Annotated in this window: 48 protein-coding genes (2 of these 48 running past the window's edge); 9 read left to right on the top strand and 39 right to left on the bottom strand. The window is 48.4% G+C overall.

The genetic code is table 11. The features are described 5' to 3' along the window. The 3 genes from mgrA to QQK89_RS08705 all read right to left on the bottom strand — a co-directional run. Positions 1-497: the 5' portion of an L-glyceraldehyde 3-phosphate reductase gene (mgrA, locus tag QQK89_RS08715; RefSeq protein ID WP_284238146.1), read on the bottom strand. It extends 496 nt beyond the left edge of the window; the window shows 497 of its 993 coding nt (coding positions 1-497); the start codon lies at positions 495-497; its stop codon lies off the left edge, out of view. Positions 498-614: 117 nt separating this feature from the next. Next, positions 615-2,024 carry an HD-GYP domain-containing protein gene (locus QQK89_RS08710; protein WP_284238145.1) on the bottom strand — a complete coding sequence of 470 codons (1,410 nt, stop codon included), beginning with the start codon at positions 2,022-2,024 and terminating at the stop codon, positions 615-617. Between the two features lie 26 nt (positions 2,025-2,050). Beyond that, positions 2,051-4,102 (bottom strand): bifunctional diguanylate cyclase/phosphodiesterase, encoded by a 2,052-nt coding sequence (locus tag QQK89_RS08705; protein WP_284238144.1) that lies wholly within the window; start codon positions 4,100-4,102, stop codon positions 2,051-2,053. Between the two features lie 203 nt (positions 4,103-4,305). Between QQK89_RS08705 and QQK89_RS08700 the strand changes: the two genes are divergently transcribed. The 3 genes from QQK89_RS08700 to QQK89_RS08690 all read left to right on the top strand — a co-directional run bounded on the left by QQK89_RS08700 (position 4,306) and on the right by QQK89_RS08690 (position 7,230). Continuing rightward, the gene (locus QQK89_RS08700) at positions 4,306-5,466 is read left to right on the top strand and encodes a peptidylprolyl isomerase (protein WP_284238143.1); all 1,161 of its coding nucleotides are present in this window, start codon (positions 4,306-4,308) and stop codon (positions 5,464-5,466) included. 82 nt (positions 5,467-5,548) lie between these two features. Then, positions 5,549-6,418, top strand: coding sequence for an aldose epimerase (locus tag QQK89_RS08695; RefSeq protein ID WP_284238141.1), 870 nt, complete (start codon positions 5,549-5,551; stop codon positions 6,416-6,418). Positions 6,419-6,519: 101 nt separating this feature from the next. After that, positions 6,520-7,230, top strand: a complete 711-nt coding sequence (locus tag QQK89_RS08690; protein ID WP_284238140.1) for a DUF7002 family protein — start codon at positions 6,520-6,522, stop codon at positions 7,228-7,230. A gap of 149 nt (positions 7,231-7,379) precedes the next feature. Here the strand turns inward: QQK89_RS08690 and QQK89_RS08685 are convergent, their stop codons facing one another. The 3 genes from QQK89_RS08685 to QQK89_RS08675 all read right to left on the bottom strand — a co-directional run bounded on the left by QQK89_RS08685 (position 7,380) and on the right by QQK89_RS08675 (position 10,715). Beyond that, entirely contained in the window at positions 7,380-8,786 is a 1,407-nt protein-coding gene (locus tag QQK89_RS08685; protein ID WP_284238139.1) for a SulP family inorganic anion transporter, read from the bottom strand. A 199-nt stretch (positions 8,787-8,985) separates the two neighbouring features. After that, complete coding sequence (deoC, locus tag QQK89_RS08680; RefSeq protein ID WP_284238138.1) at positions 8,986-9,669, bottom strand: deoxyribose-phosphate aldolase; 684 nt, start codon at positions 9,667-9,669, stop codon at positions 8,986-8,988. Positions 9,670-9,764: 95 nt separating this feature from the next. Further along, complete coding sequence (locus QQK89_RS08675) at positions 9,765-10,715, bottom strand: sugar-binding transcriptional regulator (protein ID WP_284238137.1); 951 nt, start codon at positions 10,713-10,715, stop codon at positions 9,765-9,767. Between the two features lie 338 nt (positions 10,716-11,053). Here QQK89_RS08675 and QQK89_RS08670 point away from each other — a divergent pair, with 338 nt between their 5' ends. Then, on the top strand, positions 11,054-12,865 hold the full coding sequence (locus tag QQK89_RS08670) for a 5'-nucleotidase C-terminal domain-containing protein (RefSeq protein WP_284238136.1): 1,812 nt from the start codon (positions 11,054-11,056) through the stop codon (positions 12,863-12,865). A gap of 322 nt (positions 12,866-13,187) precedes the next feature. On the opposite strand, the gene QQK89_RS08665 is transcribed toward QQK89_RS08670, so the two are convergent. The 6 genes from QQK89_RS08665 to QQK89_RS08640 all read right to left on the bottom strand — a co-directional run bounded on the left by QQK89_RS08665 (position 13,188) and on the right by QQK89_RS08640 (position 19,599). Further along, positions 13,188-14,402 (bottom strand): MFS transporter, encoded by a 1,215-nt coding sequence (locus QQK89_RS08665; protein ID WP_284238135.1) that lies wholly within the window; start codon positions 14,400-14,402, stop codon positions 13,188-13,190. Then, a complete protein-coding gene (locus QQK89_RS08660) occupies positions 14,402-14,872 on the bottom strand; it encodes a cupin domain-containing protein (protein ID WP_284238134.1) in 471 nt (156 codons plus the stop codon). Before QQK89_RS08660 ends, QQK89_RS08665 begins: the two co-directional genes overlap by 1 nt. A 180-nt stretch (positions 14,873-15,052) precedes the next feature. Next, positions 15,053-15,649, bottom strand: coding sequence for a M12 family metallo-peptidase (locus QQK89_RS08655; RefSeq protein WP_284238132.1), 597 nt, complete (start codon positions 15,647-15,649; stop codon positions 15,053-15,055). 149 nt (positions 15,650-15,798) lie between these two features. Then, positions 15,799-17,517 carry an ABC transporter ATP-binding protein gene (locus QQK89_RS08650; RefSeq protein WP_284238131.1) on the bottom strand — a complete coding sequence of 573 codons (1,719 nt, stop codon included), beginning with the start codon at positions 17,515-17,517 and terminating at the stop codon, positions 15,799-15,801. A gap of 155 nt (positions 17,518-17,672) precedes the next feature. After that, positions 17,673-18,164 carry a translation initiation factor IF-3 gene (gene infC / locus QQK89_RS08645; protein ID WP_284238130.1) on the bottom strand — a complete coding sequence of 164 codons (492 nt, stop codon included), beginning with the start codon at positions 18,162-18,164 and terminating at the stop codon, positions 17,673-17,675. 28 nt (positions 18,165-18,192) lie between these two features. Then, the gene (locus tag QQK89_RS08640) at positions 18,193-19,599 is read right to left on the bottom strand and encodes an MATE family efflux transporter (RefSeq protein ID WP_284238129.1); all 1,407 of its coding nucleotides are present in this window, start codon (positions 19,597-19,599) and stop codon (positions 18,193-18,195) included. A gap of 185 nt (positions 19,600-19,784) precedes the next feature. On the opposite strand from QQK89_RS08640, the gene QQK89_RS08635 reads away from it, so the two are divergent. Beyond that, the gene (locus QQK89_RS08635; protein ID WP_284238127.1) at positions 19,785-20,666 is read left to right on the top strand and encodes an AraC family transcriptional regulator; all 882 of its coding nucleotides are present in this window, start codon (positions 19,785-19,787) and stop codon (positions 20,664-20,666) included. A 39-nt stretch (positions 20,667-20,705) separates the two neighbouring features. On the opposite strand, the gene QQK89_RS08630 is transcribed toward QQK89_RS08635, so the two are convergent. Next, complete coding sequence (locus QQK89_RS08630) at positions 20,706-22,142, bottom strand: nicotinate phosphoribosyltransferase (protein ID WP_284238126.1); 1,437 nt, start codon at positions 22,140-22,142, stop codon at positions 20,706-20,708. Between the two features lie 110 nt (positions 22,143-22,252). After that, a complete protein-coding gene (locus QQK89_RS08625) occupies positions 22,253-22,792 on the bottom strand; it encodes a VanZ family protein (RefSeq protein WP_284238125.1) in 540 nt (179 codons plus the stop codon). A 225-nt stretch (positions 22,793-23,017) separates the two neighbouring features. Here QQK89_RS08625 and QQK89_RS08620 point away from each other — a divergent pair, with 225 nt between their 5' ends. Next, on the top strand, positions 23,018-23,149 hold the full coding sequence (locus QQK89_RS08620) for a hypothetical protein (protein WP_284238124.1): 132 nt from the start codon (positions 23,018-23,020) through the stop codon (positions 23,147-23,149). 97 nt (positions 23,150-23,246) lie between these two features. Here the strand turns inward: QQK89_RS08620 and QQK89_RS08615 are convergent, their stop codons facing one another. From QQK89_RS08615 to QQK89_RS08515, 21 genes are all read right to left on the bottom strand, one after another. Continuing rightward, complete coding sequence (locus tag QQK89_RS08615) at positions 23,247-24,182, bottom strand: stalk domain-containing protein (RefSeq protein ID WP_284238123.1); 936 nt, start codon at positions 24,180-24,182, stop codon at positions 23,247-23,249. A 24-nt stretch (positions 24,183-24,206) separates the two neighbouring features. Continuing rightward, entirely contained in the window at positions 24,207-25,238 is a 1,032-nt protein-coding gene (locus QQK89_RS08610) for a hypothetical protein (RefSeq protein ID WP_284238122.1), read from the bottom strand. Between the two features lie 31 nt (positions 25,239-25,269). After that, complete coding sequence (locus tag QQK89_RS08605) at positions 25,270-26,607, bottom strand: UDP-glucose dehydrogenase family protein (RefSeq protein ID WP_284238121.1); 1,338 nt, start codon at positions 26,605-26,607, stop codon at positions 25,270-25,272. A gap of 2 nt (positions 26,608-26,609) precedes the next feature. Then, on the bottom strand, positions 26,610-27,695 hold the full coding sequence (locus QQK89_RS08600) for a hypothetical protein (protein ID WP_284238120.1): 1,086 nt from the start codon (positions 27,693-27,695) through the stop codon (positions 26,610-26,612). Continuing rightward, positions 27,695-29,071 (bottom strand): sugar phosphate nucleotidyltransferase, encoded by a 1,377-nt coding sequence (locus QQK89_RS08595; protein ID WP_284238119.1) that lies wholly within the window; start codon positions 29,069-29,071, stop codon positions 27,695-27,697. The genes QQK89_RS08600 and QQK89_RS08595 overlap by 1 nt, the downstream gene beginning before the upstream one ends. A 24-nt stretch (positions 29,072-29,095) precedes the next feature. Continuing rightward, a complete protein-coding gene (locus QQK89_RS08590; RefSeq protein WP_284238117.1) occupies positions 29,096-30,148 on the bottom strand; it encodes an NAD-dependent epimerase/dehydratase family protein in 1,053 nt (350 codons plus the stop codon). Positions 30,149-30,199: 51 nt separating this feature from the next. Then, complete coding sequence (locus QQK89_RS08585; RefSeq protein WP_284238116.1) at positions 30,200-31,618, bottom strand: polysaccharide biosynthesis C-terminal domain-containing protein; 1,419 nt, start codon at positions 31,616-31,618, stop codon at positions 30,200-30,202. Between the two features lie 70 nt (positions 31,619-31,688). Beyond that, positions 31,689-33,077, bottom strand: coding sequence for a hypothetical protein (locus QQK89_RS08580; protein WP_284238115.1), 1,389 nt, complete (start codon positions 33,075-33,077; stop codon positions 31,689-31,691). Between the two features lie 71 nt (positions 33,078-33,148). Beyond that, positions 33,149-34,387 carry a glycosyltransferase family 4 protein gene (locus tag QQK89_RS08575; RefSeq protein ID WP_284238114.1) on the bottom strand — a complete coding sequence of 413 codons (1,239 nt, stop codon included), beginning with the start codon at positions 34,385-34,387 and terminating at the stop codon, positions 33,149-33,151. A 62-nt stretch (positions 34,388-34,449) separates the two neighbouring features. Next, complete coding sequence (locus QQK89_RS08570; protein WP_284238113.1) at positions 34,450-35,709, bottom strand: glycosyltransferase family 4 protein; 1,260 nt, start codon at positions 35,707-35,709, stop codon at positions 34,450-34,452. 2 nt (positions 35,710-35,711) lie between these two features. Next, a complete protein-coding gene (gene gmd / locus QQK89_RS08565) occupies positions 35,712-36,806 on the bottom strand; it encodes a GDP-mannose 4,6-dehydratase (protein ID WP_284238112.1) in 1,095 nt (364 codons plus the stop codon). A 34-nt stretch (positions 36,807-36,840) separates the two neighbouring features. Next, positions 36,841-37,779 carry a GDP-L-fucose synthase gene (fcl, locus tag QQK89_RS08560; RefSeq protein ID WP_284238111.1) on the bottom strand — a complete coding sequence of 313 codons (939 nt, stop codon included), beginning with the start codon at positions 37,777-37,779 and terminating at the stop codon, positions 36,841-36,843. Between the two features lie 20 nt (positions 37,780-37,799). After that, positions 37,800-38,492 (bottom strand): sugar transferase, encoded by a 693-nt coding sequence (locus QQK89_RS08555; RefSeq protein WP_434481635.1) that lies wholly within the window; start codon positions 38,490-38,492, stop codon positions 37,800-37,802. 21 nt (positions 38,493-38,513) lie between these two features. Beyond that, positions 38,514-39,398, bottom strand: coding sequence for a UTP--glucose-1-phosphate uridylyltransferase GalU (galU, locus tag QQK89_RS08550; protein ID WP_284238110.1), 885 nt, complete (start codon positions 39,396-39,398; stop codon positions 38,514-38,516). A 275-nt stretch (positions 39,399-39,673) separates the two neighbouring features. Then, positions 39,674-40,366, bottom strand: a complete 693-nt coding sequence (locus QQK89_RS08545; RefSeq protein WP_284238109.1) for a CpsD/CapB family tyrosine-protein kinase — start codon at positions 40,364-40,366, stop codon at positions 39,674-39,676. Beyond that, positions 40,347-41,117: a YveK family protein gene (locus QQK89_RS08540; RefSeq protein WP_284238108.1), complete on the bottom strand. Its 771-nt coding sequence runs from the start codon at positions 41,115-41,117 to the stop codon at positions 40,347-40,349. Before QQK89_RS08540 ends, QQK89_RS08545 begins: the two co-directional genes overlap by 20 nt. A 186-nt stretch (positions 41,118-41,303) precedes the next feature. Then, complete coding sequence (locus tag QQK89_RS08535; RefSeq protein WP_284238107.1) at positions 41,304-43,457, bottom strand: S-layer homology domain-containing protein; 2,154 nt, start codon at positions 43,455-43,457, stop codon at positions 41,304-41,306. 573 nt (positions 43,458-44,030) lie between these two features. Beyond that, a complete protein-coding gene (locus QQK89_RS08530) occupies positions 44,031-45,101 on the bottom strand; it encodes an ABC transporter substrate-binding protein (RefSeq protein ID WP_284238106.1) in 1,071 nt (356 codons plus the stop codon). Continuing rightward, complete coding sequence (locus QQK89_RS08525; RefSeq protein ID WP_284238105.1) at positions 45,098-45,907, bottom strand: ABC transporter permease; 810 nt, start codon at positions 45,905-45,907, stop codon at positions 45,098-45,100. Before QQK89_RS08525 ends, QQK89_RS08530 begins: the two co-directional genes overlap by 4 nt. Further along, positions 45,885-46,712, bottom strand: a complete 828-nt coding sequence (locus tag QQK89_RS08520; protein ID WP_284238104.1) for an ABC transporter permease — start codon at positions 46,710-46,712, stop codon at positions 45,885-45,887. The genes QQK89_RS08525 and QQK89_RS08520 overlap by 23 nt, the downstream gene beginning before the upstream one ends. Continuing rightward, the gene (locus QQK89_RS08515) at positions 46,702-47,808 is read right to left on the bottom strand and encodes an ABC transporter ATP-binding protein (protein ID WP_284238103.1); all 1,107 of its coding nucleotides are present in this window, start codon (positions 47,806-47,808) and stop codon (positions 46,702-46,704) included. Before QQK89_RS08515 ends, QQK89_RS08520 begins: the two co-directional genes overlap by 11 nt. Positions 47,809-48,053: 245 nt before the next feature. Here QQK89_RS08515 and ytxJ point away from each other — a divergent pair, with 245 nt between their 5' ends. Then, on the top strand, positions 48,054-48,395 hold the full coding sequence (ytxJ, locus tag QQK89_RS08510) for a bacillithiol system redox-active protein YtxJ (protein WP_284238102.1): 342 nt from the start codon (positions 48,054-48,056) through the stop codon (positions 48,393-48,395). A 516-nt stretch (positions 48,396-48,911) separates the two neighbouring features. Here the strand turns inward: ytxJ and QQK89_RS08505 are convergent. The 4 genes from QQK89_RS08505 to QQK89_RS08490 form a co-directional block, all read right to left on the bottom strand. Next, positions 48,912-51,026, bottom strand: coding sequence for a glycoside hydrolase family 36 protein (locus tag QQK89_RS08505; protein ID WP_284238101.1), 2,115 nt, complete (start codon positions 51,024-51,026; stop codon positions 48,912-48,914). A gap of 449 nt (positions 51,027-51,475) precedes the next feature. After that, the gene (locus tag QQK89_RS08500; RefSeq protein ID WP_284238100.1) at positions 51,476-52,789 is read right to left on the bottom strand and encodes an ABC transporter substrate-binding protein; all 1,314 of its coding nucleotides are present in this window, start codon (positions 52,787-52,789) and stop codon (positions 51,476-51,478) included. A 175-nt stretch (positions 52,790-52,964) separates the two neighbouring features. Next, complete coding sequence (locus QQK89_RS08495) at positions 52,965-54,605, bottom strand: response regulator (RefSeq protein WP_284238099.1); 1,641 nt, start codon at positions 54,603-54,605, stop codon at positions 52,965-52,967. Further along, positions 54,598-56,457, bottom strand: a complete 1,860-nt coding sequence (locus QQK89_RS08490) for a histidine kinase (RefSeq protein WP_434481638.1) — start codon at positions 56,455-56,457, stop codon at positions 54,598-54,600. Before QQK89_RS08490 ends, QQK89_RS08495 begins: the two co-directional genes overlap by 8 nt. Positions 56,458-56,645: 188 nt before the next feature. Between QQK89_RS08490 and QQK89_RS08485 the strand changes: the two genes are divergently transcribed. Both QQK89_RS08485 and QQK89_RS08480 read left to right on the top strand, forming a co-directional pair. Further along, a complete protein-coding gene (locus QQK89_RS08485) occupies positions 56,646-57,536 on the top strand; it encodes a carbohydrate ABC transporter permease (RefSeq protein ID WP_284238097.1) in 891 nt (296 codons plus the stop codon). Next, positions 57,536-57,671, top strand: partial view of a carbohydrate ABC transporter permease gene (locus QQK89_RS08480; protein WP_284238095.1) — the 5' portion only. It continues 698 nt past the right edge of the window; 136 of the gene's 834 nt are visible here — the first part of the coding sequence; its start codon is at positions 57,536-57,538; its stop codon lies off the right edge, out of view. The genes QQK89_RS08485 and QQK89_RS08480 overlap by 1 nt, the downstream gene beginning before the upstream one ends.

Below are 57,671 nucleotides of genomic sequence, written 5' to 3'. Positions count from 1 at the left end.
CCAACGTACAACGCTTTGCCCGAACGCACGATGTGATCAAGCGCAGCCATTGTTTCTTCAAGCGGCGTTTCCGGATCCGGACGGTGATGGTAGAAAATATCTACATATTCAAGGTCCATCCGTTTCAAGCTTTGATCAAGGCTCGAAATCAAATATTTGCGGGAGCCCCAGTCGCCGTAAGGACCTTCCCACATGTAATAACCGGCTTTGGTCGAGATGACCATTTGGTCGCGGTAAGCGGCCATGTCCTGTTTCAATACTTGACCAAATGTCTCTTCCGCGGAACCCGCAGGCGGACCGTAGTTGTTCGCCAGGTCGAAATGGGTGATGCCCAGATCAAAAGCGCGGTGGATCATGGCGCGTCCGTTCTCCAGACGGTCAGTTCCCCCAAAGTTATGCCATAAGCCAAGGGATACAGCCGGCAGCTTAAGGCCGCTTTTACCCAGACGGTTGTATTTCATGCCCTCGTAACGAGATTTGTCTGCTACGTATGTCATTGTTATTCATTCCTTCCTTTCAAATAACCTTACTATGTAATGCAACTCCTCTATCATACACCCGCCGCCATTGGAAATAAACCCGGGCTATACGCCTAATCCTGACCTGCGGACCGTTCAGCTTGCCGACGCCTTAAACGACCAGCCCTTCTCTCCCGCAATCCGGACTAAGGCATCCACGCATAACGGGTCAAAATGTTTCCCGCGCTCTTTGCAAATAATCGCCATCGCTTCCTCATGGGACAACGCGGCCCGGTAAGAACGGGATGAGGTGAGCGCATCGTACACGTCCGCAACCGCCGTTACGCGGGCCAAAAGCGGAATATGCTCCCCGCTTAACGCATCCGGGTAGCCGGTTCCGTCCCAGCGCTCATGATGGGAGCGGATGACCGCAAGCTCCTCCTGCATGAAACCAAGCCGGCGGCACAGGTTAAACCCGGTAACCGGATGTTTTTCGATAATCGCCCTCTCCTCCGGCGTTAGCTTGCCCGGCTTGTTCAGAATCTGATCGGGAATGACCAACTTGCCGATATCATGCACGATGCCGCCTTGCGCTATAGCCCGGAGCTGATCCCGGCTCAGTCTCAGCTCTTCCCCAAGCTGAATGGCATATAGCGCCACGCGGTAATTATGGCCGGCCGTATACGCATCGCGGGTTTCCGTCGTCTTGATCAGCTCCCGCACCGCCGGCGACATATAACCTTCAATCCAATCCTTCGGATTGTTCTGGAACAACTGCTTAAACGACATCGTATAAGAGCCGGAGCTTCTATATTGATAATAAATGCCAACAACCATTGCAATAACCGAAGCCAGGAGCAGCAGATGATAGATCCACCAGCTGACCATCCACATCATTCCCATTACGTTAATCAATTGAGCTCCAATCATCCAGCCGGAGCAAAATACGATCGCAAGCTGCAGCGGGAATCTCGTGGACCGGTAAGTCTCCAAATACCGATACATCGTCCAGCCGTTAAGCCCTATGATAAGTACGGTTGCCGGCCATTTGACAGACCCATGCTTCAGTTGCAGCCAGGACATCTGGTCGGCGAACAGCCACAACACCCCGCAAATGGCAATCATGGACATAATCCAAATCGGCAACAGCCAGCGCTGATGCGCCGATAACCAGCTGATGATCCGCCGGTCCGAGGACATCGACGACAGCCACAGCCATACGACAGCCAGCAAAATGCTCATCTGAGCGGCGTTGCTCGGCAGAGAGGAAGCGTGCATCGCATGTCTTGGCGTCGACAAACCGTGCAGAAGGAACAACGCCGCAAGCGAAATAAACGATAAGGACAAAAAGGTGATTTTCAGATTGCGAAGCTTTAAAGCTGCAACCCCGATCCCTACGGCAAGCGCAAACGCCGCTCCGGACACTGTGCTTACAACGTAGAAATGGCCATTTGGCGAATACAGCTGATAATCCCAGGCGGAATGCGTATGGAGCACGGTAAAAAAGAGAAGCGGCACTGCCATTGATAACAGGAGATAAAGATAGATTTTGGCCAGATTGCTCACAATTGGGCGCCCTCCTTGGCTAACGATTATCCGATCAAGCTCTGCGACGTATGTCTACCGCTTACCAACATCGACTGCTGTAACCAAAGATCCAGATCTGCCCGCGCCATCGGTTTGCTGAAATAAAAGCCTTGCATCCAGCTGCAGCCGGCGGATTGAAGAAACGCGATTTGCTGCTCCGTCTCTACCCCTTCGGCAATCACATCCAGATTCAGCTGTTTGGCCAGCATAATAATCGTATGGATAATCGCGCGTTTGGACGGCATATCGCTCTGCTGCATGTATAACTTATCGATCTTAAGCGTTTGGAACGGAATCAGGTCAATCGAACCAAGCGAGGAGTACCCCGCGCCAAAATCATCCATCGAAATGATAACGCCCATCTCCCGGATCGGCTTCAGCTGGGCGACCACATCCTCAACGTTATGCATCACAATCGTCTCCGTAATCTCGAGTTCCAGTAGCGCCGCCTCAAGTCCGGAATGGAGCAGCGCCGAAGTGACCATATCTTCGAGATTCTTGCTGTCAAATACGCTCACGGACATGTTGACCGATACGCTGAGCGGTTCCTCAAGGTTCTCGTTCCATTCGAAGCAATCGCGGCAGGCCTGTCCGAGCACCCAACGGGTAATCGGCACGATCAAGCCGGTCTCCTCCGCAATCGGGATAAATTCATCCGGCGCGATCCGACCCAGAATCGGATGGTTCCAACGCAGCAGCGCTTCTACGCCGATCGCACGGTTCTCGCTGGCATCCCATTTGGGCTGATAATGAATAATAAATTGATCTCGCATGAGCGCGATTCTTAAATCCTTCTCCAGCTCCATCCGGCGGATCAGCTGACGCTCCATTTGCTCGTCGTAGAGACAATATTGATTCTTGCCCCTGCGCTTCGCCTGGTACATCGCCGTATCGGCTGCGATCAAGAGCGAAGACCTTTTTGTTCCGTGATCCGGAGACAAGCTGATGCCGATGCTGCCCGTTATGTAAAGCTCATTGCCTTCAAGCAGATAAGGCTTGCGAATATCCTCGAGAATGCGGTTCGCAAGCTGTTCCACTTCATCCCGCAGCATCCCTTTGGACACCAGCAGAAATTCGTCGCCCCCTAGGCGGTACGTTTGAGCCCCTTTATTCTCATGAGACTGAAGCCGCTTCGCCACAGCTTGTACAAGCAGATCGCCAATGTCGTGGCCAAGCGTATCATTAATAATCTTGAATTGATCCAGGTCAAGAAACAGCAAGCCGTAATGGTGTCCGGGATCCAGCTTGTCGTCGAAGGAACGGTTCATGGCGTGACGGTTAGCTAGTCCGGTGAGCGGATCACTGAAAGCCATACGCTCCAATACGGTACGGTCCACATAAATCGCAATCCAAGTGACCAGCATGATCAAGAGCGTAACTAACGTTACACTTATTAGAAGGAACAGATTAATCGGGATGTCTTCCGTTAACAAAGTGACTGCCGTCTCCCCGCACCAGAACGATGCCGCTCCCATTCCCGTGTAATGCATGCCGCAGACAGCTAGTCCCATTAGGGCGGCTGCCGCCCATTTGGACAAGGATGCTTTGTTGCTATCCCGGAATTTAATGAATAGATATAAAGCCGCACACGAAGTCAAAACGGCAATCACGGCCGATAAAATAACAATTAATGGGTTATATTGTATAGACATTGTAGGAGAATGCATCGAGGCCATTCCCGTATAGTGCATGGCGACGATTCCCGCGCCCATAACGAGGCCGCCCACGAACAGTTTAAGGCGGTTAATTTCTTTTGCCCTCGTGAGGTAAAACGCGACAAAAGAAGCACAAATGCTAGCGACGACGGACAGCAGGGTAATCGGTATATCATAGGTAATCGGAATACCGACGTGAAACGCCATCATCCCGACAAAGTGCATCGTCCATACTCCGCTGCCCATCACAAAGGCACCTGCAAGGAGCCAGCCAAGCTGCACTCTTCCTTTGGAATGCGAGATTTTGTACACCAGGTTCAAAGCTGAGTACGACACAAATAATGCGATGATGAAAGAGAGAAGTATAACCCAGCCGTTATATTCTCCATGCAATGTGACCAATACGTTCCCCACCTTCCGTCACTAGTTCTCAGGTCACACCATATGTGACTAAAGCCTAATATTTGTATACTTATACCATTATACGAAAAGCGACTAAATGCAACATATTTTTATTTAGAATTAAGGTTTTTCCGTGATTGTTTTGTTATAGTAGGTGAAGATTGTAAAAATAGTGCCTTTTTGTTGAAGGGAGTTTATTGACAATGGAAAACAAAGACTCGCAGCACAAAAGAGAAGAAGAGGAATTGGACTCTGCTGCAGAGCAAAAGGAAACACAATTCGTCTATGAAGATGACAACAAAGACGATCAAGCGGTAGAAGCGGTTAATGAGGAGGAAGCTGAGCAAGAAGAAGAGCGTAAAGAGGCTCCTACTTCCCAGACTCCCGCAGGTTCATCCGGCGGCCGCAACGGCGGCAAAGCTTGGATCGCGGTATCGGCTATCCTGGCTGTCGTGCTTATTATCGTATTGATCAAACCTCCGTTTGGAGCAGGCTCCAAAGCTGTTGCAACGGTTAACGGCGTTAAAATTACGAAGGACAAGCTGTATGATTCCCTCGTGGAGCAAGGCGGCAAATCCACATTGGATAACATGATCACGAACGAACTGATCGACCAAGCTGCAGACGATGCGAAAGTTACTGTAACGGAAGCGGATGTCGACAAAGAAATCGAGAACCTGAAGAAATCGTTCGGTTCCGAAGACGAGTTCAACCAAGCGCTTGCTCAATACGGCATGACCGTTGACAGCCTGCGCGAAGACGCGGAAGTGCAAGTGAAAATCCGCAAAATCCTTGAGCCGCAAGCAAAAGTAACTGACGACGATATCAAGAAATACTACGACGAGAACAAAGCATCCATGTCGACGCCGGAGCAAATCCGCGCTTCGCATATCCTCGTTGCAACAAAAGCAGAAGCAGAAGACATTCTGAAGCAGCTGAAAGCTGGTGCAGACTTCGCTACACTGGCGAAAGAGAAATCGACGGATACCGGTACGAAAGACAACGGCGGCGACCTCGACTTCTTCGCAAAAGGCACGATGGAAGCTGCTTTTGAAGATGCGGCATTCGCACTCAAAAAAGGCGAGCTCAGCGGCGTTGTTCAAACAAGCTACGGCTACCACATCATCAAGAAAACCGATGAGAAGCCAGCTTCAACGCCAACGCTTGAAGAGAAAAAAGAAGACATCAAGTACCAACTGGTTACGCAAAAAGTAAGCGAGCTGTCCTCCGACTGGATGGCAGACCTGAAAGCAAAAGCAAAAATCTCCAACACGCTTGATCCTGCCGCAGCGGAAGAATCCCCTGCAGCAAGCTCCGCAGCTAGCCCTGCAGCAAGCGCTGAAGCTAGCAACGCAGCTCAATAATACGGAAGGCTGTCCCTTGGCGGACAGCCTTTTGCTTGTTTATGGTATGATAGGAGTACATATTAGACTATAGGAGGGCCATATGAGCCAGTTTCAAGTAACCAGCTACACCGATACTTTTAAGATTTATGAACTAATCGAAGAAAGCACTTCTTCCCGCATTCTTGTCTGTCCGGAGCGCGGCGGCATCGTTATTGGCTGCCAGCTGAACGGACTCGAGGTGTTCTACCTGGATAAAGCAACGTTCGAACATCCGACGGCCAATATCCGCGGAGGCAATCCGATTCTGTTCCCGATCTGCGGACAACTCGAGAACAAGACTTACATCTGGGACGGCAAGTCGTACGAGATGGCTAACCACGGCGTTGCGCGTACTTCCGCATGGGAAGTAGTTAGCACCAATACCGACGGCGAAGCGTCGATTACGATTGTCCTGCGCAGCAATGAGCAGACGAAGGAAAGTTATCCGTTTGATTTCGAAGTAACTTTTACATATGCCTTGGTGAACGGAGAGCTTCATATCCGCCAGCAATACCGCAACTTGACCGATACGGCGTCGATGCCGTTCTATGCGGGCTTCCATCCTTACTTCAACGCCGATTCGAAAAACCTTGCGTACGAGACGGACGCAACGACTTACCTCGACTACAACGACATGGTCGAAAAGCCTTATACGGGTGAGCTGGATCTGGACGGCATGGTGGAGTCGGTTACCCTGCTTGGCGCCAAGAAACGCGAGATCGCGTTCCCGGTTAGCGGCGGTGCCCGCGTGCGCATGACGTATGACGATATTTTCAAATACGTGCAAGTCTGGTCCGTACAGGACAAGCCATTCGTCTGCGTCGAGCCATGGATGGCGATGACCGGCGAGCTGAACCGCCAGGAAGAGCTCGTGATGGTCGAAGCCGGCAGCACGCTCAGCGCCAACCTGACGATCAGCTGCGAGCGATAGTTGAGTGAGCCCTCCTTCGTGGAGGGCTTTATTTGTATAGGCCGCAGTCATCCCGTTACATACTACTGCGATAGATAAGATCCCAAAGGTGGCCCGCTCTTATGACGGATATTGAACAAACCATTGCTAACATTACGAAATCAAGCGGCCGGAAATCCGCCTTTCATTTCACAAGAGCAGCGAACTTGCAAGGTATCGCTCGCTTTGACGCCATATGGTCCAGCCAACATTTGCTGCCGGAATCCACAGGTGAGCGCCGTCTGTCGAAGACAGAGGTCGACTACAAGGGAATCACGATGACAGTCAATTCGCATCTTCGCATTCCTGAAGCCATGATGGAAGAGAATTGTACGGTCGAACAGTTCCGCTCCTTCATTGACCGGCATATCTTCTTCTGGCCAACCAAACGGGATTGCCTCGCAATGCTGACGACTTACATGCGGAGAGAACCTGCGGAATCGTTCGCTGTACTGGAGTTCGACGCAAGCGAGTTACTACTGGAGCATCAGGATACAGTCCGATTATCCAAATACGACTCCGGCAGCTCCCCCCGCTTCCCGAGTAGCTGCAACTACAGGAAAAGCCCCGCCATGTTTGTTTCCCTTGCCGAATTTGGCTATCGAACGGATTATGCCGTCCCTGCCAAACCGTCGGAGATCAAGGAGATCTTGATTGAGGAGCAAGCCCATTCCATATCTCGGCTGCTCAAATCCGTATACGCGCTAAGCCTGGAGCATCTGCCGACAAAGTGGCTGCCGAACTATCAACCGCTCGATGTCTTGCTTGCCACAAGCAAGACACGGACCGATTAGTAGGGGATGACTGGAGAGAATCCAACGTAGGACAAAAAAGATAACAAAAAAAGGCTGCCCCCAAAAGGGAGCAGCCTCTATTCAAACTATCTATGCGCCTTCGCACTACACCGCACAACACGCGGTGTACGCTCCAACGCGCTACGTTTTTACACGCCAACAACCGTCACTTGCTTGCCGTTCTTCTGCAGACGGTCGACCGTCTTGCGGACGGCGAGGTTCGCCGTGTGGTCCCAGACCTTCGTGCCGGTGAGGTCGATGTGGACCTCCTCCGCTTCGCAGTCATGCGCAATCCGCTCTTCGAGCTCGGATGCCGAAGCGAAGAACAGCTGGCCCTGCACGCGGTACGTCCGCGTCGAACCGTTCCATTCGTCGTCAATCTGCACTTTGGATGCTTTTACAGCAAAGCCGATAAAGCTAACGAACACGCCGGCTACAACGCCAATCGCCAAGTCATGCGTGAGCAATACGGCGCCAACCGTCACCAGCATCACAACCGTCTCGCCAAGCGGCAGACGCTTCATGCGGAACACGGAGCTCCAGTCGAAGATAGCGATACAGACCATGAGCATAATGCCAACCAGCGCCGCCATCGGAACTAACGACAGCAAATCGCCGAGCAACACGACGAGCAGCAGAAGGAATAGCGCAGCTACTAAAGTGGACAAGCGGTTTTTCCCGCCCATTTTCACATTAAGAACGGATTCCGCTACAAGCGCGCAGCCTGCCATCCCGCCAAAAAATCCAGCGACGATATTCGCAATCCCCTGCCCTTTCATCTCTCGGTTCTTATCCGTCTTCTCCCCGGTCATCTCATCCAGCAAGTTGTGCGTGAGCATCGTCTCCGTATATCCAACCACCGCAAGCGACAGCGAATACGGGAGAATGATCCAGAGCGTATCCAGGCTAAACGGAATATCCGGCAGCAGGAACGACGGCAACGAGGCGTCAATCGAAGCGATATCGCCGATTCTCGTCACGTCGCCCATGCCAAACGCCCATACCGCCAAAGTCAGCACAACCACTGCAATAAGCGGCGAAGGAATCGCCTTGAAGAAGCGCGGAACGAGATAGATGATGCCTAGCGTGACGGCAACGAGTACGTACATCATCCAGGACTCGCCTTTGAAATACCGCAGCTGCGACAGGAAAATCATAATCGCCAGCGCGTTGATGAAGCCAGTCAGCACGCCCGAGGGAACAAACCTCATCAGCTTCCCAAGCTTAAACACGCCCATCAGGAATTGAATAATACCCGTCAATACCGTTGCCGCGAACAAATACTCGATACCGTGCTCCTTGACCAGCGTCAGCATCAGAACGGCCATCGAGCCCGCAGCCGCCGAGATCATGCCCGGTCTGCCGCCCAGAAACGTAATGACTAACAAAATACAAATCGAAGCATAAATGCCTACGACCGGCGGGACCCCAGCCATAAACGAGAACGCAAGCGAATCCGGTACAAGCGCCAACGTCGCTGTAATACCGGCCAAAATGTTCACTCTTGCGTTACTCGTCCACTGCTCCCGCCATGAATGGTTCAAACTCAAACTCATGGTTCACCTCAATTAATCTATGATAACGTCCGATCGGCTTTTTCGATCCGGCACCTCATCTTCCAACCTTAAGCAAACAAAAAAACCGACTCCACCGAGCCGGCCGTTCGACTATCTTCATGATACCTTGCTCTTCCGCAAAGGGTCAATCCCAAATGAAGGGACAGCCGCAATCCGGCTGCCCCTTCAACACTAACTATTAGTAACCTTCGCCTTGGCCGCCGGTTACAATGGCAACGCTCGAACTAGCGCCGATACGCGTTGCGCCAGCTTCGATCATTTTCATTGCAGTTTCCAGATCGCGCACGCCTCCGGAAGCTTTTACGCCCAAATCCGGTCCAACCGTCTTGCGCATCAAGGCGATATCTTCCGCCGTTGCTCCGCCTTTGCCGAAGCCAGTCGACGTCTTCACGAAGTCGGCTCCCGCTTCCTTGCAGATCTCGCAAGCGCGAACTTTCTCTTCATCCGTAAGCAAGCCCGTCTCCAGAATAACCTTCACGACCGCTTTGCCTGTGGAAGCTTCAACAACGCCAACGACATCTTGCTTCACCGCTTCGAAGTCGCCAGACTTGATCAAGCCAACGTTAATGACCATGTCTACTTCCGTAGCGCCAATCGCAATGGCGTCTTTCGCTTCGAAAGCTTTCGAATTGGTTGTGCTCGCCCCAAGCGGGAATCCTACAACCGTTGTAATGCCAACGCCGGAACCCGCAAGCTCTTTGGCCGCAAGCGCAACGTAACCCGGGTTCACGCACACCGTTGCGAACTGATATTGCTTCGCTTCCGCGCAAAGCTTAATAATCTCTTCTTTCGTGGCTTCCGCCTTCAGTACAGTATGGTCAATGTATGCCGCGATATCGCGCGCCGACAAATGGTTGCTCATATCCAATCCTCCAGTAATCTTTCATCTGTTCTCTACTCTGGCTTGCTCTAATTTTCTCTAACTTGCTCTAACTTACTCTAACTTACTCTAACTTACTACGACTTAAACTCCAGCAAATGCTGCGCCGTAATCTGGTCGGTAATTAGCGTGTTCGTATACTGGCCGCTTAATGCGCCATAGATCGCTTCCACCTTGCTAGGACCCCCGGCTACAAGAACCGACCATTCTTTCTTCTTGAGCTCGTTCAAGTCGATGCCGATTGTCCTTAAGTCGAGCTCCTGGCTGCATAGCTGCCCGTTGATATCGATAATACGGGAGCAAATATCGCCTACGCCACGGGATAAAATAATGCCAAGATCCTCGTCCGAGAAATAATTCGCCCGGATCAGTACCGAATCTTCCGTCGGCGCTCCTACCGTCACGACCGCGATATTGGCTTGCTTGCCCATATCGAGGATTTTGCGGATATGCCTGTCCGCTTCGATCGCATGCTTCACAACCGCATGGTCAACGATCGCCGGCAGCGGAATCAGATATGGCGACGTCTGATAGGCTTTGGCGAATAGCTGCGCAATCTCATACGCGTACGTATTCGTCTCGGAGTGGCTGACTCCGCCGTTCAGCTGGACGACCTTCACCTTTTTCGCGTGCTTGTTCGGCAATCTTGTTGCTACTTCATATAAGGTGGTTCCCCAAGTGACGGCAATCGTATCGCCATCCTGCACCGTATCATGCAAAAAATTAGCCGCGGCTTCGCCAATAACTTTCTTGCACATGGCGTCCTCGTATTTCGGCACGGAAGCGACAATCGCTTCCTTAAGCCCGAAACGTTCCTTGAGCTGCCGGGCACGTTCCTGGTTATCGGAAGCCGGGTCCATAATGCGAATCACCACGATGCCGTCTTCCTTCGCCTGCTGCAAGAAACGCGATACCGTCGGGCGCGATACGCCAAGCTTTTTCGCAATTTCCTGCTGATTATAGTCAAGCTCGTAATACATACGGGCTGCTTCAATCATTTTCGAACGTTTATCGCTTAGCTCCTCCATCCGTCTTCCCCTCTCGCAGAGTTGCCTTAGTATGGTGAGAATATGTTCATTATAATGTGAAATTATTTCAGGACTATTATACGTGTCCCCTTTCCCCAAGGCAACCGCCCGGCAGGCAGGACGCCAGGTTTGGACATATGTGCAGCGACGATCCCTAACGTTTGTGCGAAAAACACAATTAATGGATGTCGAAACCTGATGGATGCAGGCGAACGGAAAGGACTTCAGGACTAATTTGCTAAATTTTCAGATAATTTACATGTTTTTAAGAGGAGATCTGCGGAAAAACACCGAATATGTACTCCCGAAAAAAGAAAAATAAATAGTGGAGGGATTAGATGCTTACCAAGCTTAAACGATTGAAGTGGGCCGCAGGAGCATTGCTGTCCGCGTCTCTTCTTGCCGCTTCCGTCGGTACCGCCTTTGCAGCTGAAGATACGTCAGTGCCTGCTTCCGCCAAGCACATCACGCTACTGCACACCAACGATACTCATGCGCGCGCCGTGGAAGGATCCTCGGGAGAAATGGGATATGCGAAGCTCGCCGGGATCATCGACAGCTACCGCGCTGCTAACCCGAATACGCTCCTGCTGGATGCCGGCGATGCGACTCACGGCACAACGTTCGCAACGCTTGTGAACGGCGAAAGCGTCGTTCAGGTCATGAACAAGATGGGTTATGATGCGTTCACACCTGGCAATCATGATTTCAACTATGGTTATGAACGTCTCCTCGAGCTGGAATCGATGATGAAGTTCCCCGTTGTCAGCGCCAACGTGAGAGTAACTAAAGACAAGTCGTCCTTGTTCAAGCCTTATATTATAAAAGAAGTGGATGGCGTGAAGGTTGGGATTTTTGGCCTGACTACGCCGGAGACCGCCTATAAGACCCATCCGAAAAACGTCGAAGGCCTCACCTTCACCGACCCGGCCAAAGAAGCGCAAGCGGTAGTGGACGAGCTCAAAGACCAGACCGACGTCATCGTAGCGCTGGGCCATATCGGCCAAGATGCCTCAAGCGTCGATACGAGCCTCAAGATCGCCAAAGCCGTTGACGGCATTGACGTGTTTATCGACGGTCATAGCCACACCGTGCTGGAGCATGGCCTGAATGCCGACCATAACACGCTGATCGCAAGCGCAGGCGAATATACGAAATACCTGGGCGTTGTGGATCTATGGGTGGACGGCGGCAAAGTCGTGAAGAAGGAAGCGAAGCTCGAAAATAAAGATACCGCCGCGGCTATTGCGCCTAATGCGGAAATCGCGGATTTTGTCGCTTCGATTCAGAAAAGCCAAGAGTCGATTCTCGCCGAAGAAGTCGGCACGGCCAGCGTGAAGCTGGACGGCGAACGCGACCAGGTCCGCACAAGCGAGACGAATCTCGGCAACTTGGTCGCCGACTCGATCCGCAGCGCAGCCGGCGCCGATATCGGGATTACGAACGGCGGCGGCATCCGCGCCTCCATCGATCAAGGCACGATTACGAAAGGCGAAGTCATCACGGTACTACCGTTCGGCAACCAGATCGTATCGCTGAAGGTAAAAGGCGCCGATGTGAAAGCCGCTCTGGAGACCGGCGTATCCGATTACCCGAATTCGAAAGGCGGATTCCCGCAAGTATCCGGCATCACGTTTAAGATCGATACCGCCAAGCCTAAAGGCGAGCGCGTCCACTCCGTCACCGTCGGCGGCAAGCCGCTTAATCTGAAAGCCGACTATCTGCTTGCGACCAACGATTTCATGGCAGCCGGCGGCGATGAGTACACCATGTTCAGCAAATACCCGCAAGCGGGTATGTACGGCTCGCTCGACGAAGCGCTTATCGCATATATTGCGAAGCTTGGGACGGCAAATCCAAAGGTTGAGGGACGGATTACGGCAGCAGCAACACCAGTTATTGCGCAGCCGGAGCCGAAACCTGACCCTAAGCCAGAACCTTCAAAACCGGAACCAACGAAGCCGCAGCCTTCCAAGCCTGAGCCAAAACCGGAACCGGCTAAGCCAGCTGTTTACGTTGTGAAGTCAGGCGACACTTTGTGGGCAATCGCCAAGAAGTACAATACAACTTGGCAGAAGCTCCGCGACCTGAACCATATCAAGAACGCCAACCTGATCTACCCTGGGCAACAGATCAAACTGCCTGCTTAGCGCAGGCACGCGAGCATGTAAAAAAGCTGTTCCCGGCGGGTCCCGCGGGGAACAGCTTTTTTAATATTAGTTAGTTGTAGTTCCGCCTTCCGCCTACGTTGCACCGAATACATCATATTGGCGCATTAGAGCCCAGTAACAGTGTTATATCCTGCACGAAATGCAGGATAATCATGCGAAACAGCCGAAATCGGCCCTATTTGGTCAATAATTACCTATATTTTACCACAAGCAAATAGATTTGACCACGGCTTACTAGAACTAACTAAGTGCACCTCAACTCCAACAGAAAAAGCGGTGCCCACAGGCACCGCTTCCCCATTTAACCTCTAGCCCGAGCGCGTTGACGGCTCAAGTACACGAAATATACCACCAAAAACAAAACGTACAAAATGCCCGACAGCAGGAACATCGTCGTGTAGCTCGTCGCGGATACTACAACGCCGAGCAGAATCGAGCCTGCGCCGATTCCGATATCGAAGAAGTTGTAATAGGTTGCCGTTGCAACGCCGCGGCGCTCCGGATGAACAATGTTGATGATCCAAGCCTGCAAGGCCGGGAACATCGCGCCAAAACCTGCGCCGTAGAACACGCCGGCAAGCATCAACATCCCCATCGAATCCGTGTAATACAAGATCACGCAAGCGATCATACAGAATACTGCGGTGGGGAACAATACCCAGAAAGGTCCTCTCCGATCAAACAACGGACCGCTAATGAAGCGAATCAGCACTTCGCTGATCGCAACAACGAGGAAAAAGTAACCCGTCTGCTCAATGCCAATGTCCTTGGCGAACAACGTTACGAAGCTGAGCATGCCGCCAAACGCAAAACCAACGAGCATGCCGAGTGTCGATGGGATGACCGCTTTTGGCTCAATAATCTCCGCCCAAGGCGAAGGCTTAGCGCCACCGGCAGACATGACTTCGGCAGAAGCCGCTGCTTCCGAGATGCCGGCCATCTCCCCCGTCTGCACGCGCGGCTGACGAACGAGAAGCGTAAGCAATAACGCGATCACTAGGAAGATTACGCCTACGCCAAACAAACCGGCATAATCAAATTGATCTAGCAGCCATAAGCCTAAGAAAGGCCCGATGGAGAAGGATACCGCATTACCCATGACAAAGTAGCCCATGCCTTCTCCCCGCCGAGCGGCAGGAATGGCGTCCGATACAAGCGTGCCGTATAAGGCAGTGGCGATACCAAAGCCAAAGCCGTGAACAACGCGTAGAGCAAGCAAAGCCGAGATCGAAGCGGCTGTGAAATAACCGGCCATGCCGATGATGCAAATCGCTACGCCGATGAGGAGCAGCTTTCTTTTACCGAACCGCTTGAGCCCAAACCCGATCAGAAGCCGAGACACGACCGCCGAGAAAGTGAAGATGCCGAGCATCATGCCGATCTGCGAACCGCTTCCCCCATGCTCTTCCGCGAAGATCGGAAGCGTTGGGAGCAGCATTTCGAGAGCAAAGAACAAGAATAAGTTAGCGAGCGCCAGCAGCAGGAAGTTTCGCGTCCAAAGTTTCTCTGCGGGCATTAAAATTTACGTTCAATCAGCTTAAAGTCATCGTAATGGAAGCCCGGCGCTACGATGCAGGATACAAGCACCGGCTCATCGCCAAGCGGGCGCGCCTTCTGCCATTCGGTTGCAGGCACAAGCGCTTGCGGATGCTGGCCATTCGCAACGTCGCCTCCCACAATAATCTCTTCGCGCGTCTCCGGATCTTCTTCCGTACCGCCAAGCGTCAACAATAGCGGGCTGCCGGAATGCCACAGCCACAACTCATCCGAGTGTACCGTATGCCAATCCGATTCCTCGCCCGGATGCAGCAAGAAATAAATCGAGCTCGCGGCAAACCGCGGCCCGGAATACGGCTCTCCCAATACCGCCTGCGGAATTTCAAAGTTCGCCTTCCAAATCTCCTTATACCAACCGCCCTCTACATGAGGCTTCAGTTCAAGCGCCGCTACAAGCGGGGACAATTCTTTTACAGCTGTCGTCGACAATATAGTCCTCTCCCTCTATCTCTTTACTATCCTTTTGTTAGCTGTGACCAATGTACTATGCAACGCGCGGATCGTCAATGCACGACTTGTGGGTGCAAGGCCTCTTTCTCCCAACCAGCAATTGTTACAACAAAAAAACCACCTTTATTTAAGGCGGTTTTCTATATAACCTCGATCCGACTAATTCCCTCTGATAACCTTACTTTTTCTGGCTGTCGTACATTGACTGGTAGTGACCAGAGGACTGCTCGAAGTAACAGGAGCATTCATAATATTATTCGATAACCCACTATGTCCCAAGCCAAAGACATGACCTGCTTCATGAGCAAAAGTGAACTTATTAATATTGTCAGCAGCCAAATTCGTTAGTGCAACTTTGCCCCAATAATCTGAACCAATAAATTGATAACCCCCAAGACCAATATCCCCAGATTTGAATTTATTTCCACTTACATATACAACAAAGATTGCACGTTTTTTAATACCAGATCTTGCTCTAAACTGGTTTATCAAACTATTAACGTCTCCAGGAAACGGTGGATACGGGATAGTCTCTGAATTGATTGTCTTAGTGTCGGAATAATTATAAATCCCCGCATTAACAAACTGAATATTACATTGGACGCTGCCATTATTAATAAATCCTGTTTTCCACACCCGATTGGCATTATCAAGATCAGCCTGAAATCGTTTTTGTCTTTCAGCTACTGAGCTTCCTAATTTCGCATTTTTCGTAAAGAGAGCATACACATCCACGGTCAACAAAGGTAAAGCCATAATCCATTCCCCCTTAAGTTCAGGGAGAAATTTTATTACCTCCCTTGTACAACCTTATAGTATTCATCTCCTTCTATTTAGTGACAGCCTGTACCATTAGGAAGCAATAAAAAAAGAACGTGCCTCAAGGCACGTTCTTTCCATCAATATTACAAAGCTCCAAACTGCGCTTGGTGCAAGCGGCTGTAGATGCCGCCCGTTGCCACAAGCTCCTCGTGCCGGCCCTGTTCGGTAATGCCGTTCTCGGTCACGACCACGATGCGGTCGGCGTTCTTGATCGTCGCCAGACGATGCGCGATTACAAGCGTCGTGCGTCCTTCGGACAATTCCGCGAGCGACTGCTGGATCGCTTGTTCCGTCTCGGTATCGAGCGCGGATGTCGCTTCGTCCAGGATCAGGATCGGCGGGTTCTTCAGGAACATGCGGGCAATCGCCATCCGCTGCTTCTGGCCGCCGGACAACTTCACGCCACGCTCCCCGACTACCGTATCCAGACCATCCGGTTGGGAAGCAATGAATTCTTCCAGACGCGCGCGGCGCGCCGCTTCCATAATATCGGCGTCGGAAGCGCCAAGTTTGCCGTACGTGATGTTGTCGCGGATTGTACCAGCGAACAGGAACACATCCTGCTGCACAATGCCGATCTGCTTGCGGAGCGACTCCAGCTCCAGGTCTCGAATATCGTGACCATCCACCGAGATGCTGCCTCCCTCTACTTCATAGAAGCGCGGCAGTAGACTGCAAAGCGTTGTTTTGCCGGCGCCGGACGGGCCAACGAAAGCAACCGTCTCGCCTGCCCGAATCGAGAGGCTTACGCCTTTGAGCACCTTCGACTCGCCCTCGTAACCAAACGTCACGTTGCGGTATTCGATATCGCCGTGCAACTGGTCAACCGCCAACGCATTTGGCGCATCCGCCACATCCGGCTCGGTCTCGAGCAGTTCCACATAACGGCGGAAGCCCGCGATGCCGCGCGGATAACTTTCAATAACGGCATTAATCTTCTCGATCGGCTTGAAGAAAATATTCGTCATCAACACAAACGCGACAAATTCCCCGTATTGCAAATTTTCATTAATAACGAACCAAGTACCGGCGAGCAAGACAAACAGCGTAACCAATCTCATCAGCATGTACGTGATGGACGAGTTGAGGCCGATGATTTTGTAAGAGATAAGCTTCGCCTGACGGAACCGGCTGTTGTTGCCCGCGAACAGCTTGCTCTCATGCTTCTCGTTCGAGAAAGCTTGAACGACGCGAATGCCGCCAACCGTATCTTCAACGCGAGCGTTAAAGTCCGCCATGTCGCCGAACAACCGATGCGTTGCTTTGGTCATTTTCCCGTTGAAGAATAGAACCAGCAAAATAATAATCGGAACCACGATAAACGTCATGACCGTCAGCGGCAGATTAATGTACGCCATAATGCCAAACGCGCCAACAAGCGTCATAGCGGCGATAAACATATCCTCCGGACCATGATGGGCAACTTCCCCAATCTCGAACAGATCGTTCGTCATACGCGAGATCAGGTGACCGGTCTTCGTATTATCGAAGAAACGGAAGCTCAGCTTCTGTATATGGTCGAACAGCTTTTTGCGCATATCCGTCTCGATATTGATGCCAAGCATATGGCCCCAATACGTCACGACAAACGACAGGAACGTATTCAGCACGTAGATCGCGAGCAGAATCGCGCAAGCGCCGATGATATACTTCAGATTCCCATCCGGCAGAAGATCGTCAATCACATGACTGACGGCCAGCGGGAAGAACAATTCCAGAACAGCCAATATAACGGCACAACAGAAGTCGAGCAGGAACAATTTGCGATAAGGCCGGTAATAAGCAAAAAACTTCTTAAGCATTAGGTTCTCCTTTTTCTAAAAATATAAGGTCGTATAAATTTTCACTTATACTAGGCTTATATTTCATTCGCGAAACGTATGCTGCTCCTCTCCAAAAGGTGCAGCCGTTTCCGCTAGTTGATAACCATTATCATATACACCATTGGTACTAGCTGTCAATTAATAGGATTAATTTGAACCGCAGCTTGTTTGCCGCTCAGTTGGATACCTGACTGCTTCTCACCATAAGGCTTCAAGTCCTTCAGCAGTTGCTCGAGCAGCTCTTTCGCCCGTGCTCCCTCTTTGCCTTGGATGCGGATAACCAGCTGCACCGCGTTGCCCGCTTCGAGCAACTTCACCGCCTGCCGCAGCTTCGTGTCGTAATCATGCTGCTCGATGTCGACGCTAAGACGCAGCTCCTTCACCTTCGCCGGCCCGCTTTGTACCTTATCCGCGCGCTTCTGCTGGCTCGCCTGCTGCTTCGCGCCCCCGCGCACGATCAGCTTGCAAGGCGGCGGACTGCTCATGAGCGATTCGCAGACGAGATCCACCTTCAGTTGCTTCGCCATCTGCAGCGCCTCTTCCCGGGAGACGATGCCAAGCTCTTCACCGTCAAGACCGGTGAGGCGCACCTCGGCTGCTTTTATCTTCTCATTCATAATTAACATAAATCCGCTAACTCCCTCTATGGTCTGTTTACACCTCTAACGTAACGCTTGTGCCGCCGCCGCTGCTGCCGGTGTTAGGCGAGCTGGCAGCCATCTTCTCCTGAGCCGGCTTCAGAAACTTCTTCTTCCTCCACCGCTGAAGCACCCATATGCCGCGAATATATTCGTCGAGAATCATGCAAGCATAAATACCAACGAGTCCCCACCCCAGAGTTATACCAAATATATAAGAAAGAATAGAGGCAATCAAGGTCATGGAAGTAATCGATGTCCACATCACGTAACGCGTGTCGCCGACAGCATTCAGCGCATTGCCGATACCCATGTTGAGCATTTTGCCCGGTTGCAGGAGCAGGTTCATTCCGAGCAGGGATATGCCCATGGCGATAATCTCAGGATCCTTGGTGAATAGCTTCAGAATATGGCCGCCGATCAAATACAGCACAAGCGCATTCACTGTCACGATTCCAAGTCCGATCCACAGCGCCCGATACGAATTCCGATAGGCCTCCTCCGCTTTGCCGGCCCCATACAGATGAGCGATCTGAATCTGCAGCGCAAGCGCCAAAGAATACCCAAGCAGGAAGCAGAACGACTCCAATGTATTCATATAAGTTCGCGTCGAGAGCTCCACAGCGCCAAGCCGCGCGATATACGTAAATATAAGAAGCTGCGAGAACACCCAGCAGGACATGTTAACGCCCATCGGCCAGCCGATCTTCAGAATCTCCTTGAACAACGTGCGGTCGAACAACTTGAAGAAGTCGCGGAACGTAATCTGACGTGCGAACGCGCCAAAGAACATCATGAAGAGCACAATAACCGCAAGCAAGCGGCTGATGTCCGTGGAGATCGCAACGCCCTTAAGCCCCCACTCCGGAAATCCGAACTTGCCGAAAATAAACGCATAGTTCATGCCGACATGAATAACGTTCATGCCGATAGCGGTATACATCGGGCCTTTCGTATTGCCCGTATTGCGAATCGCATTGCTGAGCGCCGACATGACGGCCACAAGCACCATCCCGCCGCCAACAATGGAGATATAGGTTTTGGCCAACGGCATTAATTCATCCGGCAGCTGCAGGAGCGAAGCAATCTGCCCCGGCATGGCGTACAGCAGCACGCTGATTCCGAGGCCAATAACGGCGCTGACTTTTACCGACATAATGGCAATCGTCCGGGCGTCCTCGTTGTTCCTCGAACCAATCCGCTGCGCGATCAGAATACCAGCCCCGCCCGCCACGGTCATAAATAACGTCATCAGAGCGCTGAACAGCTGCGTCGAGAATCCAACAACGGCAACCGCATCGTCGGAGATCCGGCTGACCTGCAGCGTATCGGCTGCTCCTAATAGAAATTGCAGAAATAATTCAATAAAAATCGGCCATGCAAGCATCCATAGCGAAAACTTGTTGTGTTCGCGCTTTTGCATTATATAATCCTCCCGAGCGTACACATGCTGCAGCCGATTGTCAGTTACCCGGCATCCGAAAATACGCCTCTGTAATAGTGATGTCAATTTCATATTATAGATGCTATACTTCGGGTAATGTATCAGTTTTACAACCGAAACTTTCAAATTTCAAACCTCTGCATGGGGTAAAAAAAGGGTGCTCTATGACGCTGTTTCACTTCACAGTTCCGCCGCTTCCGCACTATATTGCATCCGGCTATACCGAATCGCTTGCGGGATTCAAGCATCCAAGCCGGCACCGGATCGGAGTGTTCGATCTGCTCGTTGTAACCGAGGGTTGTCTCTATATGGGAGAAGGCGAGGCGACATTCGAGGTACGCGAAGGGGAAGCCCTTATCTTAAGGCCGGACGATCATCATTACGCGACCAAAGCATGCGAAGAGCCCTCCGCCTATTACTGGCTTCACTTCCAGACAACAGGACGGTGGGCGGCTTCCGAGGAGTATGCCCCGCGTATTATACAGGGGAGAGAGCCGCATGGGCTCAATCCCCAAATTTTCTCTACGCAAACCTTCATCAAGCAAGTACCGCAATATACCCGGTTGCTGCAGCCGACCAAGGTCATCGAACCCATCCAGCAGCTGATGGAGCTTGGCCACGGCAACCATTTAAGCAGCGTCAGCTGGAAGCAGCAGGTGTTGTTTCAGGAGATTATCGAGCAGCTATCCGCGTCCATCGAGACCCAGGGCTCTACGCCTACGGCCCAATGCGCGGAGCTTGCCGCTTCTTACCTCCGGAAGCATTACCGCGAGGACATTACCGCGCAGCAGCTTGGCGAGAGCATCAACTTCCATCCCGTCTACATCGCCAGATGCATGCAGAAGGAATTCGGCTGCTCACCGTTCGACTTCCTGCTCCGCTTCCGCATTCAGCAGTCGAAGCTGCTGCTCTTGCAGACGAACTATACCATCGCGCGAATCGCCGAAGAGGTCGGCTTCAATGCCGCCGCTTACTTTACTTCGTGCTTCGCCAAATACGAAGGCATCTCCCCGCGCAAATACCGCCAGCGTTTCTCGCATGGCTAAGCTTTGCGCATTAGCCTCAACACGAAGCTAATGCGCCGGTTACTCCTGATGGGCCTTGATCAGATCCATCTTCACTTGCCAAGCCCGCTCGCTCAAGTGAACCGGATATAGATCCGGGTTCAACTTCCGCAGGATCTCCGGGCGGAAAATCGCAAGCTGCCGCTCATGGTAATTGCGGATCTCTTCGAGCGGCGGGAGTTCGTATACAATCTCGCCTTCCACCACAATCGGCTTCAATAGAGGTACCGCTTCGTAATTGCTCATATAACGGTGAATATACGGGTGAACCGGATCAAAAAGCTTGATCCGTTCCCCATCCCGGACATCCGTCTCGTCATGCAGCGTCATATAATCCGCTTCGGCCAGCCCCGTTGTTTTGTTCATGATGCGGTATACGTCTTTCTTGCCGGGAGCCGATACCTTCTCCGGATTCGCCGAAATCTTGATGACCGGAATGTACTCGCCATTCTTCTCGCGGGCCGTCAGCTTGTACACGCCGCCAAGCGAAGGCTGGTCAGCCGCCGTAATGAGCTGCGTGCCAACGCCCCATGTATCAATCTTGGCGCCTTGGGCCTTCAAGTTGAAGATAAGCGTCTCATCCAGATCATTCGAAGCCACGATCTTCGCATCCTGCAGCCCTGCCGAGTCCAGCAGCTTACGCGCTTCCTTGGACAAGTAAGCGAGGTCGCCGCTATCGAGGCGGATGCCGCCAAGCCGTTTGCCGATGCTCTCCAGATAACGCGCCGTCTTAATCGCGTTGGGCACGCCGCTGCGAAGCGTATCGTACGTATCGACGAGCAGCGTTACCCCGTCGGGCAAAGCCTTCGCATACGCGAGGAAAGCTTCCTCCTCCGATTCATGGCCCTGCACCCAGGAATGGGCATGCGTGCCTTTGGTCGGGATGCCAAACATCATGCCGGCATGCATATTGGACGTTGCGTGGAAGCCCGCAATATAGGAAGCCCGCGCTCCCCATACCGCCGCATCCGCTTCCTGCGCCCGTCTTGTCCCGAACTCCAGCAAAATATCTCCGTTTGCTACCTGCTTGATCCGCGAAGCTTTGGTCGCAATCAGCGTCTGGTAGTTCATGAAGTTAAGGAGCGCCGTCTCCACGAGCTGCGTCTCGAAGATCGTCCCTTCCACCCGCACGATTGGCTCATTCGGGAACACCAGCGTACCTTCCTCTACCGCATGCACGTTCCCTTTGAATTGAAACCTCCGAAGGCACTCGAGGAATCCCGAATCATAATTCTCTTCCTGCTGCGCCAGGTAAGCGAGCTCTTCTTCGCCGAACTTCAAGTGGCGGATAAAATCAACAATTCGCTCGAGTCCCGCGAACACCGCGTATCCATTGCCGAACGGCAGCTTGCGGAAGAACGCCTCGAATACCGCGCCTTCCCCGTCCGTCCCATTCTTCCAATGGGCATACATCATATTAATCTGATACTTATCAGTATGAAGCGTTAAATTATTCATGCCGTCCACTGTCGTATGTACACACTCCTCTTGCTCTTCTATTCACAGCATAACCATATTCGGCAAAAACAACAGCCTTCCGCCATACAAGCGAAAGGCTGCCGTGTTCCTTATAACCGTCTTGCGAACCGATATTCCGACCGATTCCGTCTGCGCCCAATCCACTGGCTTACGAGAATGCAGACGATGAGGCCTATGCAAGCCCCCGTCAAATCCACAATGACATCCGTCGGATTCCCCGTTCTCCCCACCGAACTCAGTTGGTTCCTCTCATCCATCGCGGCCGTTCCGCCCGTTAAGATCAGCGCCATGATGACAGGCAGCACCATCTGCCTGCGCCCCATCAGATTGCGGATGAACATATACAGCGTTGCCGCCAGTACGGCGTACATGAACAAGTGAGCCCCTTTGCGGAAGAAGAACTCCACAAACCCGTAAGGGTCTTCCTTCGCTACGACGGTATCGCCCCGATACGTCACCGAGGTATTCGGCAGCTTCTCCGCAAGCTCTTCCTTAGTTACCCATTTATTCAAAGTCGGCTTAATCGACTGCTGATTATAGGATTCAGATGACAATGTAAATATGAAAAATATCCAACAAAATACGACAAAAAACCATATTATGCTATTTTTTCTCGTTTTTTTCATCATTATTCCATTCACTCCTTCGACACTATCCGACCTGCCGTTAATCCTTCTCTTGGTCTGTAATTGTAACAGATCTATGAAGGAAATGGAAATCTATCGCTCAACCCCCTAAAAACAAGTCTAAGGTAATGTAAATTTGAGCAAAAAGTCCTATAAACTATTGTTTTCAGGTTCCATTCTTTGGTATTATAAATAATAGAAAAAGTAATGAAGAGGAGGTTACGAGGAATGGCTGGCTATTTGATGTTCTCCGAGGTTTGGACACCCCTCAAGATCGTAGGCGTCCGGTTGTTTAGAGATGAGAACGGCGACTATTGGTACAAATTCCGAAACAATAAGCGCTCGCGGCTATTCAGATAATCTATCTACTATCCTAGTAATTAAAATGGCCATACATACAATCATATAAACATAAGAAAACTCCCCCGACGGCTGCGGCCATCGGGGGAGTTCTTGTTTACTTCAAGGATGCAGCGAGATCGTTAATTTGCTTCATGTAACCATCAAATTCCGTTCTATAGCTAGCAATAACATCTGTGCTATAGCCATTTGTAGTCAGTGCATTCGTCGTATCGGCGATAATCTTGTCGAAATCAGATTGGCACTTCGCGATGACTTGTTGCCCTTGAGCTTTCAGAGTAGCTTTGGTCGCATCATCCGTAGCAGCTAAGTATTGGAAGTACAAGCCAGACAGAGAGCTTTGGCAGCTTGTTTTAAGTGCTTCAAGTTTAGCTTGTGCACCGCTCGTAATCGACTCATAAGTTGGCTTCGTCTCTCCAGATCCGCCAGTCCCCCCTTCACCACCAGTTGTACCTCCACCAGTGTTTCCGCCACCTTGTGCCGCTTGGTAAGCTGGGGACTCGCCAGTAATGCTGTTTGTCTTCTGATCCCACTTAATATCTGTACCTACAGCTTCAGACATGAAGCGAAGCGGTACATAGATCGAACCATTGAAGATATACAGGGATTGACCTGTTGGAAGAGCTTTAGCCTCCCCATCAAATACAAGCGTAGCTTGAACCGGCTTAATGCTTAAGCTTTTGCCCGCTTCCGATTTCGTACCGTTGCCAGCAGCACCGGCAAGCAGTTTCGCAAGAGACTCCTTCTCAGCAGCGGTAGGTTCAGATACCGTTACTTTCGAAGTCTTCTGATCCCATTTCACCGACTTCTGCAAAGCGTAAGAGATGAAGCGAATTGGAATATAAGTACGGTTCTGATACATGAACGCATATTGCCCAGACGGCAGCGACAACGATTGACCATCAAACTTCAGGCTAACCGCCTGTGTCTTAATGTTGACCGAGCTGGAAGCTGCGGCTCCCGCCGTAAGCGGCAGGACGGTACAGAGTGCAACGATTAACAGCATAAGTGTGTAATGACGTAAAGCTTTCATCAGCAATTCCCCTTTGTAGTTGGTTTATGACTTAATAGCTTTCGCAATGGCGCTAATGGCAGATGCTCGTGCACTTTGCTTGCTAGCTTCGTACTTCGCATTCCAATCCGGCATCGCGGAGCTATCAATTCCGTTGTCCGCATAACTTGAAGTCGCTTGACTCACGATGCCATTAAACTGCGCATCACAAGAACCCTCGGCTTCCATGACTTTCCCTAAATATTTGTTTTGGAGCTCATCTACCGTAACGCCATCCGCGCTGCCAACGATCTGCTGCAGAATCGCATTACTCTTGGCCTTGCAGGTACCCGAGAGCGAGTTCAGCTTCGACTGCGTTTGCGAGTCGATTGTTTTCTTTACTTGCTTCTTGTCGGAAGCAAGCTCGACAGCTGGCTTATCAGGCTTCTTCTCCGGCTCCGAAGGCTTTTCTTCCTGCTTAGTGCCGGTAGTTGCTGGTTTAGAGGAACCGGCAGTAGATTGCTGGTTCCTCTTTTTCCAAGCTTCATTGTTTTCCTTGATCTTCTCAGGGTCTCTTTCGCCAACCCATTCGATTGGATACCCCGGATTGAGGATATTAAGCGAGATTCCATATTGAGTCGTAATGGATCGTAACAGCTCAATCTCATCATTTGAGAGCTTTGACAACAATAGATCACGAATCTTCTGCTTCTCTTCGACTGGCAGATCTGTAGTCGCATTACCTTGCAAATAGGAAATCTGCTTCATGCTAAGTCCTGAATTAAGCAGAATAGCTGCAACATCCAGCGCATCCGCACTATCGATCTTTTCCCCGCCAATTAACTTGCTGGCCTTCTCAACCGGCTTCTCGATAATAGCAGGCAACTTCTTAGGCTCCGCTTGTGTAGCCCCAGAGTTGGCCGCGGTATCATTGCTATGTCTGGCTGCGATATCTTCGATATCAATAGACTTAATGTAGTAGTAAGTTCCACCCGCGAAGAGCAAAGCGACAATAACTAAAAAAGAAGTGGCGCCAAGCAGCCACTTCATCCAAGGTTTCATCTTCTTTTTCTTTTTTGTTCTTTTTTCCGGTGACATAACCTTATTGGCTCCTGACTGTTAGTTTAGTTTAGAAAGAAAGAATAGGATTCGACTCTTTAACGCCGTTATTCATCTTCGGGCGTCCAACGGAATAATAAGCGAAAGGCGTCTCTTCCAGGTCTTCTTCCCGGTAAATGTTGCGGCCATCAATTAAATTTGGCGTCTTCAGCCAGCTTTGGATATCCGACAGAGGAATATCAATAAACTCTTTCCACTCCGTCAGAATACACAAGGCATCTGCACCTTCTGCCGCCTCCTGCGCAGAACTGCAATACTCCACTTCAGGGCGGTTAAAGATCTGCTCGAAATTACTAGAAGCGATAGGATCATAAGCCTTCACCTGTGCTCCACGTTCTAATAACGTCTCAATAATCTCAAATGCTGGTGCATCACGAACATCATCGGTCTCCGGCTTAAACGCCAATCCCCAGATCCCGATCGTCTGGCCAGCAACATTCCCAAGCAATTCATCAAGTTTACGGATCACGTTGAAACGTTGATCACGGTTCACTTCAACCACGGATTTCAACAGCTTGAAATCATAATCCATCTGACCAGCGATCTGGATAAGGGCTTGCGTATCTTTCGGGAAGCAAGAACCGCCATAACCAATCCCCGCCTTAAGGAAAGACGAACCAATGCGGCGATCCATGCCCATTCCTTTAGCAACTTCTTCTACATCCGCGCCAACTTTCTCGCAGATATTAGCGATCTCGTTAATGAATGAGATCTTCGTAGCCAGGAAAGCATTAGAAGCATATTTAATCATCTCGGAGCTACGAACATCGGTAATCGTAATATTGTCCGTCAGTGGGCGATGCAGCTCCGACAGCATTTCAGCTGCACGCTCACTTGCAGTACCAATAATAATCCGGTCAGGATTCATTGTATCCCGTACGGCAGTCCCTTCTCTTAGGAACTCAGGAACTGATGCAAAATCAAATTCAGCTGAAGCAACTTCACGAATGATATTCGCAACCTTCTCGTTCGTTCCAACTGGCACCGTACTTTTCACAACAACTACTTTGTAATCATCAATCGCGTTGCCAATCTCTTCAGCAGCCTGTTCAATATAAGCTAGATTAGCCTTGCCATCAGGTAAAGATGGCGTTCCAACCGCAATGATTACAATCTCTGCATTACTCACAGCTGCTGCTAAATCCGTTGTAAAAGATAATCGACCTGCAGCCGTATTGCTAGCGATCAATTCTTTAAGACCCGGTTCGTGAATAGGAACTTCGCCATTGTTCAACATATCAATCTTGGCCTGCATTTTGTCTACACAGATGACTTCATTACCAAGCTCGGAGAAACACACTCCCGAGACCAAGCCCACATAACCGGTGCCAATTACAGCTAGTTTCATCCTCATCCACTCCCAACAATTTGTTTGAGATAGGCAGCTATTCGAGATATTCCCTCTTGCTCCCTATCTGCAAATGGATACTCTCTATCTAGAACATCTAGCGAATTACCTTCTATTAATTGCTCCCACTCCACCAGACGATAAGGATGACGATTCCTTAGAGCTCGAATCGTGTTCTCATCCTCATTCATTCTACTCCGGTGCAGTAGAAGCAGTGGTTTACGTAAGGAGACCGCCTCCCCAACCGTACTCCACCCTGGCTTGCTAATAACAAAATCTGAGGCCGCCACATAATGCTGCGACTCTGTATAAGAAGCAGGGATTGCAACCACGTTCCTGTGCTTCACGTCCATATTGCTTGATACGATGAAGACAGAAGCATCATCTTCCCAAAGCTTCAATACAGCTAGTTGTTGTACATTTATACTCATGCCAATTCCGAAATAGACGACTCTTCTCTTCCCATCAGGATTAATGGATTGAAGAATCCTCGACACTTCAACAGCATCTACATCCCTGCAGAAAAAGTCCGCTTGCGTAGATCCCGCAGTCCCCCAATCAGGTTCATCAGCACCTTCCAACCGGACAAAATAATCCATAGCAGCGTATGCCTCATACAACGGCTGTAATGCAGAACGATCAATCATTTCCGAATAAGCCGTATACCACGTAAAGTTAGATACGCCTACAGAAGTAACCTTCGCTTGCTTGGCAGCCACAAAAGCAATCGGCGAGATATCCGAGATAACAAGATCCACTCCAGCGGTTTGAAGAAAATCTGCCTCCCTAGCTGCTTCATAAGGAAGAGCTTCAACATACTGAAAATACTTAATTTGAAAAGCTTCCAAGTCTGGCTCAATGCTATCTGGTTGAAGAACATAACCAACGTCCGAAACGCACTGGCGATATTGAATGTTATCCTGACTTCCAATCAATGAGGCTTGCATAAACCGCAATATTTTCTCGGAAGAACAAACAATCACCTGATAAGACTGAGCTGCATCAGCACGCAAGGCGCCGATCACTGCAATACTGCGCGTAGCATGACCATAACCATAATCTGAAATATAATAAGCGATTGTCTTCATTATCCCATCGAAACATTAAGGCAGTGTTCGGACATCTCCGACCAGGTCGAATATAATTCCATTACCTTATCCTCATCCGAATAACCGCTATGTACAACAATCATCTCCATATCCGATACAGCCTTAAGGCTGTGGAGCGTCTTCACCGGAATATGCAGCACATTACCGGCTTTTACCTTCATAGGAACGCCGTTCTGGACGAACTCACCTTCACCCTTCACAACTGTCCATACTTCCTCACGGTTCAGGTGCATAAGGTAGCTAAAGTTTTTGCCGGCAGTAACCGCAATACGCTTGGTTATAACCGTACGGCCATCTTCGTACCGCTCATTATCCAAGATCCGAACACAGCCCCATTCCCTCTCTTCAAACATTGGGCCTTGATCATAGTTAATGAAGTCTTTGATCCGAGGACTTGCACTCTTCTCCGTAACGAGAATGCCATCCGGACTAGCAGCCACAACCAGATTAGATACTCCAAGAACCGTAACCGGAATGTCCAATTCGTTAACCAGATGAGTGTTGATACAATCTTCACTGACCGTTCCGCGACCAATCTGATTATTTCCCATTTCTTCCGTTAACGTATTCCATGTACCAAGGTCTTTCCAATAACCGTCATACGGCACTACTACGATATTGCTCGTCTTCTCAACCACTTCATAATCGAAGCTGATCTTCGGCAACTCATGATATTGCTCGACCAGCTGATTATATTGAAGCGGATAGCCCTTCTCTTTCAAGATATTAATGAGGTAACCCAGCTTGAAGGAGAACACCCCACAGTTCCACAAAGCTTGTTGCTCGATTAAACCAACAGCAGCTTCTTCGGAAGGTTTTTCTTGGAAGTGACTTACCTTCAGTACACCATCGTGAGCGGTCTGCCCCAGCTCGGGGATAATGTAGCCATACTTCGCTGACGGATAGGTTGGCTTCACACCAATTAGTGCTAGATCAGCATTTGTCTCCTGAATCGTAGTCTCTAGCTGTTTAACGGCATAAAAAAAGTGGCCCTCCACATAAGGGTCCACTGGTAAGATTGCTATGACTTCGTCCAGATCTACCCGGGCGACAGAATATAAATACGAAGCTGTTAATGCAATTGCCGGGAAAGTATCTCTACGTTCAGGCTCAATAATGAGCGGTACGGACGGACCGATCTGATTATGCATCATTTCGATCTGGGCTTTACCAGTTGCGATATAGCTGGAATTGGCTAAGCCCGATTCACTAATTTGCCCCCATACACGTTGTACCATGGAGACGAGAGCTTGATCTTCATTTTCGAGGACTTTTAAGAATTGCTTAGACCGGGCATCGTTGGATAGCGGCCAGAGACGCTTGCCAGAGCCTCCGGAGAGGAGGACTAACTTCATATCGAAACCTCCAAGCTTTCATATTTATTGCAAATAATATTGTTTATACCACTTCACAAATCGACTTAAACCTTCAGCTAGACTTGTATTCGGTTTAAACCCAAAGTCTCTTACGAGATCGTCAACATCAGCGTATGTTTGATAAACATCACCTGGTTGCATTGGAAGGAACTCTTTTTCTACTGGTTCGTCAATAATTCCCTCTGCTATCAAACAGTTTTCCAAAGTCTCTACAAAGTAAGATAGACTTTCCGGTTGATTGTTACCGATATTATAAACCTTATACTTAACACCATCGGATGTAGGTTCCGGGCTCTTTTTCATGACATTAACAATACCAGCAACAATATCATCGATATAGGTAAAATCTCTAAACATCTCACCATTATTAAAGAGTTGTATCGTCTTCCCTTTAACAATATTGTTAGTGAAACTAAAATAAGCCATATCAGGTCTACCCATCGGACCATAAACTGTAAAAAACCTTAGTCCAGTCGATGGAATACCATACAATTTAGAATATGAATGAGCGAATAGTTCATTAGATTTCTTTGTTGCAGCATACAAAGAAACTGGATTATCTACCTTATCGTCAGTTGAGTATGGGACCTTCTCATTTGAACCATATACGGAAGAGGAGGATGCATAAACTAAATGTTCAACACCTTTCTCACCGTTATCATAAGAGTGTCGGCATGCTTCAAGTATATTAAAAAATCCTACAATATTAGATTCAATATAGACATCAGGATTTGTAATACTATATCTTACGCCTGCCTGTGCAGCAAGGTTTACTACTATAGTGGGCTTATATTGTGAAAATATTGAATCCACTAAATTTTTATCTGCTATAGAACCGTTAATAAAGTTAAAAGTACCTTTATTATCATTCGATGAGATTCCCTCTAATATAGATAATCTGTTCTCTTTTAATTTAACATCATAATAATCGTTCATATTATCAATACCAATTATGGTTATACTTGAATCGTTTGTAGTAAGCAATTGTTGAGCCAAATAAAACCCAATAAATCCAGTAACTCCTGTGATCAGTATTGTTCTATCACTAAATTTCATGATTAAACCTCCATCTCTTCAATTGATAAAACTGATCAAAAATGATTCTGTCTACTGAGGAAGATTTGCAACTTTACTCTTTCTTCTAAACTTTAGAACTTCAGTAACCATTTCTCTATTTAAATAACAAACAATCAACATTAACAGAAGACTAAGAAGCATACTGACAATACTCAATCCATTACTACACACCGCAACAATTAAAATGTATACAATTGCCAAACAAATTATTTTTCCCCATTTAATATCAAATTTAATGAATCTTCGAGCAAATACCCAACGCGTCATCAACAAGACAAATGCTCCCGATAATTGAGCAATAGAAACTCCAAAGACACCAAACGAGTTTACCATGATATATGATAGTAATATTGTAATAATTGCACCACTTAGAGTTGTGTAAAATAATAGATTGGTTTTATTTCTTGCTTGAAATATCGCACCTACATTTGTCGACATAGTCATCAAAACCGAATACATTAAAAATATTGGAACCATGTTGTAAGAACTTTTATACTCCGTCGAAGAAATTATGTAATAAAAAATCGATACAAGAGGTATTGCCATTATCCCAATTGATAAAAATAGTTTAAACACGATCTGTATAGTTCTTGAAAAATATTCATCGATCCCATCATCTTTACTCTTAATAATAGCCTCTTCAATTAGGGCCATTGAAACTACAGTACCTAACATGGATACTATCGTGCCAAATTTCATAGCAAACGAAAATAAACCATTCTCATACGTTCCTAACTCATTTGTAATAATCATTCTTCCTGCCCCGGAGATTAACCATCCAGACGCTAAATTTAATATCAGGGGTGCCGAGAACAACAACATCGTTTTAAGTACTAACCAATTAAAACTACCCTTTTTTAAATAACTCAACACATAGACTTTTTTTTCAATTAAAACTACAATTGAAATTTGGCCTATGATATAGGACCAGAAAAGCCCATCTCCTCCCATATTAAATACGCAAACCGTCAGTAGCAAAAAGATAAAATTCAGTATTGTTCCAACTATGCTGGATTTAATATACACTTGATTATATTTCAAAGCCCTTGCATAATATTGCCACATTTGTGCAGCGCCATATGCACAAATCATTAGTAATGTATACATAGTAATTAAATTTCCGATAATTGCAAAAATTAGACTAAACAATACAAGAATAGCAATAACAATTTGTGTAATACGTACTGAAGTAGCTATTATATTAACACGCTTGTTCTCTTCATCCTCTGCAATCAAGAACCTTAAAATTGCCTCCCACAAAGCCAAAAAAATCACAGGAGCAACAGTATTCATAATGGTTTGGGAAAAATCAAATAATCCCAACTCTTTTACACTCACAAAATAAGCATAGAACGGTATCATAATTGCCATAATGAATTTAGATGCAAAATTACCAATAAAATAAATCCCTGATTTTTTGACCAAATTCATATCAAGTTTACTCATCATTTTTTTCCTTATCCATTTGATTTAAATGACAGTTAATCCACTCTTTAAACATTCATGATTTCACATAATATTAGTATCTTATTTTTGATATAGCACTGTTAGTTATATCTAACTTTTTCCTTGTCTTTTCTTTTTTAATAACAGTATCAAATATTAAACATAATATAATTACAAGAGTGGCTATCACAAATACGCTTCTGAAAAGAACAGTTGGATTATATAGATACCACCTTACACTAAATGCAACAATCAAGATTTGATAAAGATTAGATATCTTACCGCTTTTCGAGAATACCATTCTAATAATACAACCTAGAAGTACAGCACCAGATATTATACCTATATATCCGAACCATGCATAAAAACTAGTAAAAAATAATCCACCGCCTCTATTGAACAAACGACCATAATTATCACTTACATAATTCGCTAACGATCCATATTCTGAACTATTAGTTCCTAAAAACAATGATTTTAAGTACCCAAGAAAATAAGTTAGAGACTCATGATCTATATAATGCAACGCCGTTACTGTGATGCCTGTGTAATAGCTATAAGATACAGTGTCAGAATAAAGACCTCTCTCTTGTGCATTTGTAATAATAGTTGATAAATCCATATCAATTCCACTTCTAATAATTGCTATAAAGTTAGCCAGGAATATTGCAGAAACTGATAATACAAACAACTTAATAACCGAGATTTTTCTTTCAAAGTTAAGTACAAAAAGCAATAAAAGCATTAAAAATGCAGCCGACCGATCGCCAAAATATAATGAGTATAACGAATACACTCCTGAGTAAGTAAATAATAATATTTTGATAATTTTACTAGATCCAGAAAAAAACCATACAACAACATATATGACAATGGCATATTCATAAATAGGATTATTGTTACTCACATACTCCCCTGAAGAAGTAAGTAATTCGGAGCTATAACCAGTTAGCAGTATAATAAATAATGCTGCGGTTCCAACATATGATATAATAGGGTTATTTAGTATTTGAATATCATTTGAAAGAATATTAACAGCTCTATTCTTTAACCACGAATAGCCTAGCATCATATTTAGAACACTCATAAACAACAGAATGCTTTTGGCTGTTACTATATTATATTCTGAATGTCTCAATGAAAGCTGCCAATTTGCAACATAAGCGCCATTATTAATTAAGTCCGAAACTCCTATTGATATATTTATAAACCCTAAAATTGCAAATAAAAATAATAATTTCTTATTACCCTTAAACTTAAACAACATATATATTGTAATTACTATCATTACTCTCCCGATTAACGGGAGTAGCTTTAAATCATCCTTTAGACCAAATACAATTATACTAGCAATAAATAAGATAAAAGCATCTAATAGAAATATTAATTTATTACTTATATTTATTTGTTTAGGATTACTGAACTTAGATTCATTAATAATCTGCTTTTTTGTTATTATCACCTCGACTCGTCTCCTTATCCAGCCTAATTTTTCTGCATTAACCTTGAGCCACCATGAAGTGATTAATGTCTTTATAAACTTATTCTTTTATTTAAATTAATTTTACTTTGTTTTTCTAAGCAAACTTCTTTAAGTTTAAAATAAAACTCTGTTCTTCTTTTCTCTAATTTTGAGTTTTCATATTCTTTTGAAGTATCGAACTGTTTCTTACGAACACTTTTTACTTCTTCCCAATTTTTTAAATAATACTCAATACTATTTACAAAAGAATCACTATTAATATTTGAAACTAAAGAATTATCTTCTAAGAGTTCACAAATACCATCAACTTTTGAGCCTATGCATAAAAGTCCATTAGCCATAGCTTCAATCACAGATCTAGGCAAGCCTTCACCCATAGAAGGAAAAACTACAATGTGTGCTTTTTTCAATTCAGCTTGGACTGCATTATATCCAGCCTTCCATCCAACAAAATTTAATGAGTCACTTATACCTAATTGCTGACCAAGGTTTTCAAAATCATTCCTCATAACTCCGTCACCGACAAGAATACCCTCAACCTCGTATCCTTTCCTTCTTAACTTAGCTATAGATTCAATAAAAATATCCTGTCCTTTTCTATTATCCTGCATTTTTCCAGTATGAATCATTATTAATGGTTTAGGTAAAGTTGCTCCGAATTCACTAAAAGAATAATGAGACTCTTCTAAACAAATTGTTGAATAATGAGACTCAAAATATCTCTTACTTTCCCCTTTTTTCTTTGCCCTACTTGGATATAATTCTTGTAACACTTTTGCTGTAACGTAAGATACACCATTTGCTGACATACACATAGATTTAGTCTGACTAACCATTAAGAATGTAATTAATGGTTGATAAAAATTTTTCATTGAATCTTTAGAAAAAACTGTCTGGGGATTATTCATTATCTCTACTGCATATGGTTTATTACTGGCTTTAACTAATGGATAGGCAATCATAGATATTGGACTAGGTGCTCTAAATATCACACAGTCTGACTGATTAATTGCACTTTTAATAATTCGCATTACATTGAATAAGTTCTTTAACAATCCACCTACTCCTCTGAAATTTGGTAACTCTATAAAAGAAACTCTCTCCCTATCTGAACGCATTAATTTATCTGTATCATTTGATTGAGCGTGAGTAAATCGTCCACACACAACAATCTCCTCAAACACATTGAGATATCTATCCCAAAAAGTTGCATTGGATTGTTCGTCAACCCAAACTTCCCCATTTGGTAATCTTGTGAAATGTTGTTCTTGAATGACCAATAATTTCATACGTCCTCCTCTTACTTCGTTTTACTTCTCGTTCTATTTTAAAAGTACTGTTCTAAAATATATTAAATATTTATTTCACGTATATATTTATTAATTGATACATCCTTCGTCAGATTCTTAACCAAGAAGGCTCTTGCACGGTTACTCATCTCAGTTGGTACAAGGGTTTCTTTTTCATTTAAAAATCGCTCAATAATAGCTTTTACTTCTCCATAATTCGCTGGTTCAGTCACATAACCGCAATTCGTTTCTTCAATAATAAGCCGTGCTTCGGATCCCTGTTCCAAGACACCTAAAATTGGCTTGCCAGCTGCCATAATTCCGTACAGTTTACTTGGAACTGACACACCTTTAATGCCTTTGGCATTAATGCACCAATGGACATCACCGGCATTAAGGCTATAGATCAGATCCGACTTCTTCTGATAAGGAATGAACATTACATTATAGAGATCATGTTCTTCTTTATAAGCGACTAGGTCCTTCAGAACAGAACCTTCTCCGATAAATGCAAATACAACATCATCTCTATCCTTGAATTCCTTAATAACAGGCATCATGTTCTCCAGATCATAATAGAGACCAATGTTGCCTGAGTACATGATGACAAACTTGTCTTCCAAGCCGTATTTCCGCTTGAAAGCAACGACCTGTTCATGATCTGCCGGAAGAGGATAGATTTCCTTCTCATCAATCCAATTATTAATAAAGGAATGATTCGGAACTTTCTTCCCCCGGAACCGATGTTTGACGGTTTCGATCATATCGCGGCCAACTACAATGACTTTATCCGAACATCTGCAGCTGAACTTATCGAACCACATCATGGCATTAAGTATTAGCTTATTCTTACTGTAACCTACGGCCATTGTCTGTTCGGGGTTGAAATCTTGAATGTTGTAGATATACTTAGCCCGCTTCATCCATTTGCCCCATACTCCGATAAGGCCTCCAAGGACTGGTGGCTGCGAGATGGAATATACATAATCCATCTTGCCAACCTTAAACGTTGCCAGCATTGCGCCAATAAAGTAAGCTAGGATGTTCTTAATTCTACTTACCTTGTTAGTCTTACTAAATTCGGGCACGCGAATACGGGTCACTTTAACGCCGTTAATTTCCTCTTCGTAGAACATCTTTGTCTTATACTCAGGATCTACGCTGCCTGTATAAGAAGGAACGACACATATAACCGTTATATCAAAGGTATCAAGCATCCCTTCGGCCAGTTCCTTCAGGATCTGGCCGGTTGATGCTACATCCGGGTGATAATAATGGGCATAGATTAAGAGCTTCTTCTTTGAATTCGATGCAGCTGCCATGTTTATACCAGCACCCCATCAAACATCTTACGATTAGTTTCCTCATTGCTGACTTTTGCCATATCGGATTTCACCATTTTGCTAACCAGCTCTTCGAAAGAAGTTCTTGTTGGATTCCAGCCTAACAAAGTTTTGGCTTTGGTAGGGTCACCAAGCAGTTGCTCAACTTCAGCTGGACGGAACAATGTAGGGTCAACTTCAACGATTACTTCGCCTGTAGCCAAGTTAATGCCTTTCTCATCAACGCCATTACCTTGCCATTCAATGTTAATGCCTACATGCTTCAATGCCAGCTCTACAAACTCGCGAACGGAGTGCATTTCACCTGTAGCAATAACAAAGTCTTCCGCTTTGTTGTGTTGTAGGATCAGCCACATGCATTCTACATAATCCTTGGCATAACCCCAGTCACGAAGGGATTCCAGGTTACCAAGAAGCAGCTTCTTCTGTTTGCCTTGCGCAATACGAGCTGCCGCAAGCGTGATTTTACGAGTAACAAAGGTTTCGCCACGGCGTTCCGACTCATGGTTGAACAGGATACCGTTAACCGCGAACATATCATAGGATTCTCGGTAATTCTTCGTAATCCAGAAGCCATAAATCTTCGCAACGCCATATGGAGAACGCGGGTAGAATGGAGTTGTTTCTTTCTGAGGAACCTCTTGGACCTTGCCGTAAAGTTCGGAAGTGGATGCCTGGTAGACACGAGTCTTCTCCGTCAGCCCCAATACTCTAACCGCTTCAAGAATATTAAGCGTGCCTTTACCATCAACGTCGAGGGTATAGCCAGGCATATCGAAGGATACACGCACATGCGATTGTGCTGCGAGGTTATAAATTTCATCAGGCTGAATCTCGTTGATAAGACGTGTTATGTTAAGAGCATCCGTTACATCGCCATAATGGAGATGGAAGTTGCTATTATTCAAAATGGTTTTCGCTTCTTCTTCTGTTAGTAGTTCTTCCAGACGCTCTTGGTTATAAGACGAGCTTCGGCGGATTATACCGTGTACCTCGTAACCTTTCTCCAATAGAAACTCTGCCAAGTATGAACCGTCTTGTCCTGTTACACCTGTAATCAAAGCGATTTTAGCCATTGCATTCCACTCCCTATTCTCTCTTTTAATATTATTATTGTCGTACCAAATATTCATGCTGAAAGGTTTCGTAAACGGCTTTGATTCCTTCTTCAAGAGGAATGCTAGCTTTCCAGCCAAGTCCGTTAATCTTTGTAACATCTACAAGCTTGCGTGGAGTACCATCTGGAGCAGTAGTATTGAAGACAACCTCTCCTTCGTATCCCACCACATCCTTAATTAGATAAGCCAGTTCTTTGATCGAGATATCTTCACCTACGCCGATATTGACGATCTCGTTCTCTTCGTACGTATTCATCAGGAAGATACAAGCATCCGCGAGATCATCGGAGTGAAGGAATTCTCTGCGTGGGGTTCCTGTTCCCCATACTTCAACTTCTGTTAATTGGTTAACTTTGGCTTCGTGGAATTTCCGGATAAGTGCGGGAAGAACATGCGAAGTTTTGAGGTCGAAGTTATCGTTAGGTCCGTACATATTCGTAGGCATAACCGATATGTACTTCGTTCCGTATTGACGGTTATAGGATTGGCACATGGTAATGCCGGCAATCTTGGCAATGGCATATGGCTCATTCGTAGGTTCCAATATGCCCGTCAACAAATATTCTTCCTTCATTGGCTGAGGTGCGAACTTCGGATAGATACAAGTGGAACCCAGGAACAACAGCTTCTCTACGTTATTGCGGTATGCCGCATCAATGACATTCGTCTGAATAATGATGTTGTCGCGGATAAAATCCGCCGGGTATTCATTATTCGCAACAATACCCCCAACCTTGGCTGCTGCGAGGAATACATATTCAATCCCTTCTTCTTCAAAGAAAGAGAGAACCCGATCTCTGTCCATTAGATCGAGTTCTGCACGGGTGCGGTAGACAAGATTGGTGTAACCTTTCGCCTCCAGGGCTCGGAGAATAGCCGAACCTACCAGTCCTCTGTGGCCTGCCACAAAAATCTTAGAAGTTAACTCCACTTCCCATCCACTCCTTCTCTCTAATAGGCGTCATCTGATCCAACCATTGCCTTGGCTGTTTTGGCCAGGATCTGCAGGTCAAATAACATATTTCGTTTCTCTATATACTCAAGATCGAGCTCTACCATCTCTGTGAAACTCAGTTCATTCCGGCCGCTAACTTGCCACAGACCGGTACAACCTGGCTTCACGCGAAGGCGGAGTTTGTCATAGCTGCTGTATTGAGCGACCTCTCTTGGGAGAGGCGGGCGGGGACCAACGAGAGACATATTGCCTCTTACCACATTCCATAACTGTGGAAGCTCGTCGATACTTGTACGGCGAATAAATCTGCCAATCGTTGTAATTCGCGGGTCATGCTTCATCTTAAACATGTGACCTTCTATTTCATTCTTATGTAAGAGTTCTGTCAATAAGTCCTCAGCATTCGGGACCATGGAACGGAATTTATACATTCGGAAAAGTTTTTCATTGATTCCAACCCGGTTCTGATAGAAGAAGACCGGCGCTTTTGGGTTCTCCAGCTTAATCAGCAATGCAATAATGATTAAGAATGGCGATAAAAGAAGAAGACCAGATGCTGCCCCTACAAGATCCATCATTCGCTTCATGATGAGATATGTTTTCCTGGCACTTCTGATCTTGGCTTGAACGACAGATGAATGGCTGTCAAAAGTCATCTCGGATTCCTTCCGAAGAGGCGATAACGCCATGTTGCATTGCTCCCCCGTGTATTAAGTTTTATAAATGAGTTCTCTCTCTAATATTTCTTTCATGGCTTCCAACAGTGGTCCCTTAAGAGACTCGTTCCGCAGAGCATAATCTAAAGTTGTTGTAATGAAACCTAACTTCTCGCCTACATCAAAACGTCGGCCGTCGAATTCATAAGCATACACGCCTTCGGATTCATTCAACTTCTGAATCGCATCAGTCAACTGAATCTCGCCGCCGGCGCCTTTCTCTTGCTTGGACAAGAACTTAAAAATATCTGGCGTAAGAACATAACGGCCCATAATGGCAAGGTTGGACTGCGTTGTACCCGGAGCAGGTTTCTCAATGAAACGATCCACCAGGCTTAACAGGCCGTTCTTCTCGCTGTATTCCACGATGCCGTAACGCTGCGTTTCCTCTTGCGGTACAGGTTTCACCCCTATAACGGAACGTCCGGTTACTTCGTATTGATCCATTAATTGCTTCGTGCATGGGATCTGACCATCTACAATGTCGTCTCCAAGAAGTACCGCAAACGGCTCATCCCCAATGAAGTTACGTGCGCACCATACGGCATGACCAAGTCCTTTGGCCTCCTTCTGGCGGATGTAATGAATGTCTACCTTGGAAGACTTCTGAACTTCACTGAGTAAGGATAACTTCCCCTTCTCGAGCAAATTGTGCTCCAGCTCGAAAGCATTGTCGAAGTGATCTTCAATTGCACGCTTGCCCTTGCCCGTCACGATAATGATGTCTTCAATGCCCGAGGCAACCGCTTCTTCGACGATGTACTGAATGGTTGGTTTATCTACAATCGGTAGCATTTCCTTCGGCATTGCTTTGGTCGCGGGCAGGAACCGGGTTCCAAGACCAGCGGCCGGAATAATGGCCTTCCTAACTTTTGTCATAAGCAATTCCCTCTCTTTGCTTTTCTAACTTCTCTCTCTAATGTCTCTTTATATTTGGATGTATATTAGGTAGATAAATATACGAGCTATGCTCTCCTTCGGCAGGAAAACATAGCTCGAACATTTATAACATATCGAATAGGGCATTAAACCCTTCCTCACGTCACACCCTTGGCAATAATGCCTAAGGTTCGCGAACCCACAGCGTGACCGAGTGCCTGCCGTGATAAAGGTGCAGCAGACTTGACCTTGAGCGATTGTTGTAGCCGCTCACCCTACTTCACATCAGCACTATAGTAATAGTAATAAGCTTCTTCATTGGAACGGCGCTTCACGTTGTTCAGCACGACGCCAAGTATGCGGGCATTAACGTTCTGAAGGTTCTGAATCGCCTTTTGCGCGAATTGACGCTTCACTCTGCCTTGATCAACAACAAGAACTACTCCGTCACTCTTCGTCGCCGCGATCTGAGCATCCGTTACGGCGAGCAGCGGCGGCGTATCGATTAAGACAATATCGTATTTGCCACGAAGCTCATCGAGGAATGCCGTCATTCGCTTAGATGCCAACATCTCAGCCGGGTTAGGCGGAATAGGCCCCGCTGTAATGACATCCATATTCGGAATATCTGTCGATTGGATTACTTCCTGCAACGTACATTGCTGCGAGATCACCGACGACAGTCCAAATCGATTCGAAATCTGGAAAGTCTTATGAGCGGTAGGCTTGCGCATATCCGCGTCAATCAGCACAACCTTCTGATCCGATTGACTAAAGGCAACCGCCAAATTAGCAATCGTCGTTGACTTCCCTTCGCCCGGACCTGCGGAAGAGACCATAATGACTTGGAGTTTCTCGTCCACGGAGGCGAATTCAATATTCGTCCGAAGCGTACGATACGTCTCCGAGACTGGGGAACGAGGATTGGCAACGGTAATGAGACGGCGTCTATTCTCCGATACTGACATTTTCCAATCCTCCTGCTCTTTGTCTGTCTGCTGTTCTACGGCCATTGATGTTGCCCGAGAATTCATTGGCATTCACTCTTGCAACCATGGCGAGAGTTGGCTGACCTAGATAACGTTCTACGTCGGCTTCCGTCTTAATCGTATCGTCCAAATACTCCAACAGGAACGCAATTCCGATCGCTACCATAAGCGATACCACAAAGCTGATGATTAAGTTCAATGTCAGATTCGGGCCAACTGGCGCCGGCTGCTCATCCAAGACCGCTTCATTCAGGATGGATACGTTCTCGATGTTGAAGATATTCGGAATTTCTTGTTGGAACACTTTGGAGATTGCGTTAACGATCTCGGCAGCGTGACGGTAATCAACATCCTGCACGGCAAGGGTCATGACCTGCGTGTCGTTCACAGAGCTGACGCTAATCTTCTCCGCAAGCTCCTTCGCCGTCATCCCTAGCTTAGGATATTGCTCTGCCACCTTACCAAGAATAGCCGGTGTCTTAATGACCTCTTTATAGGTATCTATCATCTTGATGTTGGAGTTAATCTGATTCAGATCCAGCTGCCCTACGGATAGCTGTTGACTGGTCTGATTCACGACAATCTTGGTTGAAGCATCATAGATCGGGTCCTTAAACAACTTGGTGTAGATGCCTGTTGCTGCCGTACAGACTAAGACGAAGATAATTATCAGCAGCAGCCGCTTTCTAACGATGAGTAAATACTCTTTCAAATCTAGTTCCTCAGACACTATATCCCTCCTTCTGTATACCTAGTTGTCTTCCTTAATTTTACTACTATAGTCCTAAACAATAAAGACAAAAACTGTTAATTTTGCTTTAAATCTAGAAAAAGCCCATAAAAGACCCTCCTGCCATCTGCTGCCTGATATGAGAGGAGGGTCTAAAGTCCTATTAATATTTCTGTGAATTATTTATTATTTGAAGTTAACAGAGCGATAGATCATAACCGCTGCTTCCGCACGTGTTGCCGAAGCATTCGGCGAGAACTTGCCGTTGTTACCAACAACGATACCGTTCTTCGAAGCGAAGGCAACGCCGGCTTTCAGCGAAGCGCTGATCGAGCTTGCATCCTTGAAGTTCGCAAGAGCAGCGTTAATGTCTGCTACGTCTTGAGCGCCTTTTGTTACTTTCAGTGCGCGAGCGATCATTGTAGCCATCTCAGCGCGAGTAATCTTCGCGTTAGGATCAAACTTCGTAGCGGAACGGCCTTGAATGATACCAAGCTTAGCTGCTGCGCCGATGTAAGGAGCGGACCAGTCCGTGTCCTTCACGTCTGCGAAGTTTTCTTTGGATTGGCTGTTGTCGATATCAAGCGCGCGAGTAAGCATCTTCGCGAATTCGGCACGAGTTACGTTGTCCTTCGGAGCGAACACGCCTGCTTTCTTGCCTTCGATAGCGCCTTTCGCTGCGATTACTTCGATCGCGCGGCCAGCCCATGCTTGAACCGATGCGATATCCGTGAAGGTTACTTTGTTCTCAACAACAACATATTGGGAGAACGTATCGCGGTGTTCAACGATCAGGTTGCCTTCCACTGTACCGCCTTGGAAGATCAGCTTGCCGTCAACGATCTTAGCAAGGGACAAGAGTTCTTTGTCCACGCCTTCTACATTGCCAAGCGGAACACTTACGGTTACCGGTTGTTCGAATGTCGATACCGATTTGCCGCCGATTGTCAGGCCAAAGCTGTATACATCGGATACCGCTTTGTGACCGTCTGTTCCAACGGAATCAGCTTTCGATTTCTTAATGTTGAAGTCAACCGCGCCGTTGAACTGTCCGCCAACCGGAAGCGTTGCGCTCAAGCCGTTAACCGACAACTTAATGCCGCCAAGACCTGCTTTGATTGCTTCTTGAATCAGAGCGTCGTTCAGGCCAATCTTCACATCATCTTGAGCAACGTTGCCAAGGTTAACGTTCAGAAGCACCGGAGGAAGAGTCACGCCTGGAGCAAGAGCTTTTACGTTCTTCAGGATTTCGCCAATGCCCGCGATTGCGGACAGAATGGACGAACCGCCTACTTGAACTTGTGCTTGACCACCGGATACCGCAATGTTGCCGGAGAGGTCAAATGTTTGAAGCTTAGCTACAAGCGCTGTAGCTTGTTGAACCGCTTGAGCAAGAATAACCGCTTTCTCAGCATCGGATGCTGCAGCAAGCTTCTTCTTGATGTCGTCGATGAAAGCTGTAACTTCCTTCGGAATTTCAACTTTCACTACCTCGTCGCCACCACCAGTGATTGGAGGAGTAGTAGTTGTCTCATTCATTTTCAGGTAAGCCGTATAGAGTGCAGCACCTGCGTTGACAATAACGCCAGTACCAACTTTCTCTTGTACACGAAGTACAACGTCTTTCACATCATCAGTATCAATGCCATATGCATCGAAGATTTGCTGAACAGCCAAGCTTTCAGCAGGCAGAGCAGCCAAAGCATCTTTAATCAGCTTTGTTCTTTTCGTTTCATCGCTCAATACCGCAATAAGTTCAGTAGGATTGGAAGCCAGACCGTCAATCAGATCAATGGTTTTGTCTTGCAGAGCGAAGAAATATTCCGCGATATCGTCAACGGTCAGATCTTCTACATCTTCTGCCGAGAAACCAGCGCCTACAGCAAGTTCAGTCAATACATCGCGATAGGCTGGAGTATTACGAATCGTTTCAAGTTCTGTCAGATTCGCATCGTACGTGAAGGAGATTACATCCAGCACCAGATTAGCTACTGCTTTTTTATCGTTATCATCGAAGCTAGCGCCGAGTTCAGCAGTTACTTTGCTTGTAATTGGTGCAGCTACGTATTTCAAGTTCGTGTGGTTTGCGTCATTGTCCAGCGCTTGGATCTTCGTACGCAATGCTTGCACTTCATCAAGACCGTTTGTCGATACAAGTGCTGCGTACAGCTTTTGCGCTTGCGTTACGATCTCTGTATTCGGGAATGTAGAAGTTGCCGCATAAGCCGTAGTATTAAAACCAAGCTTTTCTGCCAATCCTTTGTTGCTGAGCGGAAGACCCGCGAATGCTGTTGCCGCGACGCTTGCTGCGATCGTGGATACGATAAGTTTCTTTCTCATTGTCATCTCTCTGGTTCACCTCATAGTTTGGTAGTGTGACAGTATGTAACTCTATTATTCTCTCAATACCACAAAATGGTATTTAATCAGACAGATGATTAACGTGACTAATAACCTAGAGAATCTGACCCCCCCTCCAGTCCATTGCCAATTCGTTATCCATATCTGACATATACATCCTAATAGTGGTTCATGCATCCACCAAAGCTGCCGATAAAATTATGTAAATGTGCATTTCACTACTAAGATATACCTAGGTAAATACTTGAAGCAATTATAGCAGAATAGCCCAATCGAATCAGCACTTTCGCATTATTTCCTATTATTCGACATAAAATAGAACTATTGCACTATAGAAACAGGACCTCCGTACAGTTACTGAAGCGCTTACAATGGCTAATTTAGGATTGGAAATGGCATTGGAAGGTAATAATTCGACAATCTTGCAATATTCAAATAATTGTTATTTCAGACATGGTCCGATATATTCACAAAAGCTTCACTTCTCATAGACACAAAAAAACGAGCCTTTTCGAGAAAGGCTCGTTCATCGTTACATAGTGTATCTTCATCTTATTTGCGATGCATTTTGAATTCCAGGAACAATTCGTTGTAGTGCGCGAGCATTTTTTTGCCGAGATTCTTGTAAACTTCCAGCTTCTCGGTCAGCTCTTTGCTTGGGTAGAACCGCTGATCGCCCGAGATGTCCTCCGGCAAATATTCCAGCGCTTTGGCGTTAGGCGTAGAGTAACCTACGTATTCGGCGTTCTGCGCAGCATGCTCCGGATCAAGCATGAAGTTGATGAACTTATGCGCGCCTTCGATGTTCTTGGCCGTCTTCGGAATGACCATGTTATCAAACCACAGGTTCGAACCTTCCTCCGGCACGACGTAATCCAGCTTCTCGTTCTCGCTCATAATCTCCGACGCGTCGCCGGACCATACAAGCCCGACCGCCGCTTCTTCGTTCGCGAGGAGCAGCTTGATCTCGTCGCCTACAATCGCCTTCACGTTAGGTGTGAGCGTATCGAGCTTCGCCTTCGCCGCTTGCAGATGCTCTTCGTTCGTATCGTTCAGCGAGTAATGAAGGCTGTTAAGCCCCATCCCGATCACTTCGCGCGCGCCGTCGAGCAGCAGGATCTGATTCTTGAGGCTTGGATCCCACAGATCGTCCCAACTCTTGAACTTGAGGTCCGTCAGATCGGGGTTGTAGACAACGCCTACCGTTCCCCAGAAGTAAGGAATCGAGTACTTGTTGTCCGGATCAAAGCTCAGGTTCAGGAAGCTTGGATCGATGTATTTCAGATTCGGCAGCTTGCTCTTGTCGAGCGGAAGCAGCAGATTTTCTTGTTTCATTTTGTCAATCGCGTATTCGGAAGGAACACTCACGTCGAAGGTCGTGCCCCCCTGCTCGATCTTCGTCATCATCGCTTCGTTGGAATCAAACGTCTGGTAGATGACCTTGATGCCGGTCTCCTTCTGGAATTCATCCAGCAGATCCGGATCGATGTAATCGCCCCAATTGTAGATCGTGAGCGTATCTTTGCCCGTATAACCCGCGCTCGAGTTGAGGTAGGAGGTCAAATACATGAGTCCCACGGACACGACCAACACGGCGACAAACGTCTGAACTAAAGATTTCATCGCCGTCCCTCCGCTCTCGCTCTCGCCGAAGTCCGGTTATTCCGCTGATTGATGAAGTAGTAGCCAATGACCAGCAGAATGGTGAACAGGAAGATCAGCGTCGACAGCGCATTGATGGAGAGCGCAATCCCTTGGCGGGCCCGCGAGTAGATCTCGACCGATAAGGTGGAGAATCCGTTGCCCGTTACGAAGAAGGTCACCGCAAAGTCGTCCAGCGAATACGTTAACGCCATGAAGAATCCGGCAAAGATGCCCGGCTTGATAAACGGGATAATAACTCGCGTCAGCACATGCCAGCTGCTTGCACCAAGGTCGCGGGCTGCGTCGATAAGCGTTGGGCTCATCTCCTGCAGCTTCGGCAGTACCATGATGACGACGATTGGCACGCTGAACGCGATATGCGACAGCAGCACGGACACGAAGCCAAGCTTAATGCCGATAATGGTAAACAAGATTAAGAACGAGGCGCCGATAATAACGTCTGGGCTGACAATCAGCACGTTGTTGAGCGACAGGAGCGCGTTCTTCGGCTGGCGTCTTCTTACATAATGAATGGCTAAAGCCCCCGCAATCCCGAAGATAACCGAGATAGCCGACGACAGAAGCGCGATCACGAACGTGTTCAGCACGATGATGAGCAGCCGCGTATCCGCGAACACCTCTTCGTACCATTCCCAGGTGAAGCCTTCGAAATTGCGCATCGCTCCGCCGCTGTTGAACGAGTAGAAGATCAGATAGAAGATCGGCGCGTACAGGATGATAAATACGACGATCAGATACAGATTAGGCAATTTTGCGGGTTTCATTGTTTTGCAGCCCTCTCTTTCTGCTGCCCGTTAACAGCATAATGACAACCATCGCGATAATGAGGAATACCGCAATCGTAGCCCCCATCCCCCAGTCCTGGGTAACGAGAAAATGCTGCTCGATCGCCGTACCGAGCGTAATAACCCGGTTGCCCGCGATAAGCCGCGTAATCATAAAGAGCGACAGCGCCGGGATGAACACGGCCTGACAGCCGGACTTCACGCCATTCAGCGTCAGCGGGAAAATAACCCGGCGGAACGCCGTCCACGGCGATGCCCCGAGATCCCGCGCCGCGAAGACGAGCGATGGGTTCATCTCCTCCAGCGAGTTGAAGATCGGCAGGATCATAAACGGGATAAAGATGTACACCGATACGAATATAAAGCTGAAGTCGGTGAACAGAATTTGCTGCGTGCCGATGCCGACGAACTTCAGGACGCCGTTCACGAGTCCGTATGTACCGAAGAGACCAAGGAACGCGTAAGCTTTGAGCAGCAGGTTAATCCAGCTTGGCAAGATGATCAGCAGCAGCCAGAGCTGCTTATGCTTGGTTCTCGTTAATAGGTAAGCCGCCGGATAAGCGACGAGCAGCGAGAAAGCCGTGATCAGGAACGCGTACCAGAACGAGCTTAACGTCATCCGAAGGTACACGGGCGTGAAAAACTTTTCGTAATTGCTTAGCGTCACGTTCCCCTCCACGTCGAAGAAGGAGTAATACACGACCAATACGATTGGCGTAATGACGAACAGCGCGATCCACAGGAGATACGGAATGAGATAGAAATTACGCGTATTAGTTCTCATCTTGACCCTCGCTGTAGGCATCCAGACGCTTATCGAATTCTTCCTCCGTCTCGCCGAAGCGCATAACGTGAATGGCCTCCGGATCAAAATAGAGGCCGATCTGCTCGCCTACGGATGCTTTCTTGGTGGAGTGGACGAGCCATTCGTTGCCCGCTTCATCGTAACAGGAGATCTCGTAGTGAACGCCGCGGAACAGCTGGGAGTCGACGCGCACCTTCAGCTTGCCTTGCTCCGGCTTCGTAATCTCGAGGTCTTCCGGACGGATCATGATCTCTACCGGCTCGTTCCGGTTCAGGCCTTGGTCGACGCACTCGAACGTGCGGCCCGTGAACTCGACTTCGAAGTCCTGCTTCATGCGGCCGGCCACGATGTTCGATTCCCCGATAAAATCTGCCACGAACCGGTTAATCGGCTCATCGTAAATATCGTTGGGCGTGCCGGATTGCTCGATCTTGCCTTGGTTCAGGACGAAGATCTCGTCGGACATCGCCAGCGCTTCTTCTTGGTCATGCGTTACGAAGATAAACGTAATGCCGAGGCGGCGCTGCAGCTCGCGGAGCTCGTATTGCATCTCGGTGCGGAGCTTCAGGTCAAGCGCGGAGAGCGGCTCGTCGAGCAGGATCACTTCCGGCTCGTTCACGATGGCGCGCGCGATTGCGACGCGTTGGCGCTGGCCGCCGGACATCTCGCTAATGTTGCGCGACTCGTACCCTTCCAGGTTGACGAAGCGGAGCGCTTCTTTGACTTTCGCCGTGATGGCGGCGTTTTTGAGCTTTTTGATTCGGAGGCCAAAGGCCACATTCTCGAATACGTTCAGATGCGGGAACAACGCGTAGTCCTGGAATACCGTGTTCACTTGGCGTTCGTTCGGCGGAATTCGGTTAATGACCTTGCCGTTGAACAAAATCTGCCCTTGCGACGGTTCGATGAACCCGGCGATGAGCCGAAGGATCGTTGTTTTGCCGCAGCCCGATGGGCCCAGCAGCGTGTAGAACTTGCCTTTTTCAATCTCGAAGCTAACATTGCTCAAGACCGTCGTTTGGTCGTCATATTGCTTCGTTACTTGCTCGAATCGGATGATCGTTTGATCCGACATAGTGGTATACACCCCTTTGCTCTTCCTACCCGGAGGTGGTAAAGGTAAATCTGGTCTGGATTGGGTCTGGATTGGATTGAATTGGTCTGGTCAACCTTATATGTAACTAACGTTTGCTATCGACACTTGATTATACATGATGCTCGCCTTTGTGCGCATGACTTTTTGCTCATGGGGGGATATAATACTAGCAGAGGCAATGTTCCTTTCAAAAAACAATTAACTTATAAGGAGTGTGTGGCATCATGGCACAATATCGTGAGATTGATTCAATGGAAGGCTGGAACGAAACGTTCGAAGCTTCGAGCGAGCGTCCAACCGTTATTTTCAAACACAGCACGACTTGCCCGGTGAGCGCGAACGCTTATCGCGAGTTCAATGAATATTTGAACGGCAACCCTCGCGAGGACGCCGATTATGTACTCGTTAAGGTGATCGAGTCCCGCCCGATCTCGCTGCAGATCGCGGAAGACACAGCAGTTAAGCACGAATCGCCGCAAATCATCTACCTCGATAAAAAAGCAAAAGTGTGGAGCGCCTCCCACTGGTCGATTACGAAAGAGCATATTACGGCAGTGTTGGACTAGCCTGTTGATTGATGGAACGGCAAGCAATGATAAATTGCTTGCCGTTTTTTTGTACTTGTGCAGGTAGTATGCCCAATTGCAGTAAATATTGTTAGCTGTTTCGATCGTTGTGCAAATGTCGCGGGCAGGCCCGGTGATCTCTACAAAGCTAAATTACCCTCATTCTGCTGGTTGGAATCCAACGTTGGCGCAAGACTGGACTTTAAGTAACAAGTTACTTGGCTCGCATGCACTACATATGCTCGATGGAGTTCTACACTAGCGCACAGCGGAACTTCAACTTACTAGTTACTTAGCTCGGGCGCAGCATTATGCTGGGTAGAACTAACGCTCACGTACAATGGGACTTTAACTAACTAGCTACTTAACCCGTGTGCACCATACTGCTAGGTAGAACCCAACGTAAGCGCACGGTGAGACTTCAACTAACTAGTTACTCAGCGCGTGCCGCCGTGCAGCGGCACAAGCAAAAGGCCACGGGATTAACCCGTGGCCTTAGCAATTGAAGCAGCGAGCTTAGCCTAGCGTCAGCTCGAACAACCGCGCGGTGCGCGGGTTCGGCAGCGTCACGCGCAGCTCGCCTGCGGCTGCGTCCCAGCTGCAGCCGGTGTCCGCCGAGGCTGCGGGATAAGCGCAGCGCGCAGCAAGCGCTTTGCCGCCGAGCTCCGGCATCGGCAGCGCAAGCTCTGCCGATTCGCCGCCGATGCGCCAGACGGCGAGGTACAGCTTGTCGCCGCGGCGGAGGCCAAGCGACAGCCAGTCGTCGCCGTGGGCCGGTAGGCCAAGCGGCCAGACCGGCAGCGCTTCGCGGATATCCTCGCGGATCGACTTGTAATAGTCGAGCGCTTCCTTCACCAGCTCGCGGCGGCGTGGACTTAGCTCCGCCAAATGGCCGGATTGGTGAACGCGAAGCAATAGCGCATTCACCATGTTGAAGATCACTTCCTCGTCATCGCCCTCGCGAAGCGGATATGACCAGACAGCCGCTTGTTCCGGCGTTAGCACGGCAGGCGCACCTGCGGCGATCGACGCATACTTCACGTAATCCTCTTGGTCGCTTGTCGACTGAATGCTATAACGGCTAAGCATCGCGTAGTCCATCCGCATGCCGCCGCTTGAGCAGTTCTCGATTACAAGCTCCGGATAACGAGCGAATACGCCGTCAAGCCAAGCGAGGTAAGCACGGTTATGCTGCAGGAGGCCATCGCCAACGCTATCCGCATCGGTCTCTGTGCCAATACCGGCATTGATGTTGTAGTCCATCTTGATGTAACCAACGCCATAGTCTTCAACCAGGCGGCGGATGACTTCATCCGCATGAGCGATGACCGCCGGATTGCGGTAGTCCAGCTGGTAGCGACTGCGGTCCTTAACTCGCTTCCCGTGACGCATGAAGAACCAGCTGTCATCGGCATCCGCCAGCTTCGGCGAGTTAATGCCCATGACTTCAAGCTCGAGCCATAGACCCGGAATCATATTCTTGCTGCGGATATAGTCGAGCACGTATTTGATGCCTTCCGGGAAACGTTCCTCCGATGGCAGCCACTGGCCAACGCCATCCCACCATTCGCCCGGCGCATACCAACCCGCATCGATACAGAAGTATTCGCATCCGACATCAGCAGCAGCGTCGATCAAAGGAAGCAGCTTCTCCGTAGTTGGCGAACCCCACAGGCAGTTCATGTAATCATTAAAAATAACGCGAAGCAACTTGTTATCGTCATTCTCGCGGCGAATGCGGCGACGGTATACGGTCAGCTGTTCAGCCGCTTCCTCAATCCCGCCTTCTACCGCACCAATCGCCACCGGCACGGACACAAACTTCTCGCCCGGCGCCAGCTTCAGCCACCAGTGATTGTCATGCTCGGTTGGTCCGCTGATTAGCAGCGTCAAGCGATCTACTTGGTCCGTCAGCTCCCAATGCCACGAACCGTTATGCTCGATCTGCCAGAATAGACTTTCACCTGAAGCCGTGTTCGACATGACCGCCATCGGAATAAGCTCCGCCGCCGACCAAGAGCCCGTGTTGCTGAAGGCCACGCGTTTGGAGCCGCGGTCAATCAGATGCGACATGCCAAGCTCCGGCAACGTATACGTCCGCCATTGCAGCTCGCTTTGCCAAGCGTTATGCGCCAGCGTCACTGTTACCTTCTCGTCGCGGTCGCCTTCGCCTTCTTTATCGAAGCCGGTCAATGCAAACGACGACACATACTCCACGCCTACTTCTTCCCCGCCGCCATTCACAAGTTCCGTCCAGCAGCGCGCAATCGCAACGCCATCGTAGAACTGAACATTCCACTCCGCAACCACGCCGGTAACCGGATCCTTCAATCCCAATACTAGCTTGCGGCCGAACTCGTTCCTACTATCCGATAATCCGTCATACACCATGCGGAGTCCTGGCTGCGACGCGCGATGCGTCCGGCCATGGTATTCCGCCCGGTCCTCGCCGGTCAGTTGCAGCTCCATAAGACGGAAGCCTTCTTTTTGCTTAGCCGCAATCGACTCTTCCACCCATGATTGCGCGCCAAAATGAAGCAACAGCACATCGCCGTTCTCCCGTACCTCATACACCAAATGCAAGCCGTTCTCTTCGATCTTCTGTATCCCCGTAACCAACTTCGTCTCCATCTCCAACTACCACCTTTCCCACTCTAACGAAACTCCATATGCTTATTCCGCCGAACATACTGTTCTCATATAATCTAACGAAACTCAGTCACGCTAATTACCACTTAAGCAAGCTAATGCCGCAACATTCGGCCAAATAGCGATACCCTGTTTCCTTAAAATCCAAAACTCGCTCAAAACGAGCCATTAGCGTTACCTCGTTTCGTTACGCACCGACAGCGGGCTGCGCAGCACAGTGAGACTACGTGCTGACAGTCGGGCGTCACCACCACCAACGATAGTACTGCTCACGTCCGCGAGGCAACGTCCCGACGCCGACCTTGATCGGGCTTCCACGCACGAACGGCATTTCTTGGCCTCGACCGCATACCGGCGCGCAACTCCATTCAAAAAAGAAAGAGACTGCCCCATTAGCCATTGGCTTCTGGGACAGCCCCTCGATGGGTAGCTTATTCGGCCGACCCGAATTGCTGCCATGCAGTCTGAATTTCGTTGATGGCTTGATCTTTGGTTTTGCTGCCGCCGATGTAAGCCTGCATGATCTCGCCGAACTTCTGGTGGAACGTATCGAGCGAGTAGTTAACCGACAGATCGCCGGATTTCTGCGTCTTAAGGATTTCATCCATTTCTTTCGGCATATCCAGGTCAGGAAGCGGAGCGTCCTTGATTGGCGGAATAACCTTCGCTACGTTCGAGAACCATTGTTTGCCGTAATCCGAAGTGTACAGCCAGTTGAAGAAGTCGATCGCTTCACGGGCTACTTTGGAATCTTTATTGATGCGAAGCGCTTGGTCTGCGCCCGTTACGATTTGCGTCTGTTCAGGCTTGTCGCTTACAGGGTAGCCAGCAATGCCAAGCTTGAAGTCTGGGCTGATTTTCTTGATGGCTTCTTCGTCCCATGCGCCTTTGCCCGTCATGAACGCTGCTTTACCTTGAGCGAAGTCGGATACTTCCGCGTTGCTGTCGCGCTCAAGCGGTTTGTCTGTACCGTGCTTAACAGTCAGGTCGATAAAGTTAAAGAAGTTGTCCTTCAGAACCGGATGGTCGTTAAACGTTGTTTTGCCGTCGATGAATTGTTGCACTAGATCTTTCGGCGTAGTGCCTGCATCTTCAGCCGCTGCATTCACGAAGTGTTGGAAGATGTGCTTCCATACCCACCACTCTTTGTAAGCGTTGGCGAATGGCGTAATGCCTTTTGCTTCAAGCTTCGCGATGTCGTCATTCAGCTCAGTCAGCGTCTTAGGCGGTTCAGCGATACCTGCTTGCGTCAGCAGATCTTTGTTGTAGATCAGCGTCATCAGGTTGCCCTTAACCGGCAGTCCAAGCACTTTGCCGTCCGAAGACGTCATGTTTGCTTTTACGCCATCTGTCATTGCAGCCGCAAGAGGCTCGTTTGTCAGATCCGCGCTGTATTCCGCGAAAGTATCGATGTCGCCGCCAGCTGTTGTCTGGAAGACGTCAGGCGTGCTGCCCGAAGCGATTTTCGATTTCAGAACCGTGTTATAGTCAGCTTGCATAATTTCAAGGTTGATTGTTACGTTTGGTTTTACCTTCTTGTACTCGGCGATGTATGCATTAAATGCGTCCGTGTACTCTGGAGAAGCCGTGAACATGTTAATCGTTACCGGTTTGTCGGAAGCCGCGCCATTATTAGCCGTCCCGCCGTTGTTAGCTGTATCGTTACCGTTATTTCCGCCGCAAGCGGCGAGCATGCCGCCGACCAGCGCAAGGCTGAGCGACACCGAAGCAATTCTCTTAAACATTGTAACGCCCCCATTTCTCATAGTTGCCAGCAATCAAATGTCCGCCCGGAGTGGTGGGCTGTTATTAAGCTGACCTTATGCACACGTTTATCATAATGAAAACGGATTCCGATAAAAATGCACATAAGTGACTAGTTAAGGGTAAAAAAGCGGAGTCTTGCTTGTTGTTCACTTTTTATCCTTCCTTGCTCGCTGTCCGATACTCCGTTGGCGAAATGGAGAAATAGTTCCGGAACGCCTTGCTGAAATAGTTCTTGTCCTTGAAGCCAAGCATCTCCGAAATGTCCTGGATCTTAAGACCCGGATCGTCAAGCAACTCCTTCGCCTTGTCCATCCGGACCCGCTGCACATACTCGTGAATGCCGCAGCCGAACTGCTGCTTGAACAATTTCATTATGTATTCCCGGCTCAAAAAATATTTATCTGCAAACATGGAAATTTTAATATCCTCGAAGTACCGATTATCGATATAGGCTTTAATATCCCCGATCTCAAATGGACGATTGGCGGACTGCGCATGCCGGATCTGCTCCAGGTAAAAGCTTAGGGCGTCCTCCATAATGGCGCTGAACTGCTCATAGCTAGCGAAATCATCCGAAAGTCCCATGAAACGGACCGGATGCTCCTCCATCAGAGGCAACTTCTCGCGGGTCACGCCAAGCTCCAGCGAAAAATCGTTCATCAGAACGATAAATCGCGCCACCATTAAATCCGCTTCGCCAAGCGTAAATTCCCGATCGCTTCCCTTCTTCAAAGCTTCGGCGACGATCGTTCTCGCCCCCGCCGTATTGCCCGCTTCCAGCGCGGTGCGAAGCAGCTGAACCCTTCCGGACAAGAGCGGAATTTCTTGATCTTGCCCCGCCTTCTGAGCGGTGTTGCTCGCCACGTGATAACCCTTGAGCCGCATCAGGTCAACGCCGCTAACCGAAGCTTTGGCTGCTTCGTATGAAGAGGCAATCTCCATGATGGCGGTGCATGGCGATCCGATGCCCGCAACCGCAATGATGCCGAGCAACTCCTGAAGCGCGGCGAGCGCTTTGTTCATCTGATGCAGCGAACGGTAGGCGATATCCTCCTGATAAGCGCCTTTCATCGTCAGAATGACGATCAGCTCGCGGTCCTGCTTCGGACTTGCAAAGCTGAACGCTTGGAAGTATTCGCCCGCTATCTCATTGAGCATATTCGCCACGGCAAAATGAAGCAGGTCCACGTCGGAATGGAACCTCGCCTTACGCACCTGCTCCATATTCAGCATCCGCAGCACGACGGCGGCGAACCGGTTATCCGGATCATCCGCCCCGATCAGCGGCAAGAAAGCTTCGTTCGTCTGGCTTCGGAAGCTGCGGTCAATGATGGACAGATACATTTTCTCCTTCAGCTTCGGAAGCGACATATTGAGAGTAATATTGCGGTTAATGAACTCGCTCTCCCGCACGCGCCGCGCTTCTAGCAGATCCACTGCCTTGCGTAGCGCAGCATTCAGGTCCAGCCGGTTGATCGGCTTCAACAAATAATCCACGACCTTGGAGCGAATAGCTTGGCGCGTATATTCAAAATCGTTGTATCCGCTAATTACAATAGCAGGCAGATCCGGATAGTCGCGTTCAAGCACTTGCAAGAGCTCCGCGCCGCTCATGCCCGGCATTTTCATATCAACCATCACGAGATCGATGTTCTGCTGGGCCAGAAGCTCCAGCCCCATCTTCCCGTCCGTCGCCTCCAGCACCTCGCTTACTTCAAGGCCTTTCCAATCGCCCAATATTCGAATCGCTTCGCGAAGCGGTTCTTCGTCATCTATTATAAGTACTCTATACATAAGGCCCGCCTCCCCGCGGTATTAGCATTTCCATTTCCGTGCCCGATGGACTGGTTCGAATAACAAGCTGGGAGCTTGTCCCGTATAGCAGCCTCAGCCTCGTGTTGAGATTCACCAGCCCTACGCTGCGCTCCTCTTCCGTCCGTTCATTCCAGTCGCCCTCGAACGATTCGAGCACTTCCGTCAAGCGGCCTGGCGCAAAGCCCGGACCATTGTCTCCTACAATAATAAAAGCATGTCCGCCTGCTGCTCGCGCGCTGATCTTAATCGTGACGGGAGTCGAGACCATCTCCACGCCATGTTTGATCGCATTCTCCACTAGTGTCTGAAGCGACAGCTTGGGCAATTCCAGTTCCTTAAGTTCTTGGTCCCAGTCGATGGTAAGCTGCACCCGGCCTCCGAACCGCGCTTTCTGCAGCGACATGTACCGCTCGATATGAAGCAGCTCTTCGCTCGCGCGGACGATATCTTTGCCGCTTATGCAATAACGAAGAGTCAATGCGAGCGCGTCCACCATATCGGCGATGTCGAACCGCTCCGCCTTAAGCGCTTTGGTCGAAATCGCCTGCAGCGCATTATAGAGGAAATGCGGATTAATCTCCGCTTCGAGAGCTTTCAGGATCGCGTTTTTCTCCGCTAGCTTCATCTTGTACCGCTCGTTGATTAACTCGTTCGTCTGACGGACCATCTGGTTGAATTGGCGGGACAGATAAGCAAGCTCGTCGCGGCCCACCACTTCGGTGGATGCTTCGAAATCCCCGGTACTGAACCGCTTCATCTGCTGCGACAGCAGCTTCAGCGGTTTCGTAACCGCGTTCGAGAAGTAGGTAATCAGAATGACCGCGAGCAAGAGGAACAGGAATCCGATCAGGAAGTTGAGATTTCGGGTTGTTTTCGCCGCCGCATACAGTTCTTCGTACGGAATGGGCTTGACCAGCTTCCAGCCTTCCTGCGCGCCTACGTTGTAAACAACGAGATACTTGCTGCCCTCATTGCCCGGTGTCTCCCAAGTAAGTCCGTTCTTCGCGCCGGTACCGTCCGCATTGATCTGATTCAACAAGCCGCTATGCGCCATGATCTCGTAAAAAGGTCTCTCGTCGAGCGCAAACGGTTCATTGTCCGGACTGAGGAACAGCAGATGCTGGCCTTTGTCCTGCGGAATGTCCTGCATGATTTTATCGATCGTGGTTCGGTTGTAATAGAAGGACACCACCGCTTGCGGCGCCCGGGTCGAAATCGAACGAAGCACCCGGTGGTAAGCCATAAAGCTGCGGCTGGGATCCATGTCGTAACCCCGCTCGTCGTTGGACAACAGGAAAGACTGGTACGCCTGATTCGCTTCATTGTCCATCGCTTGCTTGTACCAGGACATCGAAGGCAGATTGTCCGCGTGGCCGGACCGGATCTTGATATCAAAGTTCTCCTTGGCAATCGTGTAATAAGTCCCGCTCTCCACAAAGTAGAGATAAATGGCTTCCAGATCCTCGTTGCTGCGGGAGAAATACATACCCCGAAGGTAGTCCTCTACGTACATCTTGGATGCGTAATTGGTGGCGGCATGATTGATGGCGAAAGCCAATTCATCATAATTAATCGAAGGCAAGGACAGCTGCTCCATTCCCTTCAAATATTCCTCCAGATTCTTGTTAACGAGGAGCAAATTGTTCGAAGTACTCGAAATGCTGTTATTCAGCGCTTCCCGCTGCAGCATCTTATAGGAGATGAAGGTCAAAGACCCAACAACCAGAATAATGATCGTCGTAAAAAGCAAAATAAGCTTGTTCACGAGACGACCGGATACGCGCTCCGTTAAGGCGCTCCATCTTTTTGCGATATAAGTTGCGATTGCTATACACTCCCCGTGCTGCGGAAACTTTCGTTCACCTTTTTACCCCTAACCGTTTGCATATATCCATTTTGGCTGTCTGTAAGCGCAATTATAATACTCAGTATAGCGAATAAGGTACTGATGTTATAGTCAGCTAACGACAACGAGAAGCTGCTGCCTACAACTGACTTTCATCGAGAAGAGGTGCAACTATGTTTAAGAAAATGGGGAGAAAAGTGAGCGAGAAAATAGAATTCGGCCTATTCACGTTGCCGGTTCTTATCTGTATCGCCATTGCCTTCTATATCCCTTTTGCGATGACGATCCGTTATTCCCTCACGAAGTGGAACGGGATCTCCAAGCATCCTAAATTTATCGGACTTGATAACTTTAAGCAAATTTTTCTGCATGACACGAACTTTACCCAATCGGCATGGTTCACGATTAAATACGCCGTATTGTATATCGTGCTAATAAATGTCTTTGCTATTCTGCTGGCTCTCGTGCTGGACATGAAGCTGAAATCGACAAACTGGCTGCGCGCGGCTTTCTTCATCCCGTACATCTTGAGCCTTGTGATCGTCGGCTTCATCTGGAAGTTCATCTTCATGCAAGGTTTCGAGTCGCTTGGCGCAAGCACGGGCTGGGGCATCTTCAAGCTCAGCTGGCTGGGCGAACCCGGACTAGCCTTTATCTCCATTCTATTCGTATCCATCTGGCAATCGATCGGTTTCTACCTGGTTATCTACATTGCGGGTCTGCAATCGGTACCCGATGATCTGAAGGAAGCCGCTACCGTAGACGGAGCCGGCCCAATCCGCCGCTTCTTCAACATCACGCTGCCGCTTCTGGCACCATCGATTACGATCTCGGTCTTCATGGCCCTGACGAACTCGATCAAAGTATTCGACGTGATTCTGTCGCTCACCGGCGGCGGTCCTGGCGGCACGACTTACAGTATCGCTTACGACATCTACCGCGACACATTCCAGAACAACCTGTACGGCTATGGCACAGCCAAAGCGCTGATCCTGTTCGTTGCCGTTCTTATTGTTACCTTGATTCAATTGACGTTCTTCAAACGCAGGGAGGTTGAGGCATAATGAACCGTCAATCCAAATCCGGACGCATCATTCTAGAAGTGGTGATGGTCCTTCTGTCTCTGTTGTTCCTGTATCCGCTGTTCCTGGCGATCATCAACTCGTTCAAGAGTTTTGGCGAAGTCATGAAAGACGTCA

It is taken from the genome of Paenibacillus glycanilyticus, from assembly GCF_030161375.1.
In the GTDB taxonomy this organism is placed as follows: Bacteria; Bacillota; Bacilli; order Paenibacillales; family Paenibacillaceae; genus Pristimantibacillus; species Pristimantibacillus glycanilyticus_B.
Note: the sequence above shows the minus strand (reverse complement) of the source record. Positions and strands in the feature narration are given on the sequence as shown.

What these genes read in the sequence shown, in the direction of transcription:
- QQK89_RS08600 (WP_284238120.1), bottom strand. Translation starts at nt 27,695, where the DNA reads ATGAAGACAATCGCTTATTATATTTCAGATTATGGTTATGGTCATGCT.
- QQK89_RS08665 (WP_284238135.1), bottom strand. Translation starts at nt 14,402, where the DNA reads ATGCCCGCAGAGAAACTTTGGACGCGAAACTTCCTGCTGCTGGCGCTC.
- QQK89_RS08575 (WP_284238114.1), bottom strand. Translation starts at nt 34,387, where the DNA reads ATGAAATTATTGGTCATTCAAGAACAACATTTCACAAGATTACCAAAT.
- ytxJ (WP_284238102.1), top strand. Translation starts at nt 48,054, where the DNA reads ATGGCACAATATCGTGAGATTGATTCAATGGAAGGCTGGAACGAAACG.
- QQK89_RS08520 (WP_284238104.1), bottom strand. Translation starts at nt 46,712, where the DNA reads ATGAGAACTAATACGCGTAATTTCTATCTCATTCCGTATCTCCTGTGG.
- QQK89_RS08500 (WP_284238100.1), bottom strand. Translation starts at nt 52,789, where the DNA reads ATGTTTAAGAGAATTGCTTCGGTGTCGCTCAGCCTTGCGCTGGTCGGC.
- infC (WP_284238130.1), bottom strand. Translation starts at nt 18,164, where the DNA reads ATGTTAATTATGAATGAGAAGATAAAAGCAGCCGAGGTGCGCCTCACC.
- QQK89_RS08650 (WP_284238131.1), bottom strand. Translation starts at nt 17,517, where the DNA reads ATGCTTAAGAAGTTTTTTGCTTATTACCGGCCTTATCGCAAATTGTTC.
- QQK89_RS08655 (WP_284238132.1), bottom strand. Translation starts at nt 15,649, where the DNA reads ATGGCTTTACCTTTGTTGACCGTGGATGTGTATGCTCTCTTTACGAAA.
- QQK89_RS08620 (WP_284238124.1), top strand. Translation starts at nt 23,018, where the DNA reads ATGGCTGGCTATTTGATGTTCTCCGAGGTTTGGACACCCCTCAAGATC.
- QQK89_RS08585 (WP_284238116.1), bottom strand. Translation starts at nt 31,618, where the DNA reads ATGATGAGTAAACTTGATATGAATTTGGTCAAAAAATCAGGGATTTAT.
- QQK89_RS08630 (WP_284238126.1), bottom strand. Translation starts at nt 22,142, where the DNA reads ATGAATAATTTAACGCTTCATACTGATAAGTATCAGATTAATATGATG.
- QQK89_RS08505 (WP_284238101.1), bottom strand. Translation starts at nt 51,026, where the DNA reads ATGGAGACGAAGTTGGTTACGGGGATACAGAAGATCGAAGAGAACGGC.
- QQK89_RS08670 (WP_284238136.1), top strand. Translation starts at nt 11,054, where the DNA reads ATGCTTACCAAGCTTAAACGATTGAAGTGGGCCGCAGGAGCATTGCTG.
- QQK89_RS08485 (WP_284238097.1), top strand. Translation starts at nt 56,646, where the DNA reads ATGTTTAAGAAAATGGGGAGAAAAGTGAGCGAGAAAATAGAATTCGGC.
- QQK89_RS08570 (WP_284238113.1), bottom strand. Translation starts at nt 35,709, where the DNA reads ATGGCAGCTGCATCGAATTCAAAGAAGAAGCTCTTAATCTATGCCCAT.
- QQK89_RS08495 (WP_284238099.1), bottom strand. Translation starts at nt 54,605, where the DNA reads ATGTATAGAGTACTTATAATAGATGACGAAGAACCGCTTCGCGAAGCG.
- QQK89_RS08590 (WP_284238117.1), bottom strand. Translation starts at nt 30,148, where the DNA reads ATGAAATTTAGTGATAGAACAATACTGATCACAGGAGTTACTGGATTT.
- QQK89_RS08525 (WP_284238105.1), bottom strand. Translation starts at nt 45,907, where the DNA reads ATGAAACCCGCAAAATTGCCTAATCTGTATCTGATCGTCGTATTTATC.
- QQK89_RS08555 (WP_434481635.1), bottom strand. Translation starts at nt 38,492, where the DNA reads ATGGCGTTATCGCCTCTTCGGAAGGAATCCGAGATGACTTTTGACAGC.
- gmd (WP_284238112.1), bottom strand. Translation starts at nt 36,806, where the DNA reads ATGGCTAAAATCGCTTTGATTACAGGTGTAACAGGACAAGACGGTTCA.
- QQK89_RS08635 (WP_284238127.1), top strand. Translation starts at nt 19,785, where the DNA reads ATGACGCTGTTTCACTTCACAGTTCCGCCGCTTCCGCACTATATTGCA.
- QQK89_RS08530 (WP_284238106.1), bottom strand. Translation starts at nt 45,101, where the DNA reads ATGAAATCTTTAGTTCAGACGTTTGTCGCCGTGTTGGTCGTGTCCGTG.
- deoC (WP_284238138.1), bottom strand. Translation starts at nt 9,669, where the DNA reads ATGAGCAACCATTTGTCGGCGCGCGATATCGCGGCATACATTGACCAT.
- QQK89_RS08685 (WP_284238139.1), bottom strand. Translation starts at nt 8,786, where the DNA reads ATGAGTTTGAGTTTGAACCATTCATGGCGGGAGCAGTGGACGAGTAAC.
- QQK89_RS08535 (WP_284238107.1), bottom strand. Translation starts at nt 43,457, where the DNA reads ATGAGAAAGAAACTTATCGTATCCACGATCGCAGCAAGCGTCGCGGCA.
- QQK89_RS08605 (WP_284238121.1), bottom strand. Translation starts at nt 26,607, where the DNA reads ATGAAACTAGCTGTAATTGGCACCGGTTATGTGGGCTTGGTCTCGGGA.
- QQK89_RS08625 (WP_284238125.1), bottom strand. Translation starts at nt 22,792, where the DNA reads ATGATGAAAAAAACGAGAAAAAATAGCATAATATGGTTTTTTGTCGTA.
- QQK89_RS08595 (WP_284238119.1), bottom strand. Translation starts at nt 29,071, where the DNA reads ATGAAGTTAGTCCTCCTCTCCGGAGGCTCTGGCAAGCGTCTCTGGCCG.
- QQK89_RS08615 (WP_284238123.1), bottom strand. Translation starts at nt 24,182, where the DNA reads ATGAAAGCTTTACGTCATTACACACTTATGCTGTTAATCGTTGCACTC.
- QQK89_RS08690 (WP_284238140.1), top strand. Translation starts at nt 6,520, where the DNA reads ATGACGGATATTGAACAAACCATTGCTAACATTACGAAATCAAGCGGC.
- QQK89_RS08700 (WP_284238143.1), top strand. Translation starts at nt 4,306, where the DNA reads ATGGAAAACAAAGACTCGCAGCACAAAAGAGAAGAAGAGGAATTGGAC.
- QQK89_RS08610 (WP_284238122.1), bottom strand. Translation starts at nt 25,238, where the DNA reads ATGTCACCGGAAAAAAGAACAAAAAAGAAAAAGAAGATGAAACCTTGG.
- galU (WP_284238110.1), bottom strand. Translation starts at nt 39,398, where the DNA reads ATGACAAAAGTTAGGAAGGCCATTATTCCGGCCGCTGGTCTTGGAACC.
- QQK89_RS08640 (WP_284238129.1), bottom strand. Translation starts at nt 19,599, where the DNA reads ATGCAAAAGCGCGAACACAACAAGTTTTCGCTATGGATGCTTGCATGG.
- QQK89_RS08515 (WP_284238103.1), bottom strand. Translation starts at nt 47,808, where the DNA reads ATGTCGGATCAAACGATCATCCGATTCGAGCAAGTAACGAAGCAATAT.
- QQK89_RS08545 (WP_284238109.1), bottom strand. Translation starts at nt 40,366, where the DNA reads ATGTCAGTATCGGAGAATAGACGCCGTCTCATTACCGTTGCCAATCCT.
- QQK89_RS08675 (WP_284238137.1), bottom strand. Translation starts at nt 10,715, where the DNA reads ATGGAGGAGCTAAGCGATAAACGTTCGAAAATGATTGAAGCAGCCCGT.
- QQK89_RS08695 (WP_284238141.1), top strand. Translation starts at nt 5,549, where the DNA reads ATGAGCCAGTTTCAAGTAACCAGCTACACCGATACTTTTAAGATTTAT.